The sequence below is a fragment of the Lapidilactobacillus achengensis genome (assembly GCF_003946655.1).
In the GTDB taxonomy this organism is placed as follows: domain Bacteria; phylum Bacillota; class Bacilli; order Lactobacillales; family Lactobacillaceae; genus Lapidilactobacillus; species Lapidilactobacillus achengensis.
The window spans coordinates 1-45,242 of sequence record NZ_RHOV01000020.1 but is presented as its reverse complement, the minus strand read 5'-3'; the positions used below and the strand labels follow the sequence as shown (position 1 = coordinate 45,242).

Sequence of the window (45,242 nt, the reverse complement as noted above, 5' to 3'; positions counted from 1 at the left end):
AGTAGTACAAACACCGCTTAAAGCGGTGGCAGAAGTGACAAACGCAGTTTGGCTTTGAATTATAAAAGCCAGCGCCTTGAGACGCTGGCCAGTACATAGGGCTTATAGCCCTGGAGCAAACCACCCGTTTTACGGGTGGTTATGATTTGATCTAGACCAATAAAAACGCCGAATTTTCCCGGTGAAGGCTGTTCAGTCACAGGGAATCAGGTATAATGGAACCAGTAATGAAAGGTGGTTTTTTGATGAGTTGGCAGGATAATTATCAACTTTGGCAAAAGGCAGATCTAACCACTGATCTGCGGCAAGATCTAACCGCGATGGCGCACGATGAAGCGGCGTTACAAGAGGCGTTTACTCAGCCCCTGGAGTTTGGTACGGCGGGAATGCGTGGCGTGATGGGCCCTGGGATCAACGCGTTGAATATTTACACCGTTCAACAGGCGACTGAAGGGCTAGCTTGCTTTATGGACCAACTTTCTGCTGAGAAAAAAGCAGCCGGCGTGGCAATCAGTTACGATTCCCGCTATCATTCGCAAGCGTTCGCTTTTGTTGCGGCAGGTGTCTTAGGCGCCCACGGCATCAAGAGTTACGTGTTCGATTCGCTGCGGCCAACGCCAGAACTTTCCTTTGCGGTGCGTCACTTACACACCTACGCTGGGATCATGATCACGGCCAGCCACAATCCGAAGCAATATAATGGTTATAAAATTTATGGACCTGATGGTGGGCAAATGCCACCAGAAGAAGTGGGGCAGATCGTCGCTTATATCGAGAAAGTGACTGATCTTTTCCAGATCAAGTCCATGCGCCAGAACGAGTTACGCGACGCTCATTTGCTGCAATTGGTCGGTGAAGATGTGGACCAAGCCTACTTGGCCCAATTAGCCACCGTTACTGTCCAACCTGAATTGATCAAGAAAGTTGCCGCGGATTTCACATTGGTTTATTCGCCGCTCCATGGTACCGGAAAAATGCTCTATGAGCGCGTTTTCCGTCAAGCGGGCCTGACCAAGATCCAAGTTGTTCCTGAACAGGCGATCCTGGATCCTGAATTTGCGACGACACCGTTTCCTAATCCAGAATTTCCTAAGGCCTTCGAATTGGCGGAAGCCCTTGGCAAGAAAACCGGGGCGGATCTATTGATCGCCACGGATCCTGACGCGGATCGGTTAGGCGCGGCCGTGCGGCAACCAAATGGTGACTATCATTTATTGACGGGTAATCAGATTGCCGCCTTGATGGTCAACTATCTGTTGGAAGCTTATCAGGCCCAAGGCAAGTTGCCCGCTGACGGGGTGATTGTCAAATCAATCGTTTCCAGCGAATTTCCAGCTAAAGTCGCCGCTCACTATAATATCGAGACCCGCAACGTTTTGACCGGTTTTAAATATATCGGCGAGCAGATCGAACAAATGGAAGTTACCGGCCAAGGCCACTTCCTCTTCGGCTTCGAGGAAAGTTATGGTTATTTGGTCAAATCCTTCGTTCGCGACAAAGACGCCATGCAGGCCGCGGTCCTTTTGGCGGAAGTGGCCGCTTATTATCGGGAAAAGGGCTTGACCATGTATGACGGTCTTCAAAGTCTTTATCGCGAATTTGGGCATTTCCAAGAACGAACCGTTTCCTTTGATTTCGAAGGCCTGGCTGGCCAAGAAAAGATGGCCCAAGTCATGACCGAATTTCGGCAGAACCCAGTTAGCGCAGTCGCTGACGTCGCGGTTACGCGCGTGGAGGATTATCAAGCGCAAACCGCAACCTTGGCCGATGGCACGGTCAGCAAACTGGCGTTACCCAAAGCTAATGTTTTGAAATACTATTTAGCAGATGAAACTTGGATCGCAGTGCGTCCGTCTGGGACCGAGCCGAAGATCAAGCTATATTTCGGTGTGGTCGCGGACAGTGAAGCGGCTGGTCTGCAAAAACTTGATCGCTACCAAGCAGCGTTGAGTCCCCGTTTACAGTAATGTTTTCATCCTCAAGTCGAGTTGGCTTGAGGATTTTTTTGTTGGACTTGCAGATGCGCTGGGTTTGATGGTGACGCAACCGCCTCAGGACGTTTGTCGTGGCTGGAACGCAGTGGACGCTGTTTTGAGCCAATCCGCAAAGGGCGCGGCTTGTCTCAAAATCAGGGCTTTGTCTAAGTGATAAATCACTAAGACAAATCTCACTGCTGAGCCACACGCCCTGAGGCGGTTGCTGGGCAAGTTTGAGCCTATCCGCAAACTGGGCGGAATATTTAATAAAGTGCTTTTGCTAGTGTGGCCGGGTTCAGTTGAGCCGACGAAATAAAAAAACACCCGCTATGCAGGTGGATAAAAAGGTGGCACAAAACGCCCTCCCAAAATGTTAGCATGCGTTCTATCATCGGTCAGTTTAACGATCAGTCTGAGTAGGAATAACACAGCCTAAAGTGGTAGCGAACGTTTGCGATGCCGAGGTGAGCTGAGCCAGAGAAGAGCCTGACTTTGATGATTTTGGAACTACTCTCCCTTTCGTTTTACAAGACTATCTGGAAGCCAAATAATAGCGATCATGACCAAACCAAGTAGAATCTGGACATGCTTTCCTAAATGATAGTTGAAAACAAGATAGTATAAGATAATCATCAGGATAGTCTCTGCGACTTTCATGAATAACTGTTTCTTTGTCATTGTCTATTCACCCGCATTCATGTCTAGATTCCATTAATTATGGCTGATTCTGGTTCAATTGCGCCAATCGTCGCAAATGTTTTGTGTGATTTATCCTGCTTAGTATGATCTCCATCATCTTTCTCAAACGTGTTCGCCACCTGAGCCTCGTCCAATCAGGGAGCTTATCTTGGCCTAAATAATTCATTCAATATCTGGCGGGCGCTGGGAGAGCAAACTCGTGAGGCAAAGCATGAATTATTCGGGCTTGAAATCTATTATGGCGGACTTTTCTGCGGATAGGTTTATTTTGACCGCTATTTCGTCATAGGAATTATCAAAGGTCTGCATCAGATGAACTTTCGAGATTCGTCTCCAGATAATTGATTAATCTTTCTTTTCCTAGGTAGTCAAGCACAGCCACGAGTTCATCCCGGCGCTGTCTACTGTAACGCTCGTCAGTGGTTAGAAAGTTGAATACTTTCCAAATCAGATTGGCCTCCACGTTCTTAAGCTCCGTCGCCAAAAAGTGCAATTGCGGTTGGAAAACATCAAAGAGGGCCTTTGATTTTCGTTCATAGCCCAAGGTGACGCCGTTGATCAAGAAAGCCAGAATATCTCTACTGTAGTAAAGATTATCCAGATAGCCTTTCATCTTCTGAATCGATCTCTTAAAGTGTAAAAGAATATAATCATCGTCAAAACAATACATGGTATTGATAAAGATCGATAGTTCGAACCTGCCCCATGTTGAAATCATGTCTAGGTATGATTGGATGATTTGTTTGCTTTCCGTAAAGCTAGCCAAATTGCAACCTTCTTTTTTGCTCATGATCAGTAAATACTCTGCTTTGAGTATCAGATAGTAATTATCGGCGGTTTCACGGTATTTTTGATTAAGAAATACTGAGAAATTCTCATCGAAACTTTGACTCGATTTGTGATAAAAAATGGCCGAAATCTCGCGTTTCTCGCTGACTTTGGTGTGATCAAGCAAAAATTGGTACTCTTCTAGTGTGATGTTCATTCGTTCTAAATATTGGATCAGGATGGCATAAGAAATTCTAGTCCCCTGTTTTTCGAAGGAAGCGAGCGTACTGCGTTTTGAGATACCAATTGACAATCTTTCTTGGGAGAGACCTCTTTCAATTCTGGGTTGCCTAATTAGTGAGGAATGATTCATCAGATCACCTTTTTATTTTAGACGAAGTAGGGGGCTAATCGTCATCTTTTTTTAGTGAATTATATAATAACTATACCAAATCTATTCAAGGGAAAGAAGGTTGAACACAATGATTTTTGAAATACATGAAGATGGTATCTGGGAAGTCGTGCTGCCATTGTAAATAGCTGGGATCAGCGCTAACGCGGTCAAGCCGTATGCTTCGACCGGCGTTATTCGAAGCGATCATTGAATAGGTATGCTTGGAATAGGCATGCTTGACTTGAAATAAGTGATGCGCTCCGTGGCAAGCAAGTCCGCTACCTAGACCGATCAGTCAGACCAGACTTTTTTGTAGTTCGACGATCGAATCGCTGTCTGACTTTCGCCACAATCGGGATGATGAACCTGATTTGGTTGCACGCTACCATATCTTGTGCTAGAATAGATAAAATTTTAGATCAAGATACAAGTAATGAATGGAGGCCAACTCATGGGAATGCACGCTTATCTACAAGGATTGAGTAATCTGGAAACACTGAATCGAGCGCCAGGTTTTTTCAAATATCAGGAGCACACGGTGGCGGCCCATTCATTCAAGGTCGCGGAAATCGCGCAAATGTTAGGCGATATCGAAGAGATCCACGGTGCGCAGGTGGATTGGCAGCGACTTTACGAAAAGGCGCTTAATCACGACTACACGGAGCGCTTTATTGGTGACATCAAGACGCCTGTCAAGTATGCGACGCCGGAACTGCGCCATCAGTTGGCCGAAGTTGAAGCGCGGATGACGCAAAATTTCATCAAAAATGAAGTGCCGGAATTTTTGCAGGATCGTTATGCTCGCCGGTTAGCCGAAGGAAAGGATGAAACGCTGGAAGGCCAGATCTTGTCGATTGCGGATAAAGTTGATTTGTTGTACGAATCATTTGGCGAAATCGAGAAGGGCAATCCCCAATCTGTCTTTTTGGATATTTTCCGGGAGAGTTTGACGACGATTTTACTGTTCCGCGAACGGCCTTCGGTTCAATATTTCTTGAAGGAAGTCTTGCCTGAACTGCTTCAAGAGGAGTTCGCCGATCGTGATCGCTTGCTGCGCGCAACGCGAGAATTGTTGCCCGCTGATCTCTGATTTTTCTTCGCGTCAGTTCAGGGGAAAACTAGCAAAAAGATAGCGAAAATATGTTCGGTGTGGTACACTGAAACATAGTTAAAGTTGCTTTGTTTCTGGCATGACTGTCGTGAACAGGCGACCTGTTTGATTGAGTTTATTGTTGATCGTAAAGCCCTTCATGGCCAGTCTGGCATCAAGGGCTTTTATGTTCGGATGTGTTTGGGGGTCAAAATTTGTTAAAACGCGAGACAGATCATCAATTTGAATTAGTTTCAAAATATTCACCGGCCGGCGATCAGGGTCAGGCCATCAAGCAACTAATCCAAGGCTTTGAACAGGGTGAGAAGGCTCAGGTGCTGCAAGGCGCTACGGGTACGGGGAAGACGTTCACGATGGCGAATGTGATTGCCAAGTTGAATAAACCCACGCTGATCATCTCCCATAATAAGACCTTGGCGGGTCAGCTCTATGGTGAGTTCAAGGAGTTCTTTCCTCACAATCGGGTTGAATATTTCGTCAGTTATTATGATTATTATCAACCTGAAGCTTATGTGCCATCCAGTGACACATACATTGAGAAGGATTCCTCGATCAATGATGAGATCGATAAGTTGCGGCACTCGGCGACCAGCGCTTTGTTGGAACGTAACGATGTGGTGGTGGTCGCTTCGGTTTCGTGTATTTTCGGTTTAGGTGATCCTCGGGAATATCGGGATAGTGTGCTCTCATTGCGGGAAGGCATGACAGTTGAACGCAATGACCTATTGCGTCAGCTTGTCGGTTTGCAGTTTGATCGCAATGATATTGATTTTCAGCGGGGCCGCTTCCGGGTTCGGGGCGATGTGGTCGAGATCTTCCCAGCTTCGCGAGATGACCACGCGTTACGTGTTGAATTCTTCGGCGACGAGATCGATCGGATCGTGGAAGTAGACGCGCTGACCGGCGAAGTTATTGGCGAGCGGGAACAGGTTTCAATTTTCCCGGCGACGCATTTTATGACCAATGATGTTCAGATGACGGAAGCGATCGCCCGGATTCAAAAAGAGTTGGATCAACGTCTGGTCGAACTACGTGGGCAGAATAAGTTGCTAGAAGCGCAACGTTTGGAGCAGCGGACCACTTACGATATCGAAATGATGCAAGAAATGGGCTACACCTCTGGGATCGAAAACTATTCGCGTCATATGGAAGGTCGGGCGGAAGGCGAGCCGCCCTTTACGTTGTTGGACTTCTTCCCACCTGATTTCAACATTATGATCGATGAGTCTCATGTGACCATGCCGCAGATTCGCGGGATGTACAATGGGGACCGGGCACGGAAACAAATGTTAGTGGATTATGGTTTTCGGTTGCCTAGCGCGCTGGATAACCGGCCGCTGACCTTGGCCGAATTCGAGCAGCACGTGCACCAGATCATGTACGTTTCGGCGACACCGGGTCCCTATGAATTGGCGGCGACCAATGATGTGGTGGAGCAAGTGATCCGGCCGACTGGCTTGTTGGATCCGAAGGTGGAAGTACGGCCGATCATGGGCCAGATCGATGATTTGGTGGGCGAGATCAACCAACGCACCGAGCAACATGAGCGGGTCTTTGTCACCACCTTGACGAAGAAAATGGCTGAAGATCTAACTGATTACTTGAAAGATTTGGGAATCAAGGTCAAATATCTGCATAGTGACATCAAGACCTTGGAGCGGACCCAGATCATTCGGGATCTGCGCTTAGGCAAATTTGATGTTTTGGTGGGGATCAACCTTTTGCGTGAAGGGATCGACGTGCCGGAAGTGTCTTTGGTCGCGATTTTGGACGCGGATAAGGAAGGCTTCTTGCGCTCCGAACGACCGTTGATCCAGACAATCGGTCGCGCGGCGCGGAACGTTCATGGGCAAGTAATCATGTACGCCGACAAAATAACTGATTCAATGGATGTGGCCATTCGGGAAACCAATCGGCGCCGGGAGATTCAAGAGAAATTCAACGAAGTTCATCACGTGACGCCGACGACGATCATTAAACCGATTCGTGACGCCATTACCGCGACGAAATCGGTGGGTGATGAACAAGTGGCGGAAACCGCGGCTGAGCTTAACGTTGATGAGATGAGTAAGGCCGAGAAGAAAGATCTGGTGGCCAGCTTGACCCAACAAATGCAACAGGCCGCTAAAGAATTAGACTTCGAAAACGCGGCGAATTTACGCGATATGATCATGGAATTGAAGACTGAGGTGGTTTAATTTTGGCGAATGATAAGATTGTGATCCATGGCGCGCGCGCCCACAACTTAAAGAATATTGATGTAACCATCCCGCGGGATAAATTAGTCGTTGTCACCGGATTGTCAGGCTCCGGAAAGAGTTCATTGGCGTTTGACACTCTTTATGCGGAAGGGCAGCGGCGTTATGTGGAGAGTTTATCCGCATACGCGCGGCAATTTCTGGGGCAAATGGACAAGCCAGATGTGGATAGTATTGACGGGCTCAGTCCCGCGATCTCGATCGATCAGAAGACAACTTCGAAGAATCCCCGCTCAACCGTAGGGACGGTCACCGAGATCAACGATTATCTGCGGCTCCTGTGGGCGCGGGTGGGAACACCGATCTGTCCCAATGATGGCACCGTGATTTCCAGTCAGTCGGTGGATCAAATGGTCGATCGTGTCCTCCAGTTGCCTGAGCGAACGAAGGTGCAGATTTTCTCGCCGATCGTCCGCCGGAAGAAGGGTCAGCACAAGAAAGCCTTTGACATGATCAAGCGCGAAGGTTACGTGCGGCTACGTGTCGACGGTGAGTTGCATGAAATCAGCGATGAATTAGAGCTGGACAAGAACAAGAAACATGATATCGACATCGTTGTCGATCGTTTAGTTGTTAAGAATGGGATCCGTTCGCGGTTATTTGATTCCTTAGAGGCGGCTTTGCGTCTGTCCGAAGGCTATGCCAATGTGGATGTGATCGGCGGCGAAATGTTGGTTTTTTCTGAACATTACGCTTGCCCGATCTGTGGGTTCACGGTCGGCGAGATGGAACCGCGCTTGTTCTCTTTCAACGCGCCTTTTGGGGCTTGCCCGGATTGTGATGGCCTCGGAGTCAAGTTGGAAGTTGATTTGGATCTGGTCGTTCCTGATCCTAGCTTAACCTTGCGTCAGGGTGCTTTGGCGCCGTGGAATCCGATCAGCTCCCAGTATTATCCCGAACTATTGGAACAGGCGAGCAAGGCTTTTCGCATTAATTTGGATAAGCCATTCAACAAGTTGACCGAGCGACAACGCCAACTGGTTTTGTATGGTTCTGGCGAGCAAACCTTCCACTTCCATTATGAAAATGATTTCGGCGGGGTACGCGATGTGGACACGGTTTTCGAAGGGGTCATTCCCAATGTGAAACGGCGTTATAACGACACCAGTAGCGACTTCACCCGCCAAGTCATGCGCCAATACATGACCGAGTTGACCTGTGAAACTTGTCATGGCGCGCGCCTCAACCCCCAAGCGCTGGCTGTCAAAGTTGCCGGTAAGGATATCGCGGAAGTTTCTGAGTTCGCGGTGAAGCACGCCTTACCATTTTTCGGTGGATTGACTTTGTCGGAGCAAAAGCAGACGATCGCCAAGCCGATCCTCAAGGAAGTTCAAGATCGCTTGACCTTCTTACAAAATGTGGGCTTGGATTATTTGACCTTGTCACGGGCAGCGGGAACCTTGTCTGGTGGGGAAGCCCAACGGATCCGTTTGGCCACACAGATCGGTTCTAATTTGTCCGGGGTCATGTATATCTTGGATGAACCTTCGATCGGCTTGCATCAACGGGATAACGATCGGTTGATCGCCTCATTGAAGAAAATGCGTGATTTGGGCAATACCCTGATCGTGGTCGAGCATGATGAAGACACCATGCGCGCCGCTGATTACTTGATCGATATCGGCCCCGGCGCCGGCGAGCAAGGTGGCCGCGTCATGGCGGCGGGAACTCCGGCCCAAGTCGCGCGTAATTCTAAGTCTTTGACCGGGCGCTACTTGTCTGGCAAGGAATTTATTCCGTTACCATTGCAACGCCGCCCCGGCAATGGCAAAAAAATCACGGTCCAAGGCGCGGCTGCAAATAATTTGAAACAAATCGACGTTGATTTTCCTTTAGGTAAGTTTATCGTGGTTACCGGTGTTTCCGGATCGGGGAAATCAACCTTGGTCAATCTGATCTTGAAACGGGCTTTGGCGCAGAAGCTGAATCGCAATTCGACCAAACCGGGCAAGTACAGCGGTCTGCTGGGATACAAGAATATCGATCGCCTGATCGATATTGACCAAAGCCCGATCGGACGGACGCCGCGGAGCAATCCGGCGACTTACACCGGGGTCTTTGATAATATGCGCGATCTGTTTGCCCAAACCAATGAGGCCAAGCTGCGCGGCTATAAGAAGGGCCGTTTCAGCTTCAATGTCAAAGGTGGGCGCTGTGAGGCGTGTAAAGGCGACGGCATTATCAAGATCGAGATGAACTTCTTGCCCGATGTTTATGTCCCTTGCGAGGTTTGTCACGGGCAACGTTACAATTCCGAGACCCTAGAAGTGACCTATAAGGGCAAAAATATCGCCGAGATCTTAAACATGACCGTCGCTGAAGCCTTGGATTTCTTCAGCGCGATTCCCAAGATCCGCCGTAAATTGCAGACGATCGTCGATGTCGGTCTCGGTTACGTCCAATTGGGCCAACCGGCCACCACTTTATCTGGTGGTGAGGCTCAACGGATGAAACTGGCTTCGGAGCTACACAAACAATCACCTGGTCACAACTTATATATCTTGGATGAGCCGACGACAGGCTTGCACTCAGACGATATCAAGCGTTTATTGGAAGTTTTGAATCGCTTGGTCGATGATGGCAATACGGTTTTGATCATTGAACATAATTTGGATATCATCAAATCCGCCGACTACCTGATCGACCTTGGTCCTGAAGGCGGTGAAGGTGGGGGAACGATCGTCGCCACCGGCACGCCTGAAGAAGTCGCCCAAGTGGCGGAAAGTTACACAGGTCAGTATTTGGCGCCAGTGTTACAACGTGATCGGGAACGAACGTTGGCCAGCGAGGCGAAAACCAAAGCTAAACGCTAGTATTTTGCAAGCAGCTTCAATTCACAGCGGTTTTAAATGCAGCGGTGGCAGTGTAAAAGACGCCATCCTGGCGGCAAGGGTTGCCAGAACCGTGCAGGAATAAGCGCTGGGCACCTCAAATAATCAAATCTATCGGTGGCAAACATTCGCCATCCACAGTGGCTCTCGTCAATTTGGCGAGAGCTTTTTTAAAGCCAATCAGGGCGTTATGATCAACACGATTTCAGGTTGACATGTTCGGTCAAACTGCTATCCTAAAACTAGCTATATTTTTTTGATTCAGAGTGTGAGCCAGCCTGGTTAGTGCTTGAGCAAATAGCCAAGCAATTATTTTGGAAGCCGCACCATGCTTCCGGAACAATCGCGTAGCTAAGCGGAAAGCACTGGGGTGGCGAACACGTTTCAAATTCAGAGTGTTTGAGGAGGAATATTATGTTCTGGCGGCAAAAATCTTGGGGTTTTGATTGGCCGGCCTTTATGTCCGGTATTATTTATTTGATTGCGGGTTTCTTCCTATTCGCGAAACCATCAGCTTCGATCGTGAGTATCGTGTTATTGTTCGGGATCATGGCGATCGTGCAGGGGATTTCTTGGATCGGGAACTTCTTCCATTATCGTGATTATCTCAGTGGGACGAGTATTTTTGTGCTGATCGCGGGTATTTTGGATATCTTGATCGGTATCGTCTTTATCACTAAAATTTACGCCGGCGCGATTGTGATCGCCTATGTGTTCGCGACTTGGTTCTTGATCGACTCATTGATCGGCCTGGTTGTGGTCAGTCATTTGCGCAGTTTCGGCCGGGGTTATTTCTGGGCGGCGCTGATCTTAGAGATCCTTAGCGTGGTGGTGGCCTTGATGTTGATCTTTAATCCGCTGTCATCTTTATTGACGTTGACCATGTTATTGGCGCTCTATTTCGTGATTTTCGGCATCAACAACGTGATCGTGGCGATTGCCCATCGCGGCTAAGGGTTGAACTAGAAAAAGAAACGCCCGGTATGTTATACTATGATGAGTAAAGGGATGTGTGCTGATGGCAAAAACAGATTCATTGCAACTCGTGATCATTACCGGGATGAGCGGTGCTGGCAAAACCGTGGCGGTCCAGTCTTTTGAGGATCTGGGCTATTTTTGCGTGGATAATATGCCACCTAGTTTGTTGCCGAAATTCTGGGAACTGGTTCGTCAAACTGGGCAAATTTCTAAAGTGGCGTTGGTCGTGGATCTGCGCGCGCGGTCGTTTTATGATGAAATCATTACGATGTTGACCGACTTGGATGAGAGTCATGTGGTGAGCACGCGGATTCTGTTTCTCGACGCGTCGGATGAGGAATTGGTCAGTCGTTATAAAGAAACGCGTCGGTCCCATCCGTTGGCGATGGAAGGCCGTTTATTAGATGGCATTTCGAAAGAGCGCGCCTTGTTACAAGAGATGCGTAATCGCGCGCAGACGATCATTGATACCACGGATCTGACCCCGCGGCAATTGCGGGAAGCGATTTTTAAGCAATTCAAGTCCAGTGGCTTGCCCACTTTCCATATTGAAGTGATGTCTTTCGGCTTCAAGTACGGGTTGCCGATCGACGCCGATATTGTGATGGACGTTCGCTTCTTACCCAATCCGTATTATCTGCCTGAACTTAAGCAGAAAACCGGCTTGGATCCAGCGGTGGCGGCCTATGTTAATCAACAACCAGCTACGAATGTGTTTTATCGGCAGTTCATGGCGATGCTGGAAACGGCCTTGCCTGGTTATGTCAAAGAAGGGAAAACTTCGCTGACGATCGCCATCGGTTGTACCGGCGGTCAGCATCGGTCGGTGGCGCTGGCTCAGCGGATCGGCGATGATTTGCAGGCGGACTATCCGGTTGACATCACCCATCGTGATCTGACAAAACGAAAAGAGACGGTGAATCGCTCATGAGTCGGAGTAATCGAATTGTCCGTGTCATCAAAGGACGCCGGCCTAAAGTGGTCGTGATCGGTGGTGGCACCGGGCTGCCTGTGATCTTAAAGAGTTTGCATTTACAAAACGCCGATATCACGGCGATCGTGACGGTCGCTGATGATGGCGGCTCCTCCGGCATTATTCGCGATTATATCAACGTGGTGCCGCCTGGTGATATTCGTAATGTGTTGGTATCTTTGTCGGATATGTCACCGGCTTATTTGGATATTTTCCAATATCGCTTTGAAAGTCAGGATTCCTTCTTCGCCGGCCATGCGATCGGCAATTTGATCATCGCCGCGCTCACCGAAATGGATCACAATATTTTCGACGCGGTCCAAAAATTGTCGCAAATGATGCAGGTGGATGGACATGTATTCCCAGTGGCCAATGATCCGCTGACCCTAAACGCGGAATTTCTTGATGGGACCGTTGTTGCTGGTGAAACCGAGATTTCAGGCCAGCGCAAGCAGATCAAGCGGGTTTGGGTGACGGACACCAATGATCAAGCGAAAGAGCCTGAAGCCGTGCCCCAGGTCATCGCGGCGATCCAAGATGCCGATGTGATCGTCTTGGGCCCCGGGAGTTTGTTTACCAGTATTCTACCTAACTTGATGGTGCGGAACCTGAGCGAGGCCTTACTTCAGTGTTCGGCGGAGGTGATCTACATCTGTAACATCATGACGCAAAAGGGTGAAACGGAACATTTCTCCGACGCGGATCATGTGGCGGTGATCAATCAGCATCTAGGCGCCAAACGGGTCAATACCGTCTTGGTCAATAGCGAACCGGTGCCCGCCAATTATCTGGACTATCAAAAGTATGATGAATATTTATTGCCAGTCGGTCACGATTTCGCCGGTTTGCGATCCCAGTGTGATCGCGTGATCTCCAATGATTTCCTATCATTGCACGATCGCGGTGTTTTCCACGATGGGGATAAAGTGGCCCGGGAGATTCTAAATCGCGCTTTTCAAAGTCATTAGGTGCCCCTGTGGCCCTGACCAGCCCGAAGAGCAAGCGTACCAAAATTATCAATACTCAGTTAAAGTAACAGGACGCTGCAATCAGCGCTGACCAAGCTTTAATGATCAAGTAAGAATGCAGGTGAGTCCATGGCATCTTATGCCAGTGAGGTCAAGAAAGAGTTGACCCAGTTAGAAGTCCATCCAGCCCATGCGCGGGCCGAATTAGCGGCCCTTTTGCGCATGAACGGTTCTTTGGCGATCGCCCATCATCAGTTCGTTTTGAATGTGCAAACGGAGAACCCGGCGACGGCGCGACGGATCTATTCTTTGTTGAAGCAGACCTATACGGTGGAAGCGGAATTGCTGGTGCGCCGGAAAATGAAATTAAAGAAGAATAACCAATATATTGTCCGAGTGGCGAAAAACACCCAACCCATTTTGCGCGATCTGCAAATTTTAGCGCCGGAACAAATGGCGATTTTGACCAAGGTCCCTGATTGGATCTTGGCAGATGAGCAACTGGGCCGGTCGTACTTACGCGGCGCGTTTCTAGCTGGGGGTAGTGTCAATAATCCGGAAACCAGTCGTTATCATTTGGAAATCTATTCATTATATGAAGATCATAACCAGGATATTCTGCAATTGATGAATCGCTTCCAGCTCCATGCGAAAACCACCGAGCGGCGGAGTGGCTACATTAGTTATTTGAAAGAGGCCGAACGGATCGCTGATTTCTTGCAAGTCATCGGGGCGACCAACGCGATGCTCAAATTCGAGGATATTCGGATCGTACGGGATATGCGGAATTCGGTCAATCGGCTGGTCAATTGCGAGAACGCCAATATGAATAAAACAATTGACGCCGCCACTCGCCAGATCGAAAATATCAAGTATTTACAGACCGCGGTCGGCTTGGAAAATATCCCACCGAAGCTCCGGGAAATCGCTGAATTACGGCTGGCTTATCCGGAAACCACATTAGGTGAGTTAGGCCAAATGGTTCCAGGCGGGGGGATCTCCAAATCCGGGATCAACCATCGGCTGCGCAAGTTGAATGAGCTGGCGGAAGGAATGCAAGCTCGCATTATTAGTTAGAAGGGAGTTAATTGTGATGACTGAGCCAATTTTACTAAGTCAACAATTGTGTTTTGAATTTTATCGCACCCACAAAGCGTTCAATCGTTTTTACGCGCAAGCTTTAGCCCCCTTCAAGCTGACTTACGCGCAATATATCGTCTTGCTGGTCCTTTACGAGCAAGGCACGCTGTCAGTGAAAGAACTGGGCCAAAATGTCGGCCTGGATTCGGGAACCTTGACGCCCTTGCTGCGCCGGTTGGAGAAGGATGATTGGATCCAGCGGCAACGCAATGCGTTAGATGAGCGCCGTTTGGATATCGTTCTCACGCCCCGGGCCCAAGCGGCCAAGGACGCGCTGTTCAGCCATGTCCAGGGCTGCGCGGAAACGTTGGCGCTGCCAGTCGCGGATTATCAACGGATGATGACCGACGCGGCCAGCCTGTATGATCGTGTCGAACAGGCCACCACCGCGTTGAGTGACCAAGAGAAATCAGTCGCTGATTAAGCGACTTGCAATTGGCCCTGATCCGCAAGCAAAGGCCATGATTAAATTACTTTAAGAAAACACTTGCTATTTGCCTGAGTTTTAGGTAAAATATTCAGTGTTGCTTGGGCCCTTAGTGTAATGGATCGCACGTAAGATTCCGGTTCTTGAAATCTGGGTTCGACTCCCAGGGGGCCCATAAATTTTTCAAATCACCATTAACAATGTCGCGATTTTGGCGCCTTTGTTGGGTAGATGGCGTAAAATTTTGAACGATTTTACAAATCATGAGAATAGCCGCTGACTTTCTTCGGAAAGTTGGCGGCTATTTTTGGATTTGCTAATGATGATCGCGGTCAACCTAATTTGGGGAGATATATATTTTTAGACCCATCAAAAAAGGTATCGCTCACGAACATTCGTCCAGTGCGATACCTTTTTGATTTTGGGTAAATCTTGCCCTAAGAAGATCACGACAATTTCCTCCCTGGGCCTGACCGTCTTGGCGGCGCGGCCATCAGCAGAAACAACCGATCGCCCTTAGTCTAGAAAATAAAGTCAGAGGGTTACGCTTAACAGCGTGATGCGCTGGTTTCACCTAAGAAAAGGTCACACTGTTCCTTTAAAAATATAAAAAGATCGAAAGCGCCTAAAGATTTTTGGATTTCAAGAATTTCCTCAACATGGTCCCAGGCCGCTTTTGAGTGTGAGACACAATATGAATAAATTGCTTCCGCTAATTTGATATAGAACCTTCCCTGCATTTGTCCCCCCCCCCCCCGAAATTGATGTTTTCCATGCTGCGCACATAATACTGGGCTTTCAAGAGGTCGTTATTCATTAAATTCAAGCGAACCGTATTGTAGAGGAGGACAATAATCAGCTCAAAGTTTTGTTGGATTTCTGCGGTTGGTACGGCGCGGGAGATCAAGTCCTGAGAAAAAAGATTGACCGTCGGCAACGGTAAAACGTTCATGGTCGTGCCATACAATAAGAATTCAAAGCTAGACCATTGCTCGACGTGAAACAGGTAGTCACAAAGATAGTCAACGCTATCTTGGTCAAAGGCTGAATGATCAAGCCTCGTCATTAACGCGTTGATCATGAGCAGCAAGGCCTTATTCGTCCCACACTTGTCCCGTTGGTAGGTCTTCAGGGCGGCCTGTTTGATCAGTTCGCACTGAGATCGATTGCCAGAGATAACGGCTTGGGTCAGATCGGCGATTATTTTATTTTTATTGGGGGCGTCACCATGGGACAACTCAAAGTCGAACTCTTGCGGGCTCACATTTAACCGGTCCAATAATAGGAAGAATTTATCAACCGTAATGCTGGTTAAACCGCGTTCGAACTTCGAGATCTGAGCTGGCGACATGATATCTTTGGCAAGTGCTGCCTGACTAATACCTTTGTCTGTTCTGAAAGTTGAAATTAGCTGTCCGATTTCTCTCATTTTTATCGCCTTATTCATATATGAAATTTTCATTTATTTATCATTATACCGTAGTATACTTAATGATTATATCATACGAGCGAGCGTGAAAGCGGCTATAGGAGGATTAAATGCTGAAAAAATGAAATCAAAAAATGAGACCCTTAATTTTGAGTATTTTAGAACCAAGGCGGAAGCAATGCTGCTGACGCGAGGATGGCAGATACATATTTTTGCCTATTATGATAATTATCACCGAATTCTCAGGAAAGTGGCCACCGATTGCTGGCTCCGTGATATTTTTGCAAAAATTAGCTTCGTCTCGATAACGAAGGAGGACAATGATTATGTACGAAACGCTTAAACTATTCAAATATGAGAAAAAACTGACGCTGTTGACAATTGTGCTTTCGATTGCCATGGCCTTAAGCAGTGTCGGTAGTTCGGTAACCTTGGCGCCATTGACCGATCGCCTAATTGCCAGAGACTTGAGCGGCGTTACCTATTGGCTATTACTGACGATTGCTTTTTGGGGTGTTACTTTAGCACTTAATTACGCGAATTCTATTCTGCAGGAACAAATCATTCGGAAGATAACGAATCAGTTGCGCGTCCAAATAACTGATGGTCTTAATGACATGTCGCTAACTGATTATCGGCAATCTGATCACAGTGAATATGTTTCATGGCTGACAAATGATCTGGATTTGATCAAAGCCAATGGGTTACAAAATTTCTTTGAGTTGATTTCTAATTTTTCAACCTTGATTTTCTCGATCGGGGCTTTATTCTTTTATCATTATAGTTTAGCGGTGATCGCGATTATTTTGGGAGTCTTGACGATGCTGATTCCTAACTTCTTTGGCACCTTTATGGAAAGAGAGACCAATCGCTTATCGGCCGCCAACAGTAAGTTCTTAACGAAAATAGAAGATTTATTCGGCGGCTTTTCGGTATTTTTGACTCATAATATCGGTCATATCCTGACGGCCAACGTTAATGAAGAATCGGATCAGCAAGGGGCGACCAACGTCAAATATGTTCGCAATACTGGTTTTATTGAGTTGATCATTGGCTTGATTAGTGTGCTAGCGCAAATGGTGATGCTGGGGTTAACTTGTTATTTGGCGATTAAGGGCTACTTTTCGGTCGGTGTTATTTCTTCCAGCGGTCAGTTATCAGGAATCGTCTTTAGTCGCTTAACCAGTGTGATCCATGGGATTTTTAGAATGAAAACAGTCAATGCCATCACTAAGAAAGATATTAAGCCCCAGTCGCAGCACAGTACACCGAGCAAAATTGATTTTGAGCGGGCGCTGACCTTGGAACATTTGAATTTCGGCTATACTGACGCAAAAGATGTGATCAAGGATTTCTCCTATCAATTTGTCAAGGGCGGCAAATACGCGATCGTCGGGAAGAGCGGTACTGGTAAATCGACCCTGATCAAATTGCTCAGTGGCCGGTTGGAGAATTATCGTGGGACCATTAAGATCGATGATGCCGAGTTAAAGTCGGTCAATCCGCATGATATCTATGATGTGATTGAACTGGTCGAACAGAAGCCTTATATCTTCAATGAATCAGTGGGGGAGAACATTTCCCTCGGCGTGAAGAAATCGCCGACCATGCTGGAGAAAATCGCTGAATTTCTGCATCTAAATGAGTTTACCAGCCTGAAAGCCATGATGAGTGAACATGGCAGTAATTTATCTGGTGGCCAACGCCAACGATTGGCGTTGGCGCGGGCAATGGCCTTTAGTAAACCAATTCTAATTATTGATGAGGTCACGGCCGGGATCGATGCGGAAGGTTCGCAACAAATCGAGGATGCCCTGTTGGCCGATGAGAATTTGACCGTGATTATGATCACCCATACCTTATCTGACAAAACCCGCCAACAATTAACCGGATTGGTGGAGCTGGGCGATGAACAGCGAGCTGCCACGCTGATCTGATCAGGCGCCTGGCTCCAAGCCAGCGCGGTTTTGATTCATTTGCTGTGTAACACCCTAATATTATCAGGTTCTGGTCGTTTCCCAAGGGACCATTGGGGCGCCATCAATAAAAGCCAGTCTCCGCTGATCAACTGATGGGCGGACACTGGCTTATTTTCTTTTCAGAGCTGGGTCGGCGTAATGGACCACTCAATCAAAGCCGCTCGTTGCGTTTGCTGTCACTTCGGTCGGAGTCGCGGCGCTGGGTGGCATGCTTGGGCTTTGCCGAAAGGCGCGGGGGCTTTGACCGTAATAATTCTTGAAGGCGTGGGAGAAGTGTTCCAATGAAGCAAAGCCGACCGCGGCGCCGATCGTGGAAATGCTGGCGGCGCTTTCGTTAAGCAGCATGGCCGCCGCGGACATGCGGGCCTTGGCTTTCTTCTCGCGGAAGGTCTGACCATAAAGGCGTTGCAGCCAGCGTTCGGTTTGCCGCGGACTGCTGTCGATTTGGCGGGCCAAGTCAGTTAAACTGGCTTGTTGATAGTCGTAGAGAAAGTAACTTTCAATGGTCAAGGCGATCTGGTCTGCGGGCACCATCCGCGTTTGTGGGCGTTCTAGGCGCGGGCGGCCTTGGTAGTTGCGCAACATTTTGACGATCAGTTGCTGGAACAAGGCGCTTAACGCAATTTGAAACCCACTTTGTTGCTGAGCCATTTCTTGGAAAATTTCCTTGAAAAGGAGATCCAGGCCCTGCTGATCCGGACCGAGCCAAAAAGTCGTGGCCAAGAACTCTTGCAAATTGGCGGCCATGGTTTGTGGTGCTGGGGTTTGCCTGAGGGTGGTCGGTTGGTCAGCGGTTTTCAAATAAACACACAATTCCCGCATGGGCTGGGTCGCTGCCGGCAGTTGGGCGTGGTCCACACCGGGGCCGGTCATGTAGAGACTGCCAGGACCGAGCGCGTATTTCTGCCCTGATATCAGAACCGCGCCGTAACCACTGGCGATATAGTGGATCTCATAGCTGGTCCGACCGTGATGATGACTGGGGATGACCTGCTGAATAACGCCATCGAGCAAATTGATGATTTGAAACTGATGTCCCGCTAGTTCGAACCGCACCGTTAATTCTTGAAATGAACACGCCATTTGAACGACCTCGTTGCTTGAGTTATTTGACTGCAATCCCGCAACTCGCTGAGCGTGACTTAAGCCTCAAGCTGTTTGCGGTCAGCTTCAGTTTACCAGATGTTGACAACTTGCGCTAATCCGACAAAAAAAGTGATAAGTTGACGTGATTGGCGCTAATGTTTAAGTTTGTCCTTGGTTATAATGAAGTTGCATGATGTTTGGCAGTTTTGGAAATGATCAAGGAGGGCAAACATGAACAAGATCAATGGCTATTTGGCGCGGATCGATCAGGTCAATCAAGCGGGGACCTATCAGGATAATTGGGATTCGCTGGCGCAGCATCCGTTACCGCGGTGGTTCCGTCAAGATAAGTTCGGTATTTTCATTCATTGGGGCGTTTTCAGTGTCCCGGCTTTTGGGAGTGAGTGGTACTCCCGCTCCATGTACGTTCAGGGGTCGCCGGAATATGAGCACCATCGGGCAACTTATGGTCCCCAAGACGAGTTCGGCTATCAGGATTTCATTCCCCAGTTTAAGGCGGAGCACTTTGATCCTCAAGCTTGGGCGGCGCTCTTTCAAGCAGCGGGGGCTAAATATGTCGTTCCCGTGGCCGAACACCATGATGGCTTTCAAATGTACCGCAGTGACTTATCCCCGTGGAATGTGGCGGAAATGGGACCGAAGCGTGATGTTTTGGGCGAACTAGAACAGGCTTTCGCGGAAGTTGGACTGGTTACCGGCGCGTCCTCACACCGCGCGGAGCACTGGTTCTTTATGGGCCATGGCAAGGAATTCAAAAGTGATATTCATGAGCCGTTGCAGCCTGGCGATTTTTACTGGCCGGCGATGCCTGAGCCCGACCACTATGATCAACATAGCGAACCGGCGCCGTCAACCGAATTCTTGGACGATTGGCTGGCCCGGACCTGCGAGTTGATCGATCGTTATCGGCCGCGGTTGTTGTATTTCGATTGGTGGATCCTCCACGCGTCCTTTAATCCCTATTTGAAGAAAATGGCGGCCTATTATTATAACCGCGCCGAAGAATGGGGTCAGGAGGTGCTGATCAATTATAAGAACGATTCCTTTATGTTTGGCACCGCGGTCGTTGATATTGAGCGGGGTCAATTCGCGGCGGCCAAGCCATATTATTGGCAAACTGATACCTCAGTGGCCTTGAATTCTTGGGGATATACCGAGAATAATCAATATCGCACCGCTTCCGAATTACTCTGTGACCTTGTGGATGTTGTCAGCAAAAATGGGAATTTGTTGCTTAATGTGGGCCCCAAGGCTGATGGCACGATCCCAGATGAGGATCGGCAGATTTTATTGGAGATGGGCGCTTGGTTGAAGGTCAACGGCGAGGCCATCTATGATTCCCAAGTTTGGCGCAAGTCGGCGGAAGGACCAACTCCGGTGGTTGAAGGGCAGTTCTCTGATGATGAGCAGGAGCCTTATACGTCCGCGGATGTGCGCTACACCGTTCGTGGTCATAATCTTTATGCGATCGCCTTGAAAGGCGCGCCTGATGGTCACTACGATTTCCCAGCCTTAGGGGAACAAAACGCGGAAAAGGGCGCCGAATTCCACGGATTGATCAAGTCCTTGACCCAGCTAGGTTCTGACGCCGCCGTTGATTATACCCGCGATCCAACGGGCTTACATTTACAAACGGCTGGCAATTCTGGCACGCAACCCGTTGTTTTCCGCTTGGAATTGCAGTAGACCGCGCCGGCTTCGTCTGAGCCGTTTGATCGGGTGATCAAACCCGTCGGCCAGTATGAACCAATACCAGCAAGTACCAAGGATTACCAGCAAACCGCAGCGAAGATTCAACGCTAAACTAACTTTTTGTCAACTTTCCGACCAGTAATCCCGGAAAGTTGGCTTTTTTTCGATGTTTCTTAGGCAAAAAAGTGCTTGTTCCAATTGCCAGTCGCGCCAATCAATGATACGATGCCTTTATGTGTTTTTGATTTCCGCTGGTTTGCGTGGCCTTTTTAAGGTCAGCGCGCTGGCAGTTTAAGGGGTTTTCGAATGTTTTCTTTATTACTTGTGGTGATTTACGCGGCGTTTATTAGTTTGGGGTTGCCGGATTCATTGATTGGCTCCGCCTGGCCCGTGATGCATGGGCAGTTGCACGTTCCCGTGTCTTACGCGGGTGTGGCGACGATGATCATTGCCGGCGGGACGATTGTTTCTAGTCTGTTTTCTGATCGGTTGATTCGCCGTTTTGGCGCGGGCTTGGTGACTGCGGCCAGTGTGCTGACCACAGCCATCGCCTTATTTGGCTTCTCATTTAGTCCGAATTTCGTGGTCCTTTGCTTATGGGCAGTGCCCTACGGCTTGGGCGCCGGCGCCGTTGACGCGGCTTTGAACAATTATGTGGCTTTGCATTATAAATCGCGGCAAATGAATTGGCTCCACTGCTTCTGGGGCGTGGGCGCGGCGATCAGCCCGGCGATCATGGGCGGCTTCTTAGTACGAAACAACAATTGGCAAGGCGGTTATCGCGCGGTCGGTTATTTGCAAATTGGGTTGACCATTGTTTTGTTCTTGAGCTTACCTTTGTGGCAGCTCAATCGTCCGCGGCCAAAAGTTGCGCCCACCAACGCGGATGCACCAACCAAAATGACCACCGCCGCTGAGCCGCGGCTAAGTTTACCGCAGATTTTGCGGATGCCTGGGGTGGTCACGGCTTTGGTAGCCTTCTTCGCTTATTGCTCCCTGGAAGGTACGACCGGCTTATGGGCCAGCAGTTACCTAGTCCAAGCGAAGGGCGTTGCGCCAGATGTCGCGGCGCGGTTCGCTTCCTTATTCTTCATCGGAATCACAGTCGGTCGCTTCTTCAGTGGCCTGGTCGCCGATCGTTGGGGTGATCACCAGCTGGTGCGCGTGGGGATCAGTATTCTATTGCTGGGTGTTTTCTTGTTGATCTTGCCGGTGCAAGCAACCCAATTGTCGCTGATCGGTCTCGTCGTGATCGGATTGGGCTGCGCGCCGATCTATCCGGCGATCATTCATGCCACCCCGATGAACTTTGGCGCCGAAAATTCTCAGGCCATTATCGGGGTCCAAATGGCTAGCGCTTATGTGGGCTCAACATTTATGCCGCCATTGTTTGGCGTGTTGGCTAGCACGTTCTCCATTGGCCTCTATCCTGTTTATCTGTTGATTTTCGCCCTGATCCTGTTGGTCATGACCGAGTGGCTAAGTCAACAGGTGCTGCATAAGGCTTGGGACTAAGATAATTGCCTTTTGAAAAATAGATTCGTTTGTGATGGAGCGGTGCTGAAGAGCGCCGCTTTTTTCGTCGGCAATTGTTTGAAGTTTATCCGCAAAATGCGCCACTTTCTATTTCGAATTTCTTGCTTTGGGGCAGGTGTGGTGGGGTTTGGGTGGTGACGCAACCGCCTCAGGACGTTTGTCGTGGCTGGAACGCAGTGGGCATCGTTTGAAGCCAATCCGCAAGCCCGGCGGCTTGTCTTCAAATCGAGCCTTATTCTAAGCGATAAATCGCTAAGAATAATCTCACCGCTGAGCCACACGTCCTGAGGCGGTTGCTAGGCAGAATTGAGCCGATCTGCCATCGAAGCGACGTATCCGACGAAGTGCTTTTGCAAGCGAGCGGTCAAACAATTACCCGATTTTGGGGTGGTACGGTAACACCAACAGATTACAGCAGTCTGTACTTTATTGCGGGTGTGGTGGGTTTGAGTGGGGACGCAACCGGGTCGGGCCATTTGTGCGGCTGGAACGCAGTGGGCGTCGTTTTGAGCCAATCCGAAACCCACGGCTTGTCTCAAAATCGAGCCTTATTCTAAGCGACAAAGCCGCAAAGAATAATCTCACTGCTGAGCCGCATGGCCCGACCCGGTTGCTAGGCAGAATTGGGCTTATCTGCAATCGAAGTTGGGTATCTGACGAAGTGCTTTTGCAAGCTAGAGGTTAAAACAATTGCCAATTTTGAGTGGTACGGCAAGGCTAACGGATTCGGACTGGGAGACCCGGATACTTTGCGTAGACTGAACATCTCTACCCGTTTTCTTAACAATCCACGGGTCAAAACCGACCAATTCAGCTGATTCATCAAGAACTTGCCTCAGTTCATCAGATAGGCTTCACTGGTGTCACCAATTTGAAGTTTGTAACCACTAACCATGGCCGTTAATTGCGTGGCTCCTCATCAATTGACCATAGCTTGCCGGCTGGCGTGAGTGCTCAAACGGCTGTTATAACGTTGAGCGGCTGGAGCGGAGAAATTCGGGGTGAGATCGCCGTGAAATTGGTCTTAGTGGCTATGCCACTTAGACCAAGGCTCAGCTTTGAGATTCGCGGTTTTTGCGAAGCTCAAAGTGACGCCCACAGCGAGCTCACCCCGAATTTCGCAGCGCAAGCCGTGAATATCTATTGAAACGTGTTCGCCGACCTAGCTTCTTGCGCTTAGCTACGCGACTATTTCGGTGGCACAAACCCGCGTCCAAAATAGTTGCTAGGCTAATGCTCAGGAGCTGACTGGGTCGGTTCACACTCTGGCGTTGGTGGTTCGTTTGCTCGTCTGGCGGAAGGTCGGGCTGGGGGTGAGTCAGCCGCGATATTATTGTTGGCGATTTATCGCCTACAATAAGGCCGAGTTTTGAGATTTTCGGCGCACTTCCGAAAAGCTCAAAATCGTGCCCGCCGCGTTCCACCACCCCCAGCCCGACCTGGAGCCCCACTACACCAGCCATCCACCAAAGCCACGCGCAGCGCAAGCTGCGGCCAAGCTATTCTCGCACTTTTCCGATTGCAAAAGCAGGCGAACCTTTTTATAATGAATAAGTCACTTAGGACATTTACTCGTGGCCCATCAGCCACACCCTACGCCGCTGAGAATGCAGTTGGCAGCGCAGACTCAGCCACAGGCACTTACAGCCCTAACGTCAAACATCAAGTAAATATAGGTTCCTAGCGCGGTTGACTGTTCCAGTAAGACCGGCGCCGCGCAAGGACAAAGAAGGTTGAGTACTCAAGCGATGGCACAACGAATCGAGATTCTGGTTACCCTGAATGAAGCCTATTTGCCGCCGCTCCAAGTCATGTTGGTTTCATTATTTGAAAATAATCCCCATCAGTCCTTTCGCATCTGGCTGATCCATCGCCAGATCCCCGCGGAGAAATTGACCGCGCTAGCGCAGTTGGTCCATAGTTTGGGCGGTCAATTGAAGCCGATCCAGGTTGATGGTCAACATTGGACAGGCGCGCCAACAGAAGCACGCTATCCCATTGAAATGTATTTTAGATTGTTGTGCGCCGATATTTTACCGAAAACAGTCAAACGGGTCCTGTATTTGGATCCGGATATTCTGGTGGTCAATCCGGTGCAGCAACTTTGGCAAACGGAACTGGACGGCAAAATGTTGGCGGCGGCGACTCATTCCGGGATGACGCACCTGGTTACGGGAATCAATAATATTCGGTTAGGCACCGACCATGGTTACTATAATTCCGGGGTGATGCTGATCGACTTGGCGCAGGCGCGGAAGATCATCAAGTATGCTGACATTGAGCGAATTATTAACGAACACAGTGATTTGTTGCTGTTGCCTGACCAGGATATTTTAAATTTCTTATACGGCGAAGAAATCAAGGAGATCCCCGAAGAAAACTGGAATTACGACGCCCGTAAATATCCGTTGTATTTTACCCGCAGTCTGGGCAAACATGATTTGCAGTGGACCTTGGTCAATACCGCCGTTTTGCATTTTTGTGGTCATCCTAAACCTTGGGAGGCCCATCACGACAACCGTTTCACCGCGCTATACCTCAATTACCAGCAGTTAACGGCCCGGCGCTTGCAGGCGTTGGCGCCAGCGTCGGAGGAACCTCCGGCAGAATCGACCGCGACCAGTGACAGCCGGTGAGTTTTTGGTGTAAACTAAAGGCGTGTCAAAAAGCAAAAAAAGTAAGTAAAATTGTTTGACCTATTTTGACTAATATGCTAAATTAGCAGAGTAGTTCGAACAGTGCTAATTTAAAAAGAACTAAACTCAAGGAGGCTACACGATGTTAGTACCTACAGTTATTGAACAAACTTCCCGGGGCGAACGCGCCTATGACATTTACTCACGCTTGCTGAAGGATCGGATCATCATGCTGTCTGGTGAAGTCAATGACCAGATGGCCAACTCGATCATCGCCCAATTACTCTTCTTGGACGCCCAAGATTCAACCAAAGACATTTCCCTTTACATCAACTCACCAGGTGGGGTGATCACTTCTGGTTTGGCGATCATGGATACGATGAATTTCATCAAGTCTGACGTTCAAACGATCGCGATCGGGATGGCTGCTTCCATGGCCAGCGTTCTGTTGACGGCTGGGACCAAAGGCAAGCGCTTCGCCTTACCTAACTCAACTGTCTTGATCCATCAACCTTTGGGTGGCGCTCAAGGCCAAGCCACAGAGATCGAGATCGCCGCGGAAGAAATCATCAAGACCCGCAAGAAGATGAACCAGATCTTAGCTGACGCCACTGGCCAAACCTTGGAAACCATTCAAAAGGATACTGAACGGGATAATTATATGACCGCGCAGGAAGCCTTGGATTATGGTTTGATCGACAAGATCATGGTCAACATGAACGATAAATAAAGTATTGAAATCGACTCAGATCAATTGAGTCAGAAAAACGCTACGGCAACCGGCCGTAGCGTTTTTTCGGTATTTAGATCAAGTTGAGCGAGCTCAGTTTCAGCGATCAGTAGCCAGACAGGACATTTTTGACTTTGACGGCGCGGCTCGATCACTGCCGCCAATAATCAGCGGCGATCCGTTGACCTTGGTCGATCTTGGCCCATTGTTGGTCGGTGGTCAGTTCGTTGCCGCCGTCACAGGAGGCAAAACCACATTGATGGGACAAGTAAAGGCGCTCCTTGGGAATGATCTGGCTGGCCTGGTCCAATAGGCGATAAACCCGGGCTTCATCATCCAAATGATCGGTCTTGCTAGAAAGTAGACCCAAAACAAGGGTGACTGCTGGCTTATTCGCTAAAACGGCCAGTGCGGAAAGGTCGCCGGCCCGTTCGTCATCCCATTCCAAAAAGAACCGGTCGTAGTGTTGCTCGCCGAGGAATTTCTGCGCGATCGTGGCGTAACTGCCACCGGCGGCGTGTCGGCTCGCGTAGTTGCCGCGACAATTGTGGGTCCAGACTTTCAGCCCCAAGGCGTGGCCATAATCGGCGACTTCATTATTGATCGCGATGAACGTATCCGCCAAATCGACAACTTCACCATTGCCGGCGGCGAAGAAACTTTGTTGATTATCCGACGCGAACAGTTCCCAGAGACAATCGTCAAATTGAATGATCGTTCCACCAGCGTCACGATAATCACGTAGAAATTCTTTGTAGGCATTGATCAGGCCAGCGCGGAGTTCCGCCTGGTTCGCATAAACTTGACCAGGTCCATATAAATGATCAAAAATCGCCAATTCCGTGAAAGCGTGGGCCGCGCCCCAAACGGTGGTTTTAACAGTGGTCGTGCCGGCTTGAGCCTTGATCGTTTTGAAGATATCAATGAAATGATGATGGCGGCCAGATAAGGGGGCGGTGATCCGCAAGCCAATGTCCTTGCGGGTCTCAAAAGCGCCACCGTCGTGATCTTGGAAGGTGTAACCTTGCTTGGCGATATAGCGTTCAATCCCGCCGAAGCCCCAAATAAAGTCCAAGTGCCACATTGATTTGGAATATTCGCCGTCAGTGAGGACACTGAGTCCGTGGGCCTTTTGTTGGGCGACGACCGTTTTGATCGCGGCGCTCTCTGCAGCCTGGTAGCCAGGAAAGTCCTGATAAAACGGATAGGTGATATCATCGCGTTGTTCGATTTGATTTTTATAAGTCAAGAGTGAAGTCGGTCGTAATAATGAACCGACTGTTTGAAAATGTGTTGTTGTCATGGGAAAGCCTCCAGAAATTAAGTCTTGAGGATATCATAGCAAGTTTTTCAGATAATAGATAATACCGGTTAACTTTGTGCTATGATAGGTAAAAACTATAACCGAGGGGCAAATCATGCGCATCCAACAATTAACCTATTTAGAAAAAATCGCGGCGACCGGTTCGATCAATGAAGCCGCCAAACAACTCTTTATTAGCCAACCCTCGTTGTCTCAGGCGATGAAGGAGTTGGAAAAGGAATATCAATTGCAATTATTTTATCGTAGTAAATTAGGAATCACATTGACAGCTGAGGGGCGCGAATTTCTGAACTATGCTCGTGGGATCTTGGATCAGGTCAATTTATTGAATGACCATTTCAATGTGGAGGTGGTCCGCAAGCATGTCTTCAGTGTTTCTGGGCAGCATTACGCCTTTGTGGTCCACGCTTTTGTCGAGCTGGTCAAGCGGATCGGTCAAGATGAATATCAATTCACCTTGCGGGAGACGCAAACGCAAAACGTTCTAGATGATATTCAAACTTTTCGTAGTGAGATCGGGGTGATCTACTTGAATCAGTTTAATCGAGCGGTGCTGACGCGGTTGATTGCCGAGAAGGATTTGAGCTTCACACCACTTTTCGTGGCTCAGCCGCATGTTTTCGTCGGACGGGATAATCCACTGACCAGTAAAGCTCGCCTGACTTTGGCCGATCTGACTGACTATCCCTATCTTTCTTATGAACAAGGGGAGAATAATTCGTTTTATTTTGCCGAGGAAATCTTGAGCACCATGCCCCACAAAAAGCAGATCCAGATCAGTGACCGAGCGACGATTTTCAACTTAATGGTCGGACTGAATGGCTATACCATCAGCAGTGGCATCATCAGCAGTGAACTCAATGACGAGAAAATCGTGGCGATTCCCTTGGATGTGCCGGATTCGATGACCTTAGGGTACTTGACGCATAAGAAAATCGAATTAAGTGCCCTGGCGACAGAATACTTGGTCCTATTGAAACAGCATATTCGTAACTACGGTTTTACGATCATTGGCGACTAGCTGGACGCGCTCGCTATCCCCGACATCTGTGCTGGGCTGGGTCGCGCTCTTTTTTTGAAACGTGCTAACCAGCCCAGTATCTTCTGCGCAGCTACGCAACTATTCCGGGGGGTATAGACCAGCCTTCAAAATGGTTGCTAGGCTAATGTTCTGAAGCTACCGAGGCTGGCTCTCGCTCTTCTTTTGAAACATACCGGCCACGGTCGTTAATTGCGTTGCACCTCATCAAGTAGCCATAGCTTGTCAAGTAGCCATAGCTTGTCAATTGGCGTGAGTGCTCAAACGACTGTTAAAACGTTGAGCGGCTGAAGCGGAGAAATTCGGGGTGAGATCGCCGTGAAATTGTCCTTGGCGGCTTGGCCGCTTAGGACAAGGCTCAGCTTTGAGATTCGCGCGGGTTTCGCGAAGCTCAAAGTGACGCCCACAGCGAGCTCACCCCGAATTTCGCAGCGCAAGCCGCGGACATCAATGAAACGTGTTCACCGACCTAGCTTCTTCCGCTTAGCTACGCAATTATTCTGGAAGCATAGACCAGCCTCCAAAATAGTTGCTAGGCTAATGCTCAGAAGCTGACCAGGTCGGCTCACACTCTGGCGTTGAAACGTGTTCACCGACCTAGCTTCTTCCGCTTAGCTACGCAATTATTCTGGAAGCATAGACCAGCCTCCAAAATAGTTGCTAGGCTAATGCTCAGAAGCTGACCAGGTTGGGTTCACACTCTGGCGTTGAAACGTGTTCGCCGACCTAGCTCCCTGCGCTTAGCTACGCGATTGTTCCGGAAGCAAAGTGCGGCTTCCAAAACAATTGCTAGGCTAATGCTCAGGAGCTACCCGGGTCGGCTCACACTCTGGCGTTGAAACGTGCTCCACACAACTGACTTCTGCGCTTAACTACGTCAGGCTTCTGGAGGCTAAGACCGGCCTCTAAAATCCTGACTAGGTTAATGCTCGAAGTCAACTCATTGTGTTTCGCGCTCGCTGGGGGTGAGTCAGCCGCGATATTATTGTTGGCGATTTATCGCCTACAATAAGGCCGAGTTTTGAGATTTTCGGCGCACTTCCGAAAAGCTCAAAATCGTGCCCGCAGCGTTCCACCACCCCCAGCCCGACCTGGAGCCCCACCACACCTGTCAACAACCAACGCCACGCGCAGCGCAAGCTGGGGACATTGTAGAAACGTCATGCGCGCTAGCCTAGTTTCTTCCACTTTAGCCAGTTGAGTCGCACAGTAGATCTTGACGTTTTAATGAAGGAAGGGCGAAAAACCCGTGATCACAGCAATCGATCATGCTCTTGATAAGTTTAAATCGTGAAATTTTCAGGAAATTCCTGATAAAGCGGTTGCAAATCTTGCAAATGAAAATCACAATTGTTATAATGATTTCGGTGCTTGAGATAGGGTAAGACTTTTGATCAACGCTATATTTTTTGGCACTGATGGGTCGCAATATGACACCGTTGGACGATTCTTGTCCCACTGAAAGGTCTGGCTGTGATGCAGAATGACTTAACGTGGTTGGATACGATCGCCCCGGGTTTCTTGAATACGATCAGACAGCGGTATTTGATCTTGCAGCGGATCCAATGGCTAGAACCTGTTGGCCGGCGCACGCTGGCTCAAGAGCTTGGGCTCAGCGAGCGTGGACTACGAACAGAAACTAACATTTTGAAAGCTTCAGGATTGATAAATTCCTCGAAATTAGGTATGGTATTAACGGAGAGTGGCCGGGAGATTCTCGGCAAACTCGATGATCTCATGTCTGATTTACTGGGATTTCCGAAGAAGGAGCGGCGCTTAGCCGACGTCTTGGGAATTGACCATGTCTTGATCGTTTCCGGCGATTGTGATTCGCAACCGCGGGTGCTGGAATCCATGGGTCAGCTGTTGAATAAGACCTTGGCGGTGCTGTTACCTGATGGCGAGAATATCATCGCCGCAATGGGTGGCACCACCATGGCGGTGATGGCCAAAGAATTAACACCGGCCTTGGCGAAACAACGTGATTTGTTGTTCGTACCTGCCCGTGGCGGTGTTGGCGAACTGGTCGATATTCAGGCCAATGCGATCTGCTCGGAAATGGCCAAGCAAACTGGTGGTCGGCACCGGAGCTTGTATGTTCCCGAGGACATCAGCGAGCGGACCTATCAGCCGCTGCTCCAAGAACCATCGATCAAGTCGGTTCTTGATTTGATCGGCCAAGCCAATGTGGTGATCCACAGCATCGGTGAGGCGATGACCATGGCTCAGCGCCGTAATATGTCGGCGGAGATCATTGGAGAATTGCAGGAAAAGCAGGCAGTTGCCGAGGCTTTCGGCGATTTCTTCGATGAAAGTGGTCAAGTTGTTTACAAGATACCGCGGATCGGCTTACAGATCCCGGATCTTACTGAAGTTCCTTATGTATTCGCCATCGCGGCGGGCCAGAATAAGGCCAAAGCGATTCGCGCTTACATGCACAACGCGCCGCAACAAACGTGGTTGATCACGGATGAGGGCGCTGCTAACTCGCTTTTAAAAGGGGCAACCTTTTAAAGAAATTTTTTATTTCCTGAAGGAGGAAATTTTGTATGACTGTAAAGATTGGTATTAACGGTTTCGGACGTATCGGACGTTTGGCATTCCGCCGTATTTTGGACTTGGGTGCTGAATCAAATGAAATCGAAGTAGTTGCAATCAACGACTTGACTTCACCAGCTATGTTGGCTCACTTATTGAAATATGATTCAACTCATGGCACTTTGGATGCTGAAGTTAGTGCGACTGAAGACTCAATCGTTGTTAACGGTAAGTCATATCGTGTTTACTCAGAACCACAAGCAGACAAAATTCCTTGGGTTGCAAACGATGGCGTAGACTTCGTACTTGAATGTACTGGTTTCTACACTTCTAAAGAAAAGGCTTCAGCTCACTTGAAGGCCGGCGCTAAGCGTGTCTTGATCTCAGCTCCTGCTGGTAGCGATCTTAAGACTATCGTTTATAGCGTAAACGATGATACTTTGACTTCTGACGATACAATTGTATCTGCAGGCTCATGTACAACAAACTCATTGGCACCATTCGCACAAGCATTGAACAATGAATTTGGTATCGAAGTTGGTACCATGACAACAATCCATGCTTACACTGCAACTCAATTGATTCTTGACGGCCCAGACCGTAAAGGCAATCGTCGCAATGCCCGTGCTGCTGCTGTTAACACAATTCCTCACTCAACTGGTGCTGCTAAAGCTATCGGTTTGGTATTACCTGAATTGAACGGCAAGTTACAAGGTCATGCACAACGTGTTGGTGTGCCTGATGGTTCTGAAACAGAATTAGTTGCAATCTTAGGCAAGAAAGTTAAAGACGCTGACGAAATCAACGAAGCTGTTAAGAAGTATACGATCGACAACCCTTCATTCGGTTACAACGAAGACGAAGTTGTTTCTTCTGACATTGTTGGCACAACTTACGGCTCAATCTTTGACCCAACTCAAACTGAAGTAACAACTTCAGGTGATCACCAATTGGTTAAGACTGTTGCTTGGTATGACAACGAATACGGCTTTACTTGCCAAATGGTTCGTACTTTATTGAAATTCGCATCTCTTTAATAGTTTGCTAACATTTTAGAGTTTCGATTTTTTTGAGGCGGAGGGAGGTTGACTCCTTTCGCCTTTTATCATGAATTCTTTACGGAGGTTGTCCACAAATGGCAAAATTAATCGTTTCTGACGTTAACGTTAAAGACAAAAAAGTTTTGATCCGGGTCGACTTTAATGTGCCGATCAAAGACGGCGTGATTGGTAATGATAACCGGATCGTTGCCGCTTTACCTACGATCAAATATGTAATCGACAATGGTGGCAAAGCCATCTTACTTTCTCACTTAGGCCGGATCAAGAGCGACGACGATAAGAAGAAATTAAGCTTACGTCCCGTTGCGGCTCGTTTGGCTGAATTGTTAGGCAAGGATGTTAAATTCGTGCCGGTCAATGAAGGTGCTGAATTAGAAGACGCGATCAACGCAATGGCTGATGGCGATGTGATCTTAATGGAAAATACCCGTTTCCAAGATATCGACAATGATTTCGGCAAACGCGAATCCAAGAATGATCCTAAGTTAGGCGAATATTGGGCATCCTTAGGCGACGTTTATGTTAACGACGCTTTCGGTACCGCACATCGCGCTCACGCTTCTAACGTGGGGATCGCCACAGCGATGAAGGCTGCTAACAAGCCTGCTGCTGCTGGCTTCTTGATGGAAAAAGAAATCAAGTTCTTAGGCACCGCCGTTGATAAACCAGTTCATCCTTTCGTGACCATCTTAGGTGGCGCTAAGGTTTCTGATAAGATCGGCGTGATCGAAAACTTGATTCCTAAGTCAGATCATATCTTGATCGGCGGAGGCATGGCTTATACTTTCTTGGCGGCAAAAGGCTACCAGATCGGCAAGTCATTGTTTGAAGCTGACAAGCTTGAATTGGCGAAAGAACTGTTAGCTAAGGCTGGCGACAAACTGGTTTTACCAGTTGATAACGTTGCCGCAACTGACTTTTCAAATGATGCCGCTCATGAAATCGTTGGCGATGATATTCCTGACAACGAAATGGGCTTAGACATCGGTCCTAAGACGATCACGTTGTTCAAGGATATCTTGAAAGACGCGAAGACGGTTGTTTGGAACGGCCCAATGGGTGCGTTTGAAATGAGCAATTACGCCGAAGGTACTTTGGAAGTTGGTCGGGCTTTAGGTGCTTTGACTGGCGCCACGACAATCATCGGTGGTGGTGATTCCGCTGCGGCCGCGATCCAATTAGGCATCGCTGACCAGATCACTCATATCTCAACAGGTGGCGGCGCTTCACTTGAATACTTGGAAGGCAAGACCTTGCCAGGTATCGCTGCTATTTCCGAGAAATAATTTCCAAAAATAATTTTTGAGGTGAAAGATATTGCGTACACCAATCATTGCCGGTAACTGGAAAATGAACAAGAATCCTCAAGAAACACAGGCTTTCTTGGAAGCAATCAAAGGCCAATTACCAGATCCAGCGCAAGTTGAATCAGTTATTGCTGCGCCTGCGATCGACTTAAACGCATTAGTATGGTTCTCCAAGGATTCTGCTTTAAAGGTTGCCGCTGAAAACTGTTATTTTGAAGACGAAGGCGCTTATACCGGTGAAACTTCACCGAAAGCGTTAGCTGAAATGGGCGTTGACTATGTGGTCATCGGTCACTCAGAACGTCGCCAATATTTCCACGAAACTGACGAAGACATCAACAAAAAGGCGAAAGCGATTTTCCGTAACAAAATGTTGCCGATCATTTGCTGTGGCGAAACGTTGGAAACACGTGAAGCTGGCCATGAAGTTGACTGGGTCGTTGGTCAAATCAAGGCTGCTTTGGCTGGCTTGTCCGCTGAAGAAGTTTCTAAATTAGTGATCGCTTACGAACCAATCTGGGCCATTGGGACTGGCAAAACCGCCAGCTCTGACCAAGCTCAAGAAATGTGCCATGAGATCCGTGAAGCCGTGAAGTCATTGTATAATGAACAAACTGCTGAGAACGTTCGGATCCAATATGGTGGTTCTGTTAAGCCAGCTAATGTGCAGGAATTAATGGCTAAACCTGACATCGATGGTGGTTTAGTCGGTGGTGCTAGCATGATTCCTGAATCATTTTTAGCCTTGGTCAACTACCAAAAATAATGCCGCTTTGGAGTGTTAAACAACACTAAAATTTGGTACTATAATGAATGTAAGCCGATAAATCGGGAAAAAGAAAAGGAGCGAAACAAATGTCTGTAATTACTGATGTTTTAGGCCGCGAAGTTTTAGATTCACGTGGCAATCCTACTGTTGAAGTTGAAGTTTATACTGAATTAGGTGGCTTCGGCCGCGCGATCGTCCCTTCAGGCGCTTCAACTGGCGAACACGAAGCTGTTGAATTGCGTGATGGCGACAAATCACGTTTTGGTGGCAAGGGCGTTTTGAAAGCTGTTGCTAACGTTAACGATGTTATCTCTAAAGAAGTTATCGGGATGGACGCAACAGACCAACGTGCTTTAGACCAAGCGATGATCGAGCTTGATGGCACACCTAACAAAGGTAAATTGGGTGCTAACGCGATCTTAGGCGTTTCCTTAGCTGCTGCTCGTGCTGCTGCTGACGAAATTGGCTTACCATTGTACGAATATCTTGGCGGCCCTAACGCTCATTTGTTGCCAACACCAATGATGAACGTAATCAACGGTGGCGCACACTCAGACAACAAGGTCGACTTCCAAGAATTCATGATCATGCCTGTTGGCGCTAAGTCAGTTCACGAAGCTGTTCGGATGGGCGCAGAAACATTCCACGCTTTGAAGAGCTTGCTGGCTGCTGACGGCAAAGCAACTTCTGTTGGTGATGAAGGTGGCTTCGCTCCTGACTTCGCTAACAACGAAGAACCTTTGGAATACTTGGTTAATGCAATCCAAAAAGCTGGCTACAAGCCTGGCGAAGATATTTCAATCGCGATCGACGTTGCTGCTTCCGAATTATGGGATGCTGAAACTAAGAAATACAAATTACGCTGGTCAACTGGTGAAGAGATGGATACACCTGCATTCATCGCTTACATCGAAGGCTTGGTCAACAAATACCCAATCGTTTCTGTTGAAGATCCAATCGACGAAAACGAATGGGAAGACTGGCAAGAAATTACCAAACAATTGGGCAAGAAAGTCCAAATCGTTGGTGATGACTTGTTCGTAACTAACACTGATTACCTCAAGAAGGGGATCAGCATGGGCGTTGCTAACTCAATCTTGATCAAAGTTAACCAAATCGGTACTTTGACTGAAACTTTTGAAGCCATCGAAATGGCTAAAGAAGCTGGCTACACTGCAGTTGTTTCTCACCGTTCTGGTGAAACTGAAGATACAACGATTGCTGACTTGGTTGTTGCGACTAACGCTGGCCAAATCAAGACTGGTTCAATGAGCCGGACTGATCGGATCGCGAAGTACAACCAATTGATGAGAATCGAAGAACAATTAGGCGATGCTTCTAACTACAAAGGTATCAACAGCTTCTACAACTTGAAAAAATAATTAGCTTCCTGTGAAGCTAATGACCGTCTATCCGTTGGGTAGGCGGTTTTTTTGTCTTGTTTTTTTGTAAAGCAGCGCTTCTGGAGTTAGTGCATTGCCTGATTGCAGGTGTGGGTGGGTTTGGTGGGGACGCAACCGCCTCAGGACGTTTGTCGTGGCTGGAACGCGGTGGGCACTGTTTTGAGACAAGCCGCAAGCCCAGCGGCTTGTCTCAAAATCAGGCCTTATTCTAAGCGATAAATCGCTAAGAATAATCTCACCGCTGAGCCACACGTCCTGAGGCGGTTGCTAGGCAGAATTGAGCTTATCTGCAATCGGAGCGACGCATCGGACGAAGTGGTTTGGTAAGTGTGGTGGTCAAAACAATCGCCCTTTTTTGGTGGTGCGGCAACATCAACTGATGCGGATTATAGCCGGTTGGTACAGTTTGCGTTGGCGGGAAATCTTTACCAGTTCCCTCAACAATTCTTGGCAGGATACCGACCGATTCAGCTAATTCATCCAGAACTTGCCTTAGTTCATCAGGAAAACTATTCTGGCGTCACCAATTCAAAGCTGGTAACCACTAACCACGGTCGTCAGTTGCGTGGATCACCATCAATTGACCATAGCTTGCCAGCCGGCGTGAGTGCTCAAACGGCTGTTGTAACGTAGAGCGGCTGGAGCGGAGCGTGGCGTTGGTGGTTCGTTTACTCGTCTGGCGGAAGGTCGGGCTGGGGGTGAGTCAGCCGCGATATTATTGTTGGCGATTTATCGCCTACAATAAGGCCGAGTTTTGAGCTTTTCGGCGGGTTTCCGAAAAGCTCAAAATCGTGCCCGCCGCGTTCCACCACCCCCAGCCCGACCTGGAGCCCCACCACATCTGCCCACCACCAACGCCACGCGCAGCGCAAGCTGCGGCCAACCTACTTTTGCCAGGCGAATACTCAAAGTCAACCCGTTGTGCTGCGCTCTGTCTAGACATCTTTTCGTCGTTAGACTGGCAAAATTGGCACATAATCTTTGAAAAATAAAGCGTTTTCTTTTACGATTACGGTGATAAAACGTCACGATTACGCCGTGAGAGGGGGATAGGCGCTTCCGGCACGCGGTTTTATTAGGGGGAAGTACCATGCGCTGGTTAAAGAAATATTATCTTGAATTATTGTTGGTCCTGCCGATGACAGTCTATATTCTGGGCTTCACCTTAGTGCCACTGATCAAAACTGTGATCTTGGGGTTCCAGGATCGCTATACGGGCAAGTTCTCTTGGTCGACGTATCAGGCCCTGTTCGAGCGACCTGATTTCATTCAATCGATTGGTAATACTGCGGGCATCTCGTTGATCAGTTTAACGATCCAAATGTTTTTGGCCTTTGTGATTGCTAATGTCTTGAAACAGAAATTTCATGGTCGAGCGGTTGTGCGCTCGCTGGTTCTGATGCCCATGGGGATTCCGACGATTGTGTCAGGCATCATTGCCCTCTATATTTTTGGGACGTCAGGCTATTTCAATGAACTATTGCTGAAGCTGCATTTGATCACGCGGCCGGTCCAATGGCTGACCGAGGGCTTTCAAGGGTTATTGGTGATTTCCTTAGCGGATACTTGGAAAGTGCTGCCGACTTTGGTCTTACTGCTATTAGCAGGACTTGAGGGGATCAGTAACGAGATTTATGAAGCGGCGGCGATTGATGGGGCGTCACGCTGGCAAACCCTGGGACGAATTACATTGCCATTGTTAAAACCGACGATTACCATGGCTGTTTTATTTCGGGCCGTAGATGTTTTTCGGATTTTTGAGTTGCCACAGGTTTTGGTGGGCCAATCGGTACCCTTTGTGGCTACCTTCGCCTATCAGGAATACAATTTGAATAATCCCAATGGTTCCGGCGCGGCCTCGACGATTCTGTTAGCCATGATTTTGACCTTTGCTTTGCTGTGGTTGAAATTTGTGGACAGGGGCGCGGGTTTCGCGGATCAGAATTGAGGGGGGATCATGATGACGACACGAAAGTTACATTTTGGGCGGATCATCCTGATCACGGTCATCAGTACCTTAATGGTGATGCCCGTTTATCTGCTCTTTAAGATTTCCATCAGTAGTCCTAGCGAAGTATTGACGCAACATCCAACTTTCTTGATCCATCATTTCGACTTTTCTCATTGGCGTGATGTCTTTCAATCCGGTAATATTTGGGCGCCGCTGGAGAAAAGCCTGATCGTGGCGACGGGGACGATGGCGTTGGCCACCGTGATCGTCGCGCCGGCTTCCTACGCGATTTCGCGCTTGAGTCGCAAGGTGCGTTTCGGTTATATCGCGGCTTTGTTTTTCACGAAAATGTTTCCGACGGTGGGGATCGCGTTGCCCATTGCCATTACCTTCACCAGATGGGGCCTAGTGGATTCTGATTTCGGCTTGGTCATGGCGCATTTGATCGAAGAGATTCCTTTCATGGCTTGGATCCTATTGTCGACGTTCAGCGCGATTCCGAAAGCGTTGGAGGAGGCGGCCTTGGTCGATGGCGCCAATCGGATGCAGGCGCTGCGCTACGTGGTCTTCCCCGTGGCGGCGCAAGGAATCGCGGTGGCGGCGATGTATGTTTGGTTAAACTCCTGGAATGAATTCACTTTTGCCTTGTATTTGTCTCTGACGACGAAAACGTTACCTTTGGAAGTTTACTATTACGTGCAGCGGGGCGGCTTCTTTGAAACCGCGGCGTACTCAACCTTGCTGGCGGTGCCGGTGATCTTGATCACCTTCGTGCTCCAGCGTTATCTCAAATCAGAATATTTAAGCGGTGCGGTGAAGTAACAAACTTTTTGTTTGGGGGGAAACAAAATGAAGAAAAAAATTTGGTTGCGCGGGTTAGTTGGGGTGGGCGTGTTGGCCAGCCTAAGCTTGTTGGTCGCTTGTGGCGGTCCGACGAAGAAGACGGCGACGTCCACCTTGAATGTAACCATGGGCCTGAGCGATGAAGAATGGAAAGTCATGAATCAAGATGTTTTGCCGGCCTTTGAGAAAGAGTCAGGCATCAAGGTCAATGCGATCCAAATGGAAGCGGCGGACGTGGAGAAGAAGCTCCAGGCCTCGGTGGCGGCGAAGCGGAATGATATTGATGTTATCTCTCAAGATGTGAACACAACGGCCCAGCTGGTCGCGGACGGTTATATGGAAGATCTCAGTGACCAGACGAAAATAATTCCTAGTAGCACCTATCCAATTCAGAAGCAGGTGGGCGTTTTCAACGGGAAGACCTACTTCTTGCCCTATCGGCCCAACGTGGAGATCAATTATTACAACAAAACCAAATTCGACAAATACGGACTTCAACCACCGACGAATTGGGACGAGTTATTGACCGTCGCTAAAACATTGAAAGCAAAGGAAGGCATTGGGCGCGTCGCTTTCAAAATGAGTGGCGATGTGATCGAGCTAGTCGAATTTATTCGGAGCGCCGGTGGGGATCCGTTGAATCTCAACGATGCCGGCACAGTCACAGCCTTGACCTATTTACAGAAATTGATGCCTTATCTGTCCGCTGATACTTTGAAGGGAACATTCTCGACCACGAATACTTTTTTGGCCAAGGATGAGGTTTATTACATGCCTAACTGGCCCTTTGCCACCAACATCATTGTTGGCGATGGCGGACGGAAGGATATTCTAGCGACTTCCGGCTTTGCGGGACCAAAGGAGCAAGTCAAAACTTTAGGCGGTGAGGTATTAGGCGTCGTTAAAGGTACCAAGAATAAAGCGGCGGCCTTGAAATTTATCAAGTATTTGGAAACCAAACAAGTTCAACAACTTTTGCTCAAGAAGAACGGCTGGCCATCCTTCCGCGCCGATGTGACCGGGACCGTGACTGGCTGGCAGGCGCCTTATTACCAAGCGACCGACGCGGCGTTGAAGATTGCCCAGCCGTTGCCGAATGTGACCTACATGCCTGACGTGAATAAATTGATCAACGATATCTTCCAAGAGACTTGCGTTCAAGGTAAAGACGTCAAGACCGTGTTGCAGGATTATCAACCGAAACTGGCTAAAATCAAGGCCGAGGCCAAGAAAGCCCAGTAGCGTTGCGTACCGCGTGCACCGTAGCAGGTGCGTGCGGGGCCATCGCTGAACAGCACCACTTAGCTAGCACTGATCGTTGGATCAGTGCTAGCTTTCTGCGCTTGAATCGACTATACTGTTGGATGTTGTGCCGGTGAGCGCTTTCTGCAATCACCCGCCAAAAGAGAGTGCGAGCCGGCCTGGGCAGCATCTGAGCATTAGCCTAGCAACTATTTTGGAGGCTGATCTACGCCTCCGGAATAGTTGCGTAGCTAAGCGGAAGAAGCTAGGCCGGTGAACACGTTTAAAAGAGAGTGCGAGCCGGTCTGGGCAGCATCTGAGCATTAGCCTAGCTGGGCTGGCGAACAAGTTTCATTAAAAACAGTGTGGGGTCAATTCATGCAAAAGTGGAAACAAGAGGCGCCGAAGTTGGCGAAAATTTTTGGCGGAAATCTCATTTTGGGCATTGCATATGCCAAATTGATGGTGCCGGACAAAATTATTAATGGTGGAGTTACCAGCTTGGCCTTGGTCCTAGCCAAGGTGACGAAATTGGATATTGTGGTCTTGACCAACGGCTTGACCGTTTTGTTGCTACTGATTTGTTGGCTGGGCTTGGGTCGGGCCACTTTATTGAAATCATTGTTCAGCAGTGCCTGCTATTTAGGTAGCTTTTCCTTCTTTTCGTGGTTACCGCTGAAATTGACGACGGTGCTTCCGGTGGATCTGGCCTTGGCCTGTGGGTTGATCGCCCTGGGTTACTACTGTTGTCTCAGTGCCGGGTCATCAACGGTGGGAATGGATGTGCTGGCTTTGATCATCCATCAACATCAACCCCGTTGGGCAGTGGCCCACATTATTCGTGATTTAAATTTTGTGGTGCTCTTACTGGGTTTGGTCACTTATGGCTGGCAAGCGGTAGTGATCGGCGTGATTTTCAGCTTCGTTTACGCCTGGTTGTTGGACAAGTTACTGGTCCACTACCAACAGCGCGTTGATCGTCAGTCCCAACAAAAGGCCTGAATCAAAATCGGCCTGGTTGAAATGCTGACCGCGATTGGACCAACCTCAGCCACTCAGTCCAGACAGCATTACGGGTTCCGCAAATCTGAATTACCTCAACGAGCGTTCAGGCAGTACCTTGTAATGATCAAAAAAAGCCGCTGGCGGCTCTGTACTCAATGGGATCGTTAGATCTTGTTGAGTGGTGAGCCCCAGCGGCTTTGGTCTTGTTTTCGGGTTTAGGTTCAATGATGGTGTTGCTGCATCAATTGGCGCCAATTGCTCCGCCGTAACAGGGCACTGGTGAACTGGCGCAGCGCTTGTGGTGGTAAGGCGCGGATCTCTTGGCCGAACGTTTGCGCTTGGTAAACTTCGGTGATTTGGCTGAAAGTTTCCGCGAGACCAAGGTGCTGATCGATTTCTTGGGCGTAGGCGCTGAGTGACTGGCTCGCCGGTCGCCGCCAGCAAGGTTGGAGGCCGCGCAAACTATAACGATAGAACTTACTGAAATTTGTTTGCGCGAATTGGCGGGCCCAGATCCACAGAATCAATGGCCGCATTTTTGGCAAAAGTAATAGGATCAAGGCGATGATTGCCGGCCAAATGACTAACTGCAGCCAACCGGGTAGGTTAAACGTGATTTTAGTGCGGCGGGTGCTGGCGGCCGAGTCCTCAGAGCTGCTAACGGTTTGCTTTTGGGAGCTGGACTTACTGCGGCTGCTGGCGCGACTACTGGTATTGCTGTTAACACTACTTGAATTCGCCGTGTTCGTTGCTGTCGAGGTAGTCGTGGTCACTTCGGCACTATTGGTAAAACCAGGCGTTGGTTCAAAAGGAAGCCAGCCGTATTCGCCGAAATAAACTTCCGGCCAGGCGTGAGCATCTGAGTTGGTCACGGTGTATTCGCGTTGATCACCGCTAAGCGTTTTGGTAACCGTGCCCGGCGCGAAGCCTTTGGCCCAACGCGCGGGGATGCCAATACTGCGTAGTAGCACGACCATCGCGGTGGAGAAGTTGTCACAATAACCCACTTGAGAGTCAAATAGGAAATAATCAACATAGTCACGACCCTTGGGGAGCGCCGGCGTGTCAATTTTAGAATAGACCAATTCAGCGGAATCTGCCAAGTAGTCTTCGATCGCCATGACTTTACCATAATAGGTGGGGATTTTCTCGGTCAGTTTGACCGCTAATTGGCGGACCCGAACCGGTAACGAGCTAGGTAAAGCCAGTTCATTGGTATAGTCGCCAGCGGTCGGGGTGGCCATGTCGGCTAGTTCGGTTGGGATGATTTTCTTCGCATGAACACCCAGTTGTAATTGTTTAACATCATTAGCATTGCCGTAAAGTCGCTGGGAAGAATTGTCGTAAAACGTACTATCCAACGAACCTGGTTCAATCGCTTCGATTTCGATCTGACCATAGGGGAGGCCAATATAATCTTGGTTGTTCAGCGCGGTTAGCCGCACCGCTTCCGCCTTGTTTTCGTAGTCAACTGTGGCGGCGCTGTCACTGATCACTCGCGGCGCATCCAAATAACGTTGAACTGCGCGGGTATCTTCGCTGACCCAGCGGGAATTCGTGGGGCTACGCCAACCTTGACCGGAGTAGTCGGTTTTGACCTGAATGCGTAAATAGTGCGGTTGTGTTGCCCGAACTTTGACCACGGCCGTCGGATCATCGTAAAGCGGTCCGCCCAGTTGATTATCATCCTCGGAAAAGCCCGTCCGACTGGCGCCACGGGCGTACCGTTCAATACTTTCATAGAAACCGACTTGATTGAGTTGGCTCCGTAAATCGGCTGACCAAGCGGCGAATTGCGTGTTGATCGCGGGCAATTGGATTGTCGCGCCCCAAACTGCTAAAACCAGCAGGATTGGCAGTAGCGGCGTGAGAGAACGCTTACCTTGGTTAGGGGCCCACCATTGCCGCCAAGCGCGACTGAGACAGAAAATCAGGGCCAGTTGGAGTGTTGCACTGGTCAGCTCATTCCCATTAAAAATATGAACTGCCAATAAATAGCTGAATACAATCAGAACGCTGAGCTCGGGACTTGACCAATAGCAACTTAACATGAAAATCAACGCCAGTGCTAGCAGTGCCAAGGTCACACTTAGCGTAGCCGTCAACTCGGCCGAGCCACTGGTCAATGAGGTGGTGATCGCTGTTTTTAGCCGACCGACGTAAGTTTGGACCCAGGCCCAGGACAAGGCCTGGTCATAGGGAAGCAGCCACCAGGTCGTCAACAGTTGAATGATGACCACCAGCAGTAAAGTTGGTGCCCAGTGGACTTGCAATAAGGACAGGATCAACACCAAGGCACCCATGATTCCCAACGCGAACCAGAGCATCTGTTGATTGCCGATCTCGTTAACATCGAGAAAGCTTTTGAGGAAAAGATAAGCCAACCAGAAACCACAAGCGGCCTGGCCGGTTTTTTCAAGCACGCGGGTCATCAGGCCACCTCCCACTGCAATTGAACTTGCTGTTTATTGGTGCTGATCGTCAAGGTGGTTGGCGCCACACAAACCAAGATCAATTTCTGTTTGGGAAAGTGAGCGCTGGCGGCAGCAAAGGTCATCGGCGTTGCGCTGAAAACGATCACCGCCGGGGTTTGTTCCAAGGTGTCGGGCAACCGCGTGGGCAATTCTGTGCTGGTCGTCCAGGCCGCTAACTGAGTCCAACTGGGCTGGATCAGTGGCTTCGTGCCTAGATAGAACCCTCGTTGCCAGAGATGGGTTTCCTGATCGATGGTTGTAAAGGCGCCGAGGAGTGCCTCGAAAGCGGGACCAGGTGTGCCCAACAGTACGCCTGCCCATTGTGGCTTTTGCTCGGGACGATTCTTGCGCACGGTGGTCTTATCGCGTCTGGCCGAAACTTTCCAATCAATCGAATGCAGCGGATTTCCCGGTCGGTAGTCACGCAAGGATTCCAAATCAAAGGAAGGCGTCGTATCATCCGCATTGGCGCGACGGACGAAATCAGCTAAGCCATCAAGTAAGGCCTGACTCAATCCTGCTTCTGTGGCGGGACCAACGATCAATGGCCGGCTTAGTTGGACCTGGCGTTGTTTGGTGGCGATGCCCAGGAGATCCCAAGCCTGTATCGTCAAGGGCAATTCCTGATGGATCCCCCGGTCTAAGTGGTTCGGCCAAATCAACTGCCGGGTTCGCCCGTAATAAGCTCCCCGCCAGTAAATCTGCTGGCCCTGGCGCACCGCCAAGCTGGCGAAGAAGCCGGGACCTTCAAGCAGCAGACTGATCGGCACATGGGAATGCGCTCTTAACGGTTGTCGATCTGTGGTGATTTTCAACCGGGCTAGCGGCCATAACAAACTCAACCCGCTGAAAATCAAAGCTACCCCCGCAAAATCAGTGATCAACCAACTGGTGGGCGTATTGAAAATCGGGCCGAGCAGACAGAAAAATAACAAAATCAAGGTTAAACCTAAATTACGGCGCCAATGACGCCAATGTCCACGCAAAGTCATGGCTCACCTCGTCAGGGGGACAGGGATTTGTTGGAGCAGATCGGCCAAAACTTGGTCGCTGGTCAGTTGGATCCCCGGTTGCAGAATTAGGCGATGTCCCAAAACTAATGGGGTCAGCCGTTGAATGTCCTCGGCCAGTACGAAGCCGCGTCCTTGAGTCAATGCATAGGCACGAGCGGCCGCAGCCAAAGCCAAGCTGCCTCGGGGACTGACGCCTAAGCGAATTCGCTGATCTTGCCGTGTCGCCGTTGTAATGCTTAGCAAGTAATCCAAAAGCGAGTCCGCAAAGCGAACCTTTTGAACTTGTTCCTTCAATTCTCGCACTTGCTCCGCCGTGATCACCTCGTGCGCTGTCGGTGGCGTGGCCGACTGATCGGCTAAATTCAACATCGCCAATTCAGCAGGTTTATCAGGATATCCAATACTTAACCGCATCAGAAAACGATCCATTTGGGCCTCGGGGAGGGGGTAGGTCCCCTCATAATCACTGGGATTCTGCGTGGCCAGCACGAAGAAGTTCCCATCGAGTGGGTAGGTCGTCCCATCCAAGGTCACTTTCCGCTCACCCATGGCCTCTAACAACGCGGATTGGGTTCGCGGCGTCGCCCGATTGATCTCATCGGCCAGCACAAAGGTGGCAAAAATCGGACCCTGTTGAAATTCAAAACTGTTCGCGTGACGGTTGTAGATCGAAACACCGGTAATGTCACCGGGAAGTAAATCAGGCGTGAACTGGATTCGATGATAACTTCCTGCAAAGACCTTGGCCAATGTCTGAGCCAAAGTCGTTTTCCCAACACCGGGTACGTCTTCGAAGAGCACGTGACCGTTAGCTAGGAAAGTGGTGATCGTCAGGCGAATGATGTCGCGTTTGCCCACGATTACCCGTTCGATTTCGTCGATACCTTGATCAATCAATGCTTTTGCCGCAGTCGCTTCCATAAGCAGAACCCCCTTTTCTTTATTATCTGACACTTACTATTCTTTAACAAGTGAAAGCCCGGCTTTTCCTGTAAAAAAGTAGCATGCCCGCAGCTTGCGCTGAGCGTGGCGTTGGTGGATGGCAGGTGTAGTGGGGCTCCAGGTCGGGCTGGGGGTGGTGGAACGCTGCGGGCACGACTTGAAGCTTTTCGGGAACCCACCGAAAATCTTCAAGCTCGGCCTTATTGTAGGCGATAAATCGCCAACAATAATATCGCGGCTGACTCACCCCCAGCCCGACCTTCCGCCTGACGAGTGAACAGCCCACCAACGCCAGAGTGTGAACCGACCCGGGTAGCTCCTGAGCATTAGCCTAGCAATTGTTTTGGAAGCTGCACTTTGCTTCCGGAACAATTGCGTAGCTAAGCGCAGGGAGCTGGGTCGGCGAACACGTTTTGAGTGCGGAACACAACAGGTTGACTTCGAGCATTAACCTAGTCAGGATTTTGGAGGTCGGTCTATTTCTCCAGAATAGTTGCGTGGCTAAGCGGAAGAAGCTAGGTCGGCGAACACGTTTCAATGATGTCCACGACTTGCGCTGCGAAATTCGGGGTGAGCTCGCTGTGGGCGCTGTTTTGAGCCAATCCGCAAAGGACGCGGCTTGTCTCAAAATCAGGCCTTGTCCTAAGCGGCAGAGCCGCCAAGGACAATTTCACGGCGATCTCACCCCGAATTTCTCCG

Annotated in this window: 37 protein-coding genes and 1 tRNA gene; 30 read left to right on the top strand and 8 right to left on the bottom strand. The window is 49.2% G+C overall.

Going from position 1 to position 45,242, the window contains the following annotated elements; all coding sequences use genetic code 11:
* The first annotated feature begins 245 nt into the window (after nucleotides 1-245).
* Nucleotides 246-1,967: a phospho-sugar mutase gene (locus EKM94_RS09990; protein ID WP_125601276.1), complete on the top strand. Its 1,722-nt coding sequence runs from the start codon at nucleotides 246-248 to the stop codon at nucleotides 1,965-1,967.
* Nucleotides 1,968-2,970: 1,003 nt separating this feature from the next.
* Here EKM94_RS09990 and EKM94_RS09985 read toward each other — a convergent pair.
* Nucleotides 2,971-3,816: a helix-turn-helix domain-containing protein gene (locus tag EKM94_RS09985; RefSeq protein WP_125601273.1), complete on the bottom strand. Its 846-nt coding sequence runs from the start codon at nucleotides 3,814-3,816 to the stop codon at nucleotides 2,971-2,973.
* Between the two features lie 472 nt (nucleotides 3,817-4,288).
* Here EKM94_RS09985 and EKM94_RS09980 point away from each other — a divergent pair, with 472 nt between their 5' ends.
* From EKM94_RS09980 to EKM94_RS09940, 9 genes are all read left to right on the top strand, one after another.
* On the top strand, nucleotides 4,289-4,927 hold the full coding sequence (locus tag EKM94_RS09980; RefSeq protein ID WP_125601270.1) for a YfbR-like 5'-deoxynucleotidase: 639 nt from the start codon (nucleotides 4,289-4,291) through the stop codon (nucleotides 4,925-4,927).
* Nucleotides 4,928-5,142: 215 nt separating this feature from the next.
* Entirely contained in the window at nucleotides 5,143-7,146 is a 2,004-nt protein-coding gene (gene uvrB / locus EKM94_RS09975) for an excinuclease ABC subunit UvrB (RefSeq protein ID WP_125601267.1), read from the top strand.
* A gap of 2 nt (nucleotides 7,147-7,148) precedes the next feature.
* Entirely contained in the window at nucleotides 7,149-10,019 is a 2,871-nt protein-coding gene (gene uvrA, locus EKM94_RS09970) for an excinuclease ABC subunit UvrA (protein WP_125601264.1), read from the top strand.
* Nucleotides 10,020-10,451: 432 nt separating this feature from the next.
* Nucleotides 10,452-10,991 carry an HdeD family acid-resistance protein gene (locus EKM94_RS09965; protein WP_125601261.1) on the top strand — a complete coding sequence of 180 codons (540 nt, stop codon included), beginning with the start codon at nucleotides 10,452-10,454 and terminating at the stop codon, nucleotides 10,989-10,991.
* A gap of 64 nt (nucleotides 10,992-11,055) precedes the next feature.
* Nucleotides 11,056-11,946, top strand: a complete 891-nt coding sequence (gene rapZ / locus EKM94_RS09960; protein ID WP_125601258.1) for an RNase adapter RapZ — start codon at nucleotides 11,056-11,058, stop codon at nucleotides 11,944-11,946.
* On the top strand, nucleotides 11,943-12,956 hold the full coding sequence (locus EKM94_RS09955) for a gluconeogenesis factor YvcK family protein (protein WP_125601255.1): 1,014 nt from the start codon (nucleotides 11,943-11,945) through the stop codon (nucleotides 12,954-12,956). Before rapZ ends, EKM94_RS09955 begins: the two co-directional genes overlap by 4 nt.
* A gap of 129 nt (nucleotides 12,957-13,085) precedes the next feature.
* Nucleotides 13,086-14,033, top strand: coding sequence for a DNA-binding protein WhiA (gene whiA / locus EKM94_RS09950; RefSeq protein WP_125601252.1), 948 nt, complete (start codon nucleotides 13,086-13,088; stop codon nucleotides 14,031-14,033).
* Nucleotides 14,034-14,049: 16 nt separating this feature from the next.
* Nucleotides 14,050-14,520: a MarR family winged helix-turn-helix transcriptional regulator gene (locus EKM94_RS09945; RefSeq protein WP_125601250.1), complete on the top strand. Its 471-nt coding sequence runs from the start codon at nucleotides 14,050-14,052 to the stop codon at nucleotides 14,518-14,520.
* A 106-nt stretch (nucleotides 14,521-14,626) separates the two neighbouring features.
* Nucleotides 14,627-14,698: transfer RNA gene (locus EKM94_RS09940), tRNA-Arg, on the top strand.
* Between the two features lie 537 nt (nucleotides 14,699-15,235).
* Here EKM94_RS09940 and EKM94_RS09935 read toward each other — a convergent pair.
* Nucleotides 15,236-15,952, bottom strand: a complete 717-nt coding sequence (locus tag EKM94_RS09935; RefSeq protein ID WP_164511193.1) for a helix-turn-helix domain-containing protein — start codon at nucleotides 15,950-15,952, stop codon at nucleotides 15,236-15,238.
* Nucleotides 15,953-16,278: 326 nt separating this feature from the next.
* Here EKM94_RS09935 and EKM94_RS09930 point away from each other — a divergent pair, with 326 nt between their 5' ends.
* The gene (locus EKM94_RS09930; protein ID WP_125601244.1) at nucleotides 16,279-17,889 is read left to right on the top strand and encodes an ABC transporter ATP-binding protein; all 1,611 of its coding nucleotides are present in this window, start codon (nucleotides 16,279-16,281) and stop codon (nucleotides 17,887-17,889) included.
* A gap of 189 nt (nucleotides 17,890-18,078) precedes the next feature.
* Here the strand turns inward: EKM94_RS09930 and EKM94_RS09925 are convergent, their stop codons facing one another.
* A complete protein-coding gene (locus EKM94_RS09925) occupies nucleotides 18,079-19,014 on the bottom strand; it encodes an AraC family transcriptional regulator (protein ID WP_125601242.1) in 936 nt (311 codons plus the stop codon).
* Nucleotides 19,015-19,248: 234 nt separating this feature from the next.
* Between EKM94_RS09925 and EKM94_RS09920 the strand changes: the two genes are divergently transcribed.
* The 7 genes from EKM94_RS09920 (at nucleotide 19,249) to clpP (ending at nucleotide 25,632) form a co-directional block, all read left to right on the top strand.
* Nucleotides 19,249-20,724, top strand: a complete 1,476-nt coding sequence (locus tag EKM94_RS09920; protein ID WP_125601239.1) for an alpha-L-fucosidase — start codon at nucleotides 19,249-19,251, stop codon at nucleotides 20,722-20,724.
* A gap of 312 nt (nucleotides 20,725-21,036) precedes the next feature.
* A complete protein-coding gene (locus EKM94_RS09915) occupies nucleotides 21,037-22,245 on the top strand; it encodes an MFS transporter (protein ID WP_125601236.1) in 1,209 nt (402 codons plus the stop codon).
* A gap of 183 nt (nucleotides 22,246-22,428) precedes the next feature.
* Nucleotides 22,429-22,554, top strand: coding sequence for a hypothetical protein (locus tag EKM94_RS12890; protein ID WP_263853254.1), 126 nt, complete (start codon nucleotides 22,429-22,431; stop codon nucleotides 22,552-22,554).
* Between the two features lie 190 nt (nucleotides 22,555-22,744).
* Entirely contained in the window at nucleotides 22,745-22,951 is a 207-nt protein-coding gene (locus EKM94_RS09910; RefSeq protein WP_125601233.1) for a hypothetical protein, read from the top strand.
* Nucleotides 22,952-23,170: 219 nt separating this feature from the next.
* The gene (locus EKM94_RS09905) at nucleotides 23,171-23,413 is read left to right on the top strand and encodes a hypothetical protein (protein ID WP_125601230.1); all 243 of its coding nucleotides are present in this window, start codon (nucleotides 23,171-23,173) and stop codon (nucleotides 23,411-23,413) included.
* A gap of 601 nt (nucleotides 23,414-24,014) precedes the next feature.
* A complete protein-coding gene (locus tag EKM94_RS09900; RefSeq protein WP_125601227.1) occupies nucleotides 24,015-24,902 on the top strand; it encodes a glycosyltransferase family 8 protein in 888 nt (295 codons plus the stop codon).
* A 142-nt stretch (nucleotides 24,903-25,044) separates the two neighbouring features.
* Entirely contained in the window at nucleotides 25,045-25,632 is a 588-nt protein-coding gene (gene clpP / locus EKM94_RS09895) for an ATP-dependent Clp endopeptidase proteolytic subunit ClpP (protein ID WP_125601224.1), read from the top strand.
* A gap of 151 nt (nucleotides 25,633-25,783) precedes the next feature.
* Here the strand turns inward: clpP and EKM94_RS09890 are convergent, their stop codons facing one another.
* Nucleotides 25,784-26,935: a cobalamin-independent methionine synthase II family protein gene (locus EKM94_RS09890; RefSeq protein ID WP_125601221.1), complete on the bottom strand. Its 1,152-nt coding sequence runs from the start codon at nucleotides 26,933-26,935 to the stop codon at nucleotides 25,784-25,786.
* Between the two features lie 115 nt (nucleotides 26,936-27,050).
* Between EKM94_RS09890 and EKM94_RS09885 the strand changes: the two genes are divergently transcribed.
* The 12 genes from EKM94_RS09885 to EKM94_RS09830 all read left to right on the top strand — a co-directional run bounded on the left by EKM94_RS09885 (nucleotide 27,051) and on the right by EKM94_RS09830 (nucleotide 40,111).
* Entirely contained in the window at nucleotides 27,051-27,977 is a 927-nt protein-coding gene (locus EKM94_RS09885; RefSeq protein WP_125601218.1) for a LysR family transcriptional regulator, read from the top strand.
* A 336-nt stretch (nucleotides 27,978-28,313) separates the two neighbouring features.
* Nucleotides 28,314-28,550 carry a hypothetical protein gene (locus tag EKM94_RS09880; protein ID WP_125601215.1) on the top strand — a complete coding sequence of 79 codons (237 nt, stop codon included), beginning with the start codon at nucleotides 28,314-28,316 and terminating at the stop codon, nucleotides 28,548-28,550.
* A 921-nt stretch (nucleotides 28,551-29,471) separates the two neighbouring features.
* Nucleotides 29,472-30,509: a sugar-binding transcriptional regulator gene (locus EKM94_RS09875; protein WP_125601212.1), complete on the top strand. Its 1,038-nt coding sequence runs from the start codon at nucleotides 29,472-29,474 to the stop codon at nucleotides 30,507-30,509.
* A 35-nt stretch (nucleotides 30,510-30,544) separates the two neighbouring features.
* Nucleotides 30,545-31,570, top strand: coding sequence for a type I glyceraldehyde-3-phosphate dehydrogenase (gene gap, locus EKM94_RS09870; protein WP_125601209.1), 1,026 nt, complete (start codon nucleotides 30,545-30,547; stop codon nucleotides 31,568-31,570).
* 98 nt (nucleotides 31,571-31,668) lie between these two features.
* On the top strand, nucleotides 31,669-32,880 hold the full coding sequence (locus EKM94_RS09865) for a phosphoglycerate kinase (RefSeq protein WP_125601206.1): 1,212 nt from the start codon (nucleotides 31,669-31,671) through the stop codon (nucleotides 32,878-32,880).
* 31 nt (nucleotides 32,881-32,911) lie between these two features.
* A complete protein-coding gene (gene tpiA / locus EKM94_RS09860; protein ID WP_164511192.1) occupies nucleotides 32,912-33,667 on the top strand; it encodes a triose-phosphate isomerase in 756 nt (251 codons plus the stop codon).
* An 89-nt stretch (nucleotides 33,668-33,756) separates the two neighbouring features.
* Nucleotides 33,757-35,052, top strand: a complete 1,296-nt coding sequence (gene eno, locus EKM94_RS09855; RefSeq protein WP_125601200.1) for a phosphopyruvate hydratase — start codon at nucleotides 33,757-33,759, stop codon at nucleotides 35,050-35,052.
* Between the two features lie 348 nt (nucleotides 35,053-35,400).
* Nucleotides 35,401-35,706: a hypothetical protein gene (locus tag EKM94_RS09850; RefSeq protein ID WP_125601197.1), complete on the top strand. Its 306-nt coding sequence runs from the start codon at nucleotides 35,401-35,403 to the stop codon at nucleotides 35,704-35,706.
* 457 nt (nucleotides 35,707-36,163) lie between these two features.
* Nucleotides 36,164-37,021 carry a carbohydrate ABC transporter permease gene (locus tag EKM94_RS09845; protein ID WP_125601194.1) on the top strand — a complete coding sequence of 286 codons (858 nt, stop codon included), beginning with the start codon at nucleotides 36,164-36,166 and terminating at the stop codon, nucleotides 37,019-37,021.
* A 12-nt stretch (nucleotides 37,022-37,033) separates the two neighbouring features.
* Nucleotides 37,034-37,846: a carbohydrate ABC transporter permease gene (locus EKM94_RS09840; protein ID WP_125601191.1), complete on the top strand. Its 813-nt coding sequence runs from the start codon at nucleotides 37,034-37,036 to the stop codon at nucleotides 37,844-37,846.
* Nucleotides 37,847-37,873: 27 nt separating this feature from the next.
* A complete protein-coding gene (locus EKM94_RS09835; RefSeq protein WP_125601188.1) occupies nucleotides 37,874-39,109 on the top strand; it encodes an ABC transporter substrate-binding protein in 1,236 nt (411 codons plus the stop codon).
* A 378-nt stretch (nucleotides 39,110-39,487) separates the two neighbouring features.
* Nucleotides 39,488-40,111, top strand: coding sequence for a YitT family protein (locus EKM94_RS09830; RefSeq protein ID WP_125601185.1), 624 nt, complete (start codon nucleotides 39,488-39,490; stop codon nucleotides 40,109-40,111).
* Between the two features lie 224 nt (nucleotides 40,112-40,335).
* Here EKM94_RS09830 and EKM94_RS09825 read toward each other — a convergent pair whose 3' ends face one another.
* The 4 genes from EKM94_RS09825 to EKM94_RS12475 form a co-directional block, all read right to left on the bottom strand.
* Nucleotides 40,336-42,546, bottom strand: coding sequence for a DUF4129 domain-containing transglutaminase family protein (locus EKM94_RS09825; protein ID WP_125601182.1), 2,211 nt, complete (start codon nucleotides 42,544-42,546; stop codon nucleotides 40,336-40,338).
* Nucleotides 42,546-43,580 (bottom strand): DUF58 domain-containing protein, encoded by a 1,035-nt coding sequence (locus EKM94_RS09820; RefSeq protein ID WP_125601179.1) that lies wholly within the window; start codon nucleotides 43,578-43,580, stop codon nucleotides 42,546-42,548. Before EKM94_RS09820 ends, EKM94_RS09825 begins: the two co-directional genes overlap by 1 nt.
* A gap of 3 nt (nucleotides 43,581-43,583) precedes the next feature.
* Nucleotides 43,584-44,522: an AAA family ATPase gene (locus tag EKM94_RS09815; RefSeq protein ID WP_125601176.1), complete on the bottom strand. Its 939-nt coding sequence runs from the start codon at nucleotides 44,520-44,522 to the stop codon at nucleotides 43,584-43,586.
* A gap of 536 nt (nucleotides 44,523-45,058) precedes the next feature.
* Nucleotides 45,059-45,242: hypothetical protein (locus tag EKM94_RS12475; protein ID WP_164511191.1), on the bottom strand; the 184-nt coding region annotated here is incomplete at its 5' end.

Excerpts from the sequence above, each read along its gene's own strand:
- EKM94_RS09990 (WP_125601276.1), top strand. The coding sequence starts at position 246 with ATGAGTTGGCAGGATAATTATCAACTTTGGCAAAAGGCAGATCTAACC.
- EKM94_RS09985 (WP_125601273.1), bottom strand. The coding sequence starts at position 3,816 with ATGAATCATTCCTCACTAATTAGGCAACCCAGAATTGAAAGAGGTCTC.
- EKM94_RS09980 (WP_125601270.1), top strand. The coding sequence starts at position 4,289 with ATGGGAATGCACGCTTATCTACAAGGATTGAGTAATCTGGAAACACTG.
- EKM94_RS09965 (WP_125601261.1), top strand. The coding sequence starts at position 10,452 with ATGTTCTGGCGGCAAAAATCTTGGGGTTTTGATTGGCCGGCCTTTATG.
- rapZ (WP_125601258.1), top strand. The coding sequence starts at position 11,056 with ATGGCAAAAACAGATTCATTGCAACTCGTGATCATTACCGGGATGAGC.
- EKM94_RS09955 (WP_125601255.1), top strand. The coding sequence starts at position 11,943 with ATGAGTCGGAGTAATCGAATTGTCCGTGTCATCAAAGGACGCCGGCCT.
- whiA (WP_125601252.1), top strand. The coding sequence starts at position 13,086 with ATGGCATCTTATGCCAGTGAGGTCAAGAAAGAGTTGACCCAGTTAGAA.
- EKM94_RS09945 (WP_125601250.1), top strand. The coding sequence starts at position 14,050 with ATGACTGAGCCAATTTTACTAAGTCAACAATTGTGTTTTGAATTTTAT.
- EKM94_RS09935 (WP_164511193.1), bottom strand. The coding sequence starts at position 15,952 with ATGAGAGAAATCGGACAGCTAATTTCAACTTTCAGAACAGACAAAGGT.
- EKM94_RS09930 (WP_125601244.1), top strand. The coding sequence starts at position 16,279 with ATGTACGAAACGCTTAAACTATTCAAATATGAGAAAAAACTGACGCTG.
- EKM94_RS09925 (WP_125601242.1), bottom strand. The coding sequence starts at position 19,014 with ATGGCGTGTTCATTTCAAGAATTAACGGTGCGGTTCGAACTAGCGGGA.
- EKM94_RS09920 (WP_125601239.1), top strand. The coding sequence starts at position 19,249 with ATGAACAAGATCAATGGCTATTTGGCGCGGATCGATCAGGTCAATCAA.
- EKM94_RS09915 (WP_125601236.1), top strand. The coding sequence starts at position 21,037 with ATGTTTTCTTTATTACTTGTGGTGATTTACGCGGCGTTTATTAGTTTG.
- EKM94_RS09900 (WP_125601227.1), top strand. The coding sequence starts at position 24,015 with ATGGCACAACGAATCGAGATTCTGGTTACCCTGAATGAAGCCTATTTG.
- clpP (WP_125601224.1), top strand. The coding sequence starts at position 25,045 with ATGTTAGTACCTACAGTTATTGAACAAACTTCCCGGGGCGAACGCGCC.
- EKM94_RS09890 (WP_125601221.1), bottom strand. The coding sequence starts at position 26,935 with ATGACAACAACACATTTTCAAACAGTCGGTTCATTATTACGACCGACT.
- EKM94_RS09885 (WP_125601218.1), top strand. The coding sequence starts at position 27,051 with ATGCGCATCCAACAATTAACCTATTTAGAAAAAATCGCGGCGACCGGT.
- EKM94_RS09875 (WP_125601212.1), top strand. The coding sequence starts at position 29,472 with ATGCAGAATGACTTAACGTGGTTGGATACGATCGCCCCGGGTTTCTTG.
- gap (WP_125601209.1), top strand. The coding sequence starts at position 30,545 with ATGACTGTAAAGATTGGTATTAACGGTTTCGGACGTATCGGACGTTTG.
- EKM94_RS09865 (WP_125601206.1), top strand. The coding sequence starts at position 31,669 with ATGGCAAAATTAATCGTTTCTGACGTTAACGTTAAAGACAAAAAAGTT.
- eno (WP_125601200.1), top strand. The coding sequence starts at position 33,757 with ATGTCTGTAATTACTGATGTTTTAGGCCGCGAAGTTTTAGATTCACGT.
- EKM94_RS09845 (WP_125601194.1), top strand. The coding sequence starts at position 36,164 with ATGCGCTGGTTAAAGAAATATTATCTTGAATTATTGTTGGTCCTGCCG.
- EKM94_RS09840 (WP_125601191.1), top strand. The coding sequence starts at position 37,034 with ATGACGACACGAAAGTTACATTTTGGGCGGATCATCCTGATCACGGTC.
- EKM94_RS09835 (WP_125601188.1), top strand. The coding sequence starts at position 37,874 with ATGAAGAAAAAAATTTGGTTGCGCGGGTTAGTTGGGGTGGGCGTGTTG.
- EKM94_RS09830 (WP_125601185.1), top strand. The coding sequence starts at position 39,488 with ATGCAAAAGTGGAAACAAGAGGCGCCGAAGTTGGCGAAAATTTTTGGC.
- EKM94_RS09825 (WP_125601182.1), bottom strand. The coding sequence starts at position 42,546 with ATGACCCGCGTGCTTGAAAAAACCGGCCAGGCCGCTTGTGGTTTCTGG.
- EKM94_RS09820 (WP_125601179.1), bottom strand. The coding sequence starts at position 43,580 with ATGACTTTGCGTGGACATTGGCGTCATTGGCGCCGTAATTTAGGTTTA.
- EKM94_RS09815 (WP_125601176.1), bottom strand. The coding sequence starts at position 44,522 with ATGGAAGCGACTGCGGCAAAAGCATTGATTGATCAAGGTATCGACGAA.